General features: G+C 72.8%; 42 protein-coding genes and 1 pseudogene. 10 read left to right on the forward strand and 33 right to left on the reverse strand.

All coding sequences use genetic code 11. The annotated features are described in order from the left end of the window. A pseudogene (locus AC5LSR_RS04405) lies at positions 1–289 on the reverse strand (hypothetical protein); the annotation flags it as partial. 185 nt (positions 290–474) lie between these two features. On the opposite strand from AC5LSR_RS04405, the gene mftR reads away from it, so the two are divergent. After that, positions 475–1,179 carry a mycofactocin system transcriptional regulator MftR gene (gene mftR, locus AC5LSR_RS04410; protein WP_250286838.1) on the forward strand — a complete coding sequence of 235 codons (705 nt, stop codon included), beginning with the start codon at positions 475–477 and terminating at the stop codon, positions 1,177–1,179. Positions 1,180–1,436: 257 nt separating this feature from the next. After that, a complete protein-coding gene (locus AC5LSR_RS04415) occupies positions 1,437–3,413 on the forward strand; it encodes a potassium channel family protein (RefSeq protein ID WP_445548421.1) in 1,977 nt (658 codons plus the stop codon). A gap of 49 nt (positions 3,414–3,462) precedes the next feature. Here AC5LSR_RS04415 and AC5LSR_RS04420 read toward each other — a convergent pair whose 3' ends face one another. The 19 genes from AC5LSR_RS04420 to AC5LSR_RS04510 form a co-directional block, all read right to left on the reverse strand. After that, positions 3,463–5,007, reverse strand: coding sequence for a serine/threonine-protein kinase (locus AC5LSR_RS04420; protein ID WP_493468173.1), 1,545 nt, complete (start codon positions 5,005–5,007; stop codon positions 3,463–3,465). A gap of 631 nt (positions 5,008–5,638) precedes the next feature. Beyond that, positions 5,639–6,856 (reverse strand): cysteine desulfurase family protein, encoded by a 1,218-nt coding sequence (locus AC5LSR_RS04425; RefSeq protein WP_445548422.1) that lies wholly within the window; start codon positions 6,854–6,856, stop codon positions 5,639–5,641. After that, positions 6,853–7,794: a HesA/MoeB/ThiF family protein gene (locus tag AC5LSR_RS04430; protein WP_493468174.1), complete on the reverse strand. Its 942-nt coding sequence runs from the start codon at positions 7,792–7,794 to the stop codon at positions 6,853–6,855. The genes AC5LSR_RS04425 and AC5LSR_RS04430 overlap by 4 nt, the downstream gene beginning before the upstream one ends. Before the next feature lie 25 nt (positions 7,795–7,819). Beyond that, positions 7,820–8,419 carry an iron-sulfur cluster assembly accessory protein gene (locus AC5LSR_RS04435; protein ID WP_250286508.1) on the reverse strand — a complete coding sequence of 200 codons (600 nt, stop codon included), beginning with the start codon at positions 8,417–8,419 and terminating at the stop codon, positions 7,820–7,822. Between the two features lie 67 nt (positions 8,420–8,486). Continuing rightward, a complete protein-coding gene (locus AC5LSR_RS04440; protein ID WP_250286505.1) occupies positions 8,487–9,074 on the reverse strand; it encodes an iron-sulfur cluster assembly accessory protein in 588 nt (195 codons plus the stop codon). Further along, complete coding sequence (nifB, locus tag AC5LSR_RS04445) at positions 9,071–10,810, reverse strand: nitrogenase cofactor biosynthesis protein NifB (RefSeq protein ID WP_250286504.1); 1,740 nt, start codon at positions 10,808–10,810, stop codon at positions 9,071–9,073. Before nifB ends, AC5LSR_RS04440 begins: the two co-directional genes overlap by 4 nt. Beyond that, positions 10,807–11,100: a nitrogen fixation protein NifZ gene (locus AC5LSR_RS04450; protein ID WP_250286502.1), complete on the reverse strand. Its 294-nt coding sequence runs from the start codon at positions 11,098–11,100 to the stop codon at positions 10,807–10,809. Before AC5LSR_RS04450 ends, nifB begins: the two co-directional genes overlap by 4 nt. Continuing rightward, the gene (gene nifW, locus AC5LSR_RS04455; protein WP_250286499.1) at positions 11,100–11,477 is read right to left on the reverse strand and encodes a nitrogenase-stabilizing/protective protein NifW; all 378 of its coding nucleotides are present in this window, start codon (positions 11,475–11,477) and stop codon (positions 11,100–11,102) included. Before nifW ends, AC5LSR_RS04450 begins: the two co-directional genes overlap by 1 nt. Next, complete coding sequence (locus AC5LSR_RS04460) at positions 11,474–11,683, reverse strand: CCE_0567 family metalloprotein (protein WP_250286498.1); 210 nt, start codon at positions 11,681–11,683, stop codon at positions 11,474–11,476. The genes nifW and AC5LSR_RS04460 overlap by 4 nt, the downstream gene beginning before the upstream one ends. Next, positions 11,670–12,176, reverse strand: a complete 507-nt coding sequence (locus AC5LSR_RS04465) for a NifX-associated nitrogen fixation protein (RefSeq protein WP_493468175.1) — start codon at positions 12,174–12,176, stop codon at positions 11,670–11,672. Before AC5LSR_RS04465 ends, AC5LSR_RS04460 begins: the two co-directional genes overlap by 14 nt. After that, positions 12,173–12,571 (reverse strand): nitrogen fixation protein NifX, encoded by a 399-nt coding sequence (gene nifX / locus AC5LSR_RS04470; protein ID WP_013874043.1) that lies wholly within the window; start codon positions 12,569–12,571, stop codon positions 12,173–12,175. Before nifX ends, AC5LSR_RS04465 begins: the two co-directional genes overlap by 4 nt. After that, positions 12,565–13,956: a nitrogenase iron-molybdenum cofactor biosynthesis protein NifN gene (gene nifN, locus AC5LSR_RS04475; protein WP_493464788.1), complete on the reverse strand. Its 1,392-nt coding sequence runs from the start codon at positions 13,954–13,956 to the stop codon at positions 12,565–12,567. The genes nifX and nifN overlap by 7 nt, the downstream gene beginning before the upstream one ends. Further along, positions 13,956–15,497, reverse strand: coding sequence for a nitrogenase iron-molybdenum cofactor biosynthesis protein NifE (gene nifE, locus AC5LSR_RS04480; RefSeq protein WP_493468176.1), 1,542 nt, complete (start codon positions 15,495–15,497; stop codon positions 13,956–13,958). Before nifE ends, nifN begins: the two co-directional genes overlap by 1 nt. Before the next feature lie 109 nt (positions 15,498–15,606). Continuing rightward, a complete protein-coding gene (gene nifK / locus AC5LSR_RS04485; RefSeq protein WP_250284182.1) occupies positions 15,607–17,130 on the reverse strand; it encodes a nitrogenase molybdenum-iron protein subunit beta in 1,524 nt (507 codons plus the stop codon). Between the two features lie 113 nt (positions 17,131–17,243). Next, positions 17,244–18,692: a nitrogenase molybdenum-iron protein alpha chain gene (nifD, locus tag AC5LSR_RS04490; protein WP_250291657.1), complete on the reverse strand. Its 1,449-nt coding sequence runs from the start codon at positions 18,690–18,692 to the stop codon at positions 17,244–17,246. 33 nt (positions 18,693–18,725) lie between these two features. Beyond that, the gene (nifH, locus tag AC5LSR_RS04495; RefSeq protein ID WP_250284178.1) at positions 18,726–19,598 is read right to left on the reverse strand and encodes a nitrogenase iron protein; all 873 of its coding nucleotides are present in this window, start codon (positions 19,596–19,598) and stop codon (positions 18,726–18,728) included. Positions 19,599–19,701: 103 nt separating this feature from the next. Further along, entirely contained in the window at positions 19,702–20,853 is a 1,152-nt protein-coding gene (nifV, locus tag AC5LSR_RS04500; RefSeq protein ID WP_493468177.1) for a homocitrate synthase, read from the reverse strand. 695 nt (positions 20,854–21,548) lie between these two features. After that, positions 21,549–22,583 carry a 2-oxoacid:ferredoxin oxidoreductase subunit beta gene (locus AC5LSR_RS04505; protein ID WP_250284175.1) on the reverse strand — a complete coding sequence of 345 codons (1,035 nt, stop codon included), beginning with the start codon at positions 22,581–22,583 and terminating at the stop codon, positions 21,549–21,551. Then, positions 22,576–24,462 (reverse strand): 2-oxoacid:acceptor oxidoreductase subunit alpha, encoded by a 1,887-nt coding sequence (locus tag AC5LSR_RS04510; RefSeq protein WP_250284173.1) that lies wholly within the window; start codon positions 24,460–24,462, stop codon positions 22,576–22,578. The genes AC5LSR_RS04505 and AC5LSR_RS04510 overlap by 8 nt, the downstream gene beginning before the upstream one ends. A gap of 364 nt (positions 24,463–24,826) precedes the next feature. Between AC5LSR_RS04510 and AC5LSR_RS04515 the strand changes: the two genes are divergently transcribed. Next, positions 24,827–25,201: a PIN domain-containing protein gene (locus AC5LSR_RS04515; RefSeq protein ID WP_445548424.1), complete on the forward strand. Its 375-nt coding sequence runs from the start codon at positions 24,827–24,829 to the stop codon at positions 25,199–25,201. 163 nt (positions 25,202–25,364) lie between these two features. Here the strand turns inward: AC5LSR_RS04515 and AC5LSR_RS04520 are convergent, their stop codons facing one another. The 12 genes from AC5LSR_RS04520 to hisI form a co-directional block, all read right to left on the reverse strand. Continuing rightward, on the reverse strand, positions 25,365–26,069 hold the full coding sequence (locus AC5LSR_RS04520) for a polysaccharide deacetylase family protein (protein ID WP_250284169.1): 705 nt from the start codon (positions 26,067–26,069) through the stop codon (positions 25,365–25,367). Positions 26,070–26,506: 437 nt separating this feature from the next. After that, positions 26,507–26,725 (reverse strand): DUF6343 family protein, encoded by a 219-nt coding sequence (locus tag AC5LSR_RS04525; protein ID WP_250284167.1) that lies wholly within the window; start codon positions 26,723–26,725, stop codon positions 26,507–26,509. A 282-nt stretch (positions 26,726–27,007) separates the two neighbouring features. Continuing rightward, the gene (gene serS, locus AC5LSR_RS04530) at positions 27,008–28,270 is read right to left on the reverse strand and encodes a serine--tRNA ligase (protein ID WP_250284155.1); all 1,263 of its coding nucleotides are present in this window, start codon (positions 28,268–28,270) and stop codon (positions 27,008–27,010) included. A gap of 275 nt (positions 28,271–28,545) precedes the next feature. Then, positions 28,546–29,988, reverse strand: coding sequence for a glutamate synthase subunit beta (locus AC5LSR_RS04535; protein WP_250284153.1), 1,443 nt, complete (start codon positions 29,986–29,988; stop codon positions 28,546–28,548). A 368-nt stretch (positions 29,989–30,356) separates the two neighbouring features. Continuing rightward, a complete protein-coding gene (gltB, locus tag AC5LSR_RS04540; protein ID WP_250284150.1) occupies positions 30,357–34,943 on the reverse strand; it encodes a glutamate synthase large subunit in 4,587 nt (1,528 codons plus the stop codon). Between the two features lie 449 nt (positions 34,944–35,392). Beyond that, positions 35,393–36,598, reverse strand: a complete 1,206-nt coding sequence (gene lgt, locus AC5LSR_RS04545) for a prolipoprotein diacylglyceryl transferase (RefSeq protein WP_493468178.1) — start codon at positions 36,596–36,598, stop codon at positions 35,393–35,395. Positions 36,599–36,958: 360 nt separating this feature from the next. Then, positions 36,959–37,873, reverse strand: a complete 915-nt coding sequence (gene trpA, locus AC5LSR_RS04550; protein WP_445548425.1) for a tryptophan synthase subunit alpha — start codon at positions 37,871–37,873, stop codon at positions 36,959–36,961. 179 nt (positions 37,874–38,052) lie between these two features. Beyond that, a complete protein-coding gene (gene trpB / locus AC5LSR_RS04555) occupies positions 38,053–39,285 on the reverse strand; it encodes a tryptophan synthase subunit beta (RefSeq protein ID WP_445548426.1) in 1,233 nt (410 codons plus the stop codon). Between the two features lie 186 nt (positions 39,286–39,471). Continuing rightward, on the reverse strand, positions 39,472–40,278 hold the full coding sequence (gene trpC, locus AC5LSR_RS04560; RefSeq protein WP_250287169.1) for an indole-3-glycerol phosphate synthase TrpC: 807 nt from the start codon (positions 40,276–40,278) through the stop codon (positions 39,472–39,474). Between the two features lie 319 nt (positions 40,279–40,597). Continuing rightward, positions 40,598–41,314: a Trp biosynthesis-associated membrane protein gene (locus AC5LSR_RS04565; protein WP_493464793.1), complete on the reverse strand. Its 717-nt coding sequence runs from the start codon at positions 41,312–41,314 to the stop codon at positions 40,598–40,600. Beyond that, positions 41,311–42,816: an anthranilate synthase component I gene (locus AC5LSR_RS04570; RefSeq protein ID WP_250287482.1), complete on the reverse strand. Its 1,506-nt coding sequence runs from the start codon at positions 42,814–42,816 to the stop codon at positions 41,311–41,313. Before AC5LSR_RS04570 ends, AC5LSR_RS04565 begins: the two co-directional genes overlap by 4 nt. Continuing rightward, on the reverse strand, positions 42,813–43,379 hold the full coding sequence (gene hisI / locus AC5LSR_RS04575) for a phosphoribosyl-AMP cyclohydrolase (RefSeq protein WP_250291663.1): 567 nt from the start codon (positions 43,377–43,379) through the stop codon (positions 42,813–42,815). Before hisI ends, AC5LSR_RS04570 begins: the two co-directional genes overlap by 4 nt. A 144-nt stretch (positions 43,380–43,523) precedes the next feature. Between hisI and AC5LSR_RS04580 the strand changes: the two genes are divergently transcribed. From AC5LSR_RS04580 to AC5LSR_RS04610, 7 genes are all read left to right on the forward strand, one after another. Continuing rightward, positions 43,524–44,876 (forward strand): GlnX family signal transduction membrane protein, encoded by a 1,353-nt coding sequence (locus AC5LSR_RS04580; protein ID WP_493468179.1) that lies wholly within the window; start codon positions 43,524–43,526, stop codon positions 44,874–44,876. A 344-nt stretch (positions 44,877–45,220) separates the two neighbouring features. Beyond that, entirely contained in the window at positions 45,221–45,985 is a 765-nt protein-coding gene (locus AC5LSR_RS04585; RefSeq protein ID WP_493464795.1) for a glutamate ABC transporter substrate-binding protein, read from the forward strand. A 3-nt stretch (positions 45,986–45,988) separates the two neighbouring features. Further along, positions 45,989–47,284 carry a hypothetical protein gene (locus AC5LSR_RS04590; protein ID WP_493468180.1) on the forward strand — a complete coding sequence of 432 codons (1,296 nt, stop codon included), beginning with the start codon at positions 45,989–45,991 and terminating at the stop codon, positions 47,282–47,284. Then, positions 47,281–49,629 (forward strand): serine/threonine-protein kinase, encoded by a 2,349-nt coding sequence (locus tag AC5LSR_RS04595; RefSeq protein WP_250287568.1) that lies wholly within the window; start codon positions 47,281–47,283, stop codon positions 49,627–49,629. Before AC5LSR_RS04590 ends, AC5LSR_RS04595 begins: the two co-directional genes overlap by 4 nt. Next, positions 49,626–50,807, forward strand: coding sequence for a PP2C family protein-serine/threonine phosphatase (locus tag AC5LSR_RS04600; RefSeq protein WP_493468181.1), 1,182 nt, complete (start codon positions 49,626–49,628; stop codon positions 50,805–50,807). The genes AC5LSR_RS04595 and AC5LSR_RS04600 overlap by 4 nt, the downstream gene beginning before the upstream one ends. After that, positions 50,788–52,077: a VWA domain-containing protein gene (locus AC5LSR_RS04605; protein WP_493468182.1), complete on the forward strand. Its 1,290-nt coding sequence runs from the start codon at positions 50,788–50,790 to the stop codon at positions 52,075–52,077. The genes AC5LSR_RS04600 and AC5LSR_RS04605 overlap by 20 nt, the downstream gene beginning before the upstream one ends. Next, positions 52,074–52,937: an FHA domain-containing protein gene (locus tag AC5LSR_RS04610; RefSeq protein ID WP_250287334.1), complete on the forward strand. Its 864-nt coding sequence runs from the start codon at positions 52,074–52,076 to the stop codon at positions 52,935–52,937. The genes AC5LSR_RS04605 and AC5LSR_RS04610 overlap by 4 nt, the downstream gene beginning before the upstream one ends. 131 nt (positions 52,938–53,068) lie before the next feature. Here the strand turns inward: AC5LSR_RS04610 and AC5LSR_RS04615 are convergent. After that, positions 53,069–54,854, reverse strand: a 1,786-nt coding sequence (locus tag AC5LSR_RS04615; protein ID WP_493468183.1) for an ABC transporter ATP-binding protein, incomplete at its 5' end; no start/stop codon positions are given.

Consider the following 54,854-nt stretch of genomic DNA (forward strand, 5'->3'; position numbering starts at 1 on the left):
CGGGCCCGCCGCCGTCTGCCCGGACGCCGTCCGCGCGGTGCCCGCCGCTGCCCCGCCTGCCGTATCCGACGTCGCCGAGCCTGCCGCTGCCCCCTCGGCCCCCGTGTCCGTGGCCGCCGTCGCCGGCCGGGTCACCGGCCTTCCCACCGCCAGCCTTCCCGCAGCCGGCCTTCCCGCAGCCGGCCTTCCCACCGCCGGCCTTCCCACCGCCGGCCTTCCCACCGCCGGCGGTCGTGCCCGCGGCGGGCAGCCGGTCGGCCACGGCCCGCGTCCGGCGGCTTCCGGCCATGCTCCGGACGTGGGCTGCCCGCCGAGCGCGCCCGGCCACGCGCCGGCCCCGGGCCCGGGCCCGCCACGCGCGTCCGGCACGACCTGGCCATCCGGTGCGGCATGGAATGCTCCCGTCCGACAACATGAGTCGCTGTGACCGCAGGCACGCATAATATTGGCACCCAATGCCACCCGGAAGAGGCGATGCGGAACCAGCGCGGAAAGCGCGTACCCGGCGCGGCCGGCACGGCTGGCGCGCCCGCCGTGCCCGGCGCGGCAGGCGGCCGGGGTGGCCGCAGCCCGGTCACCAGCCGGGTCGAGCTGGAGCACCTGGCGTTCGAGCTCTTCGCCGAACGCGGCTTCGAGCGGACGACCGTCGACGACATCGCCCGTGCCGCCGGCATCGGGCGGCGGACGTTCTTCCGCTACTTCCCGTCCAAGAACGACGTCGCCTGGGGCGCCTTCGACGAGGAGCTGGCCCGGCTGCGCGCGGACCTGCGCACCTACCCGCCCGACGTCCCGCTGATGGACGCCGTCCGCCAGGCACTGATCGAGTTCAACCGGGTCGAGCCCGCCGAGATCCCCTGGCACCGCCGGCGGATGCAGCTCATCCTGCGCACCCCGGCCCTCCAGGCGCACTCGGCCCTGCGCTACGTAGCGTGGCGGCAGGTCCTCGCCGAGTTCATCGGCAACCGCATCGGCCAGGACCAGCACGCCCTGGCCCCGCAGGCGATCGCGTACGCCACCCTGGGCGTGGCGATCGCCGCCTACGAACAATGGCTGCGCCACGAGGACCTGGAACTCACGGAACTGCTGGACGCCGCCATGCGGGAGCTGGCCGCCGGCTTCGCCGGTACCGTCGAAGGCCCTCCGGCCGTCCGCGAGGCCAGCCAGACCGGAAGAGCATAGTCACGTCCTTTCCGCGCCGGCGGAGGCCCAGGCCCCGGATCATCGGGCACGGCCGGTAACCGTCCGGCCTGTCCCGGATGGCCGAGGGCATCGCGAGCATGTTTTTCTCCCGCCCGGGATCCCGGGAAGCCGATCCGGGAGGCCCAGGTGACCCAGCTCACCGGCCCGCCCCCGCGGGTGGGCCGGAGCGGGGCCGGACGCAGGGGGCGGGATAATACTTTCGGGTGGCCGGATCGAATCATGCGGGTGGAGGTGCGGTGGCGGTCCTGTCCGGTCACATGTCCGGTCATGTCGTCGTCTGCGGGCTGACCAATCTGGGCTACCGGATCGCCGAACAGCTGCACGTGGCCGGGGTGCCGGTGGTCGTCATCGAGGGACGGGGTGCCACCGCCCTGCGCCGTCGCCTCCAACGCTGGGGGGTGCCGGTCCTGGCCGACTCCACGCACACCGGCGAGGCGCTGCTGCAGGCGTCGGTCAGGGACGCGGCCGCACTGATCGCCTGCCACGACACCGACCTGGACAATCTTGAGACGGCCCTGGTCGCCACCGAGATCGCGCCCGAGGTGCGCCTGGTCGTCCGGGTCGCCAACACCCAGCTCGGCGAGCAGCTCTCCGCGGCCCTGCCCACCACCCGGGTGCTGAACCTGGCGGAGAAGGCCGGCCACAGCTTCGTCGAGGCATGCATCAGATCCGACGTCCGGCACGCCTTCCGTCTCGGGAGCGAGGTCTTCGCCGTGGTGGACGTCCCGGTCAGCTCGTCCGGAGCGTTCCGGCAGATCTTCGGCAACCTGACGCCGGTGGCGCTGCGCAGGTCAGGGGAACGACTGGCCGAGGTGTGCCCGAGCCGTGACGCTCCGGTCGCCGTCGGCGACCATCTCGCCCTGCTCGGGAGGCTGGAGGACTTCGCCGACAACGGGGTGCGGGTGGTCAGCGCCGACGACGCCAACACGCTGGCGGACCTGTCGGTGCGTCGCGCCGGCCCGCTGACGGGCCGCGACAGGCGTCGCCGCCCGTGTGCTTGGATCCGGGATGTCGCCGTGACCACGGCCGCCGAGTTCGACCGCCCGTTCCGGATCGCCTTCGGCGCCGTGCTGAGCATCATGCTGGTCGGCACGCTGGTGCTCTCCCTGACCTACGCCGACAACGACCCCACCGCGCCCGCCGACTTCGGCCCCCTCGACGCCCTCTACCTGACCGTGGCCACCATGGTCACCGTCGGCTACGGCGACTTCAACTTCGGCGTCGCGAAGGACTGGCTACAGGCGTTCGGCATCGCCCTGATCCTGGTCGGAGCGCTGTCCATCGCGGTCGTGTACGCGTTCATCACCAATGTGATCATCAGCCGCCGGCTGGAACGGGCGATCGGCCGGGGACGCGCCACCACCGCGCGTGGTCACGTCATCGTCTGCGGGCTCGGTTCGGTCGGGCTCGCGACCGTGGAGGGCCTGCTGGCCGCCGGGCGGGACGTGGTGGTCGTCGAACGGGACGAGAACAACCGCTTCCTCTCTGCCGTCCGAGATCTCAAGGTGCCGGTGGTGTTCGGTGACGCCAGAGTCCGCGCGACCCTGATGGAGGCCGGCCTCGCCCGGGCGACCACGCTGGCCGCGCTGACCAGCGACGACGTGGCGAACCTGGAGACCGTCCTGTCCGCCCGGGAGGCGTTCGACGACTTTCATTCCGAGCGGGGACGCCGCGGCCGCCGGTGGCGGCCACGGCCGTCCGTCCCGGCCGGAACCGGCGGGCCAGGAAACGGATCCGCCGCTCCCGGAACCAGCGGATCCGGGAGCGATGCCGGTAATGGGGGTGAGCCGGGGCTACGGGTGGTGCTGCGCATCTTCGACACCACGCTCGCGGACGAGACCGAGCGCAGGTTCGCCATCCACACCGCCCGCAGCGCGTCCGCCCTGGCCACACCGTGGTTCGTCGGCGCCGCCCTCGACTACGAAGTCGTCAGCACCTTCTACATCGACCGCGCGCCGTTCCTCGTCGCCCGGATCACCGTGGCCGCCGGCGGTGGCCTGGACGGCCCGACCCTGCGGGAGCTGTCGACCGGTACCCGGACGCTCGCGGTCGCCACCTCCTCGGAGCGCGACGGCACGGCCGACCGCTCCCCGAACTACCGGCCGACCCGCCACACCCGGCTGCGCCCCGGTGACGAGGTGCTCGTGGTCGGCCCCACCGCCCAGATCATCGACACGGTCAGCAGAAACCAGGTGCCCCGCGTCCGCTCATGACGGCAGCACCTGCGACGAACCCGGCAGAGGTCCGGCCGGGGGGTGTCCGTCATGGCGGCGGGGCGGGGAAGCTTCCGTTGCGCGTCAGCCGGAGGGCGGCCTGCGGGGTGAGCCTGCCGTCGACGCGCCGGACCTGCCAGGTGCCGGACGTGACGCCCAGGTCGGTGCCCCACACCCCGTCGAGACGGACCGTGGCGCCGTCCCGGATGAGCTGGAAGCGCACCCAGCCGGAGCGGGCCGGCGGAGCGCCGAGCGCCCCCTCCGCCCAGCGGCCGTCGATCACGTCGCCGCGCAGTGTGCCGGCCACCCGGCCGTCGTCGAGATCATAGATCATTTTGAAGCTCGTGCCGTCCACCGCCACGTAGTGGTCGCGCTCTCCGTTGCCCCAGGTCCCGATCCAGTGGCCGCCGAGGGGGCTGGCGGCAGGGCCCGGCGGCCCACCTGGCGCGGTGTCCACCGGATTCGCGGGGCTCGCCGCCTTCGCGCTGCCCGCCGTGCCCGCCGCGGCCGGACCGGAGCCGGCGGAATCGCTCGGGCCGGAGCTGGCCAGGAACACTCCCACGCCGATGGCCAGCGCAAGCGCGACGGCCCCGGCGAGCGCGACGAGCACGGCCGGCCGGCGGCGTACACCCGCCGCTGCCGACGCCGGTACGGGCGCGGGCGGCGGCGCCTGCGGATACGCCGGTGCCGCCGCCGGCGCGGGCAGGTGTGCCGGCGGCGCGGGTGGATGCGTGGGCCATGGCGCGGCGGGCGGCGGCGCGGGCGCGGCGGCCGGACGCCGGGGATGGACGGGCAGGCCGCCACCCGGCACGCCCAGCAGCTGCAGGAGCTGCCCCACGGTGGGCCGTGCGGCCGGGTCCTTGCGCAGGGCCGCGGACACGGCCTCGCGCAGGGGCGGGTCCAGCGGTGCCACGTCCGGCTCGCCGTGCACCACCCGGTAGGCGATCATGTGCGGCGGGCCGTTGCCGAACGGGGCGCGGCCGCTGGCCGCGAAGGCCATCACCCCGCCCCAGGCGAACACGTCCGAGGCCGCCGTCACGCCGTGGCCCATGTGCTGTTCGGGCGGCATGTAGCTGCCGGTTCCCAGCACCACGCCGGTCGCCGTCAGCCCGGCGGACGTCTCCAGCGACCGGGCGATCCCGAAGTCGATCACCCGGGGGCCCATCCGGGACAGCAGGACGTTGCCCGGCTTGAGGTCGCGGTGGACGAGCCCCGCCCCGTGGATCGCGGACAGCGCGGTGGCCATCGCGACCGCGAGCTGGTCGAGCTCGGCCTTGCGCAGCGGGCCGCCGGAGCGGACCGCCTCGGTCAGCGTGGGGCCGTCGATGTACTCGGTCACCAGATACGGCGGCTGCGCGGTGACGTCGACGTCGAGCACCTCTGCGGTGCAGAACCGGGGCACCCGGCGGGCATGCTCGCCCTCCTGGCGGAAGCGGAGCAGGAACTCCTCGTCCTGGGCGTAACGGGAGGCCACGACCTTCACCGCGACCAGCCGCCCGTCCGGCGCCTGCCCGAGATGGACCACTCCCATGCCGCCCTCGCCCAGACGCCCCAGCAGCCGGTAGCCACCGATGTACCGCGGGTCCCCCGGCACCGGCCGCACCCCGGCCGGTAACCGCGGCGGGGCCGCTCCGTCCCCATATGGAGCTCCGTCCGCATGCGGGGCTCCGTCCGCATGGGGGGCTCCACGCCGGTGGGGTGCTCCATCCGCGTACGGGACGCTGAGCTCCTCCCCTCGACCGTTCACGAGCCAGGCTCCTCGTCCCCACCGCAACCGCTCACCACGGCATCGTCCCACCCAGAACGACGATCTTTATCCCGCGCCCGCCACCCGCGGTCGACCGCCCTGCCACCCTCCCGAACGCATCAGCCTGCCTGTAGGTAGAAACCGCTACTACAACAACGGTCTCCACCTACGGATGCGGAAGCTGTAGGTGGAAAGCGGCACCGCAACGACGGTTTTCACCTACGCCTTCGGCTCTGACGGTGCTGTGGCCGCCGGCCGCATCCATCAGGTGGCCTCGGCTCGGCTCCGGCTCCCTGAAAGGTGCGTCAGGCCGGCCGGGAACGGGGAGCGCCAGAAAGTCCTGATCCCTGTTCCCGAGATGGAGGTCGCGACCTGCGGAAACGCCTGACCACTGCAGCCCGTTACACCGCTGCCCGTTACACCGCCGCCCGTTATGCCGCCGCCCGGACAGTCCCGGGGAACGCGGCCGGACCGCTGGTCAGGCGTGGGCGCGGGGGGATGCGTGGGGAGAGGCGTGGGGGCGGGTGCGGAGGGAGCGGACGTGGGTGACGGCGGTGGCGACGTGGGTGGCCAGCGCGTGCACCTCGTCCTCGGTGGTGGGGCGGCCGAGGCTGAAGCGCAGGCTCTCCAGGGCGGCGGCCGCGTCGAGGCCCATCGCCGTCAGCACGTGGGACGGCTCGGTGCTCGCGCCCTTGCAGGCGCTGCCCGCCGACACCGCGACCCGCGGCATCGACGTCATCACCGCGTCGGCGTCCGCCCCGGCGAAACGCAGGTTCACCGTGTTCGGCAGCCGGGTGACGGCCGGGCCGTTGAGCTCCACGCCGGGGATCTTCTCCATCAGCAGGCCGTGCAGCAGCGCGGTCAGGTGGCGCAGCCGGTCGGCGTCGGCGGGCAGCCGCTCGGCGGCGAGCTGCGCGGCGGCACCGAACCCGACGATGCCGGCGCTGTTGACGGTGCCGCTGCGCAGCCCCCGCTCCTGGCCACCGCCGACGATCAGCGGTGTCAGCCGGTTCTGCAGCGGACGGCCGGCGACGAGCGCGCCGACCCCCTTGGGCCCGTACATCTTGTGCGCGCTGAGCACGGCGAGGTCGATCCCGTGCGTCTCCACGGCGACGGGGATCCGGCCCGCGGCCTGGGTGACGTCGCACAGGTACAGCGCGCCGGCGCCGTGCGCGAGCCGGCAGGCCCGCCGGACGTCCGCGAGCGCGCCGGTCTCGCTGTTCGCGGCCATCACCGCGACCAGCCCGACCTGCCCGGGCAGCTTCGCCAGCAGCGCGGCGAGATGGTCGAGGTCGGGGGTGCCGTCGCGCAGCACCCGGATCAGCTCGACCGAGCCGCCGTGCAGCCGCGCGGCCTGCCCGGCCGCCGCGAGAACGGCCCTGTGCTCGGTGGCCGCCACCAGGACGTGCCGGCGGCCGGGCTCGGCACCGGCGAGGACGCCGTGGATCGCGAGGTTGGCCGCCTCGGTGGCGCCGCCGGTGAACACGACGCTGTGCCGGCCGGCGCCGACCAGGGCCGCGACCTGCTCGCGGGCCCGCTCGACCAGGCGGGCGGCCGCGCGGCCGGCGGCATGTCCGCTGGAGGCGTTCGCGAAGTCCTCGGTGAACAGCGGCAGCATCGCGTCGAGCACCCGCGGGTCGACCGGGGTCGTCGCGTTGTAGTCACAGTAGATCATCTTGGTCACGGGCCCGGTCACAGCGGATCGTCGTGACCGCACCGGACGCCGGGCCCGGCCCCGGCCGCGGCCAGCCCACCGACGCCGGCCGCGCCGGCCGCGCCGGCCGTGTCCGCCAGGCCGGGCATGCCCGCCGACGCCTCCGGCACATCCGGCACATCCGGTACGTCCGGTACGTCCGGTACGTCCGGCAGCGGGACGCGGCGCACCGTGTACGGCTGTGGGCGCGACGGCTGCCGCCGGATGGGCCCGCAGTCGACGCACTGCGGGTCGTGAGTCACCGGGAACGACCGGAAGTCCATGTCCCACAGGTCGAAGGCGAGCAGCTTCCCGGTGGACGGCTCACCGAACCGGGAGACGATCTTGATGACCTCCATGGCCGCCAGGCAGCCCACGGTGCCGGCCACCGCGCCGAGCACCGGGAAGCCGAGCGGGTCCCACTCCGGGTCGCCGTCGGCGAACACGCAGCGCAGGCACGGGTCGCCAGGCAGCACCGTCAGCAGCTGGGCCTCGGTGGTGTTCATGGCCGCGAAGACCAGCGGCACCCCCAGGTCCAGGCACATCCGGTTGATCCGGAACCGTTCGGGGAAGTTGTGGCGGGCGTCGACGACCACGTCCGCGCCGGCGACGAGGCCGGGCAGGAGCGGGTCGAACAGGTCCCGGTCCCACGCCTCGACCGTGACGTCGGGGTAGTGCTCCCGCAGGGTGTCGGCGGCGCAGGCCACCCGTGGCTCACCGACCCGGTCGGGTCGCATAAGCGTCTGTCGGTTGAGGTCGGGTGTCTCGAGGGCGCCGGGGTGCACGAGGACCAGCCGCCCGACGCCAGCCGCGGCCAGGTAGGTGGCGACGGCGCCGCCCACCCCACCCACACCTGCCACAAGCACCGTCGCCTCGCACAGCCGCTCCTGTCCCGGTAGCCCGAAACCGCTCAGTGTCAGTTGGCGCTCGAACCGCCGCATGTCCATGTCGTCCCCCTGCCTTCCGCTACCGGCCCACGGATGCGGGGATTACCCGCCGGACGTCGGGGACGGCGTCCTTGAGCTGCTGTTCGACCGTTTTCACCAGTTCGAGGACGTCGGCATCACGCTCGAGCCCGGCGCCGGTCAGCCGCACCGAGACCACCCCGTCGGCGACCCCGACCACGGACGCGTCCCGGCCCACCAGCTGCAGGTGCGGCCGGATGTGCTGGATCGCCACGTTCGCCTTCTGCAGCAGCGACGTCTCCACCCCGTCCGGCTGGACGGGCGGGGCGAACGACGGCCCACACATACAGTGACCGCGCGCATGTGGATTGTAGAAGGTGAAGCCGGACGACATCAGCGACTCGCTGTAGTCGATGCGCATGCCGTCGAACTGGTGGACCGCGTCCGCGGCGACGAACACGTCGAAGTCCGCCGCCCGGGTGACGACGTCGCCGGCGCGCGGCGCGGGCTCGACGGCCAGCCGGTACCGGTGCCCGGCGCAGCCGCCGCCGTCGCCGTCGACGCCGACCCGCAGGCCGGCGCCGGGGGTGGTCCCCTCCCGGTCGAGCAGCGCGCGCACCTGGCCGGCCGCCCGTTCGGTAAAACTGATCGTGATACTCACTGGTTCACCTCCAGATGCGCTCGGACGCGCTTGGACGGAGCTGTCAGTAGCGAGGACGGCCCGACTGTCAGTACGCGAGGACGACCCGCTCGACCGCTGGCACCGATTCCTTCAGCTGGCGCTCGATGACGCCCGTGAGCGTGTCCAGGGCGGCGGAGCATCCCCCGCAGGCTCCGGTGAGCCGGACCGAGACGACACCCGCGGTGATGTCGACGACCGTGACGTCCCCGCCGTCGCGCTGCAGGAAGGGCCGTACCTGCTGGATCGCCTCGTCGACCTGCTGCCAGAGGCTGTCCTCGTCGCCGTCCGGGCCCGCCGCGGAGAAGGACGACCCGCAGGAGCACGGATCCGACACGCGCGGGTTGGAGAAGACGAAACCCGAGGACGTCAGCGACTCCACGTAGTCGATACGGACCCCGTGGACGAACGAGGCGGACTCGGACGCGACGAACACGTCGAACCCGTCCTGCCGGACGGTGATGTCACCTTTCTCGGCGGTGGGCGCGAGCGCGAGGCTGTACTTGTAGCCCGAGCAGCCGCCGGGCTCCGCGCCGACCCGCAGGCCGTAGCCGGCGGTCGTCCCGTCGCGGGCGAGCAGCGCCCGGACCTGCTCGCCGGCACGTTCGGTGAGCACAACCTGCAGTTTCGTAATCATGATCCCACCTTTGCCGCGACGGGCCCGGCCGGCCGCGGGTGCGGGGCGGGCCGCCCGTCCGGGGTGTCCTCGAACAGGTCGTCAGATGCCAGCGAGCCGCCTGCCAGCGGGTCGGCGGCGAAACCGGCCGGCTCCGCGGCCGGGCGGCAGGCGCTCCGCGCCGCCTGGTGGGCGTCGTCCGCCACCCGCTGGACGCCCCGCGCCGCAAGCCGCGCACCTTCGGTGGCGACCACGGAGTCGATGATGTCGTAGCACTCGACGGCTTCGACCCCGGCCGCGGCCAGCGCCTCCCGCGGGCCGTTACCGATCTTGCTGCACAGCACGGCGGCGCAGTCCGACAGCAGCTGGACGGTCCGGTCGAGCACCGACCCCTTGTCGTCCTCGCCGTCGTCACACTCGGAGACGCCCTCGCAGTAGCGCGCGACGCTGCGGGTGCCCACCAGACGCGCCCACTTCTCGCCCGCCTCGTAGATCCAGAACTCCTCGGCGTGGCCGAAGTGCTGGTTGACCACTCCCCCGCCCTTGGTGGCGACCGCGACCAGCACCGTGTGTTCCGGCTTCGCCGCGCCGGCGGAGATCCGCAGCTCCTCCCGGGTGGCGCGGACGTCGGAGCGCCAGCGCTCGATCGCTGCGTGCGCCTCCTGGCGGCCGGCCAGGTCGTAGGTGACCTCGCCGTCCAGGTAGGTCTCGGGGCCGAACTCGTCGCCGCGGTCCTCCCCGAGCAGGCCGACCGCGTCGGCCCGGCACTGCCGGCAGTGGCGCATCATGTTCATTTCCGCGCCGTCGTCGCCCTCGCAGCGGTCCTGCAGCGCCTTGAGCTCCTGCGGGGTCGGCCCGCGCTGCCCGGTCAGGCCGTAGTAGGTGCCGTGCTCGGGGGCGGACACCAGCGGCATCACGTTGTGCAGGAACGCCCCCATGCCGCGGACCGTGCGGGAGACCTCCACCAGGTGCTCGTCGTTGACCCCGGGGATCATCACCGAGTTGACCTTGCACAGGATCCCGCGTCCGGTGAGCGCCGCGAGCCCCTCCAGCTGCCGCTCGGAGAGGATCTTCGACGCCTGCCGGCCGGTGTAGCGCCTGCCACGGAAGGCCACCCAAGGGTAGATCCGTTCGCCGACCTCGGGATCGATCATGTTGATGGTGATCGTCACATGGTCGATGCCGAGATCCGCGATGCGGTCGACGTGGTCGACGAGGGTGAGCCCGTTCGTGGACACGCACAGCCTGATGTCCGGGCACTCCCGGGCGACCAGCTCCATCGTGCGGAAGGTGCGCCCCGCGTTGGCCAGCGGTTCCCCGGGCCCGGCCACGCCGAGCACGCTCATCTGCTTGATCTCGCTGGCCACCCGCTTGACCTTGGCCAGCGCCTGCTCCGGGGTGAGCAGCCTGCTGGTGACGCCGGGGCGGCTCTCGTTCGCGCAGTCGAACTTGCGGTTGCAGTAGTTGCACTGGATGTTGCAGCCCGGCGCGACCGGGACGTGCATCCGGGCGTAGTACTGGTGCGCGTCCTGGCTGTAACAGGGATGGTTGGCGACCTTCTCGGCGATCGCGGGGTCCAGGCCGGTCGTGCTGGCGCCGCATCCCTTGGTGGACGCGCACCCCGCCGCCGGCGCCGGCGCCGCGGCCACCGGCGGCGCGGCCGCCTCGGCCGGGGAGAGCACCGTCAGGGGGATCGACCGCGCCGGTACCGGCGCCGGCTGTGCCGGCTGTGCCGCCGGGGCCGGTCGGGGGGTCATGCCCGCTCACCCGCCTCACGGCCCGGCGCGGCGGACACCAGGTCCAGCTCGCGCTCCAGACAGCCCACCACCCGGCCGTTGGTGAACGCGACCGCGTAGACGATGTGCTCCTGGAGGTAGACACCCACACCGTGGACGTGGCCGACCGTCCCGGTCTCCACCAGCACGTCCCCAACGCTGATCCCCGGCTCGGGGAAGGTGCCGTCGTTGCGCAGGTCCTTCAGGGCCACGACGGTGTCGCCGACGTCGTAGGCGGCCTCGGACAGCGGCTCTTCGAAACTGACGTCCATCAGGCCCTCTTCTCGGCTTCAACGGTGACGGTGTCCACGGCGACGAACGCCTGGGGGGCGCGGTCGGCGAGGACCTTGAACAGGCGGTGGTCGAGCGCGGTGCCCGTGGTGAACGCCTCGTAGGAGGCGACCAGGGCGGCGCGGTAGGCGGCCAGCCGCTCCGGCGGAGCGGGATTCCCCGCGTCCGTGCGGGCCACGGCCCGGGAGAAGTGCCGCAGGATGTGCAGCCGGTTGACCGCGACCACCTTCGGGTCGAAGGGGACGTCCAGGGCCTGGAAGTAGTCCTCGGCGGTGACGCACTGGCGGAAGCGCGCCAGCCGCTCGGCGGGCGGCACCTGCCCAGCGGGCGGCACCTGCCCGGCGGATGCCGCGGTCATGACGCGTCGGCCTTCGCCAGCTCGCGCTCGAGGCGGCTGATCTCGACATAGGCGTTGTAGGTGGCGGTGGCCGTCTCCAGGATCTGCTCCCAGCCGACCGGCAGGTCCTCGGCCAGGTCGTGCAGGTCGAGCTTGAGACGGGTGGCGAGGCTGTTGAGCTTCTTCAGCTTCGTGCGCAGCTCGGGGATGTCGTCAGGAGTCGTCACGGGCCACCTCCGGGTAGGCACGTACGAGCGCGGCGGCGGCGCTGACCAGCGCCTCGCCGCGCCCGGCAAGATGGTCGATGGAGTCGAAGCCGAAACGGTGCGCGTCGCGCAGCACCTCGGAGACGACCACGAGCCGGCCGGTGAACACCGTGACCCGGCCGAAGCCCTCGTGGCTGAGATCGAGCAGATAACCGGTGACCAGGCCGGTCGCCTTCTCGATGCCGGCGGCGACCGCCTGGTAGAAGGAGCGCAGCCGGCCCTCGGTGGCCGGGTCGACGTCACAGGAGATCCCCAGCTCGCGGCGCTGCTGCGGGGTGAGCACGAACGGGCTGAGCAGCCTCTCCCCGCCGAGGCGGTCGAGCTGGCCGTAGGTGTCCCCGGCGCGCAGCTGGTCGACCAGGTCACGCAGGAAGCCGGTGGCGACGTCCGCGCCCGCGCCGCCGGCACTGCTGGTGCCGGTGCCGGTGCCGGTGCCGGTGCTGTCGATGGTCATCGCGGGCTCCAGGTGGGGGTGGCGCCGGACCCGCTCGCGCGCAGCAGCTTGCGCAGCCACGGCGGCGGGTTGCCGGCGAGGACCCGCTGCAGCCGGACGATCTGGTCCGCGATCGAGGTGTCCTCGGTGACCTTCAGCGGATGGACGCGGGCCCGGACCACCTTCGCGGCGGCGGTCCCGCCGATCGCGGCGACGTGCAGGATCGCGCAGTCCCGGATGGCGTCCAGCCGGCTCTCGATCTTCTCGGCCTCGTCGTCGACGGCCGGGTCGAGCACCCGGCTCTCGTACAGCGAGGCGAGCTCCGCGGACACCTCGTAGACGTCGAACCGGCGGCACGAGCCGAAATGCTGGTCGACGACGATGCCGTCGCTGGTGGCGAAGGCGACCTTCAACATGCCAGTTCCTCCAGGTCCTCGGCCTGCTCCGGGCACGCGGCCGCCGCCGGGCGCGCCGGTGCCGGAGCTGCCGGGTGATGCGACGGGCGATGTGACTCACGGTGTTCGATCAGCCGGTTGGCCGCGTCCACGAGCAACTGGAGGCTGCCCCGGTACCCGGAGGTGGCACGCAGCGGGGCGCCCATCCGGTCGTAGACGGGGAAGCCCATCGTCAGGTGCGCCGCGCCGGCCTCGGCGGCCGCGCCGGCCCCGTGGCTGGAGGCGACGAGAAGTTCGGCGCCGGCCGCCGCGGCCCGTTCGGCGAGGTCGACGAAGTCGCCGACGACGACCTCCTCCCACGGCGCCTGCCGCAGCACGTCGGCGTCCGTCGGCGACACGGCGGTGACGATCTCGGCGCCGACGTCGTAGAGCAGCGAACCGACCGCGACGAGCAGGTCGGGCTCGAGGGCGAGGGCCACCTTCGCCCCGCCGAGGACGAAGTGGCTGTCCATCAGCCCATCGGCCAGCCGCCGGCGCCAGCGCCGGACCGCCTCGGGGGCGGCCGCGCCGGTGTGCCGGATCAGGTCGGTGACCAGCCGGTCGGTGACGGCCAGCCCGCTGAGGTGGTCGTGGGCGATCAGCGGGACGCCGGCTTTGACCGCCAGCTCCCCGGCGGCGGTGGCCGCCGCGGACCCGACCGCGATGACGATCTCGCAGCCGGCCAGGCCCAGCAGGGCGTCGAGGGCCGTCCCGCCGGTGGTCAGCGGCGACCAGGTCGCGGCGAGGTGCCCGTCGAGCGACCCGGACAGGTCGGGGACGACCACCGGGTCGAGGCCGAAGGCCCGGACGAGGTCGGCGATCTCGTCGATGTCCACCGCGGTCAGCGTCGGGCCGACGAGCACGGCCGCCCGGCCGGGGACCGTGACCTCGCTGGCCGGGACCGCGGCGACGATCCCCCGCAGCGCCGCGGACCAGCCGTCCGACAGCCCGCCGTGGAAGTCCGGGGTGGACACCGCGACGACCAGCGGGTCACGGCGGCCCGGGGCGTACTTCGACGCGCCGAGGACGCCGAACATGTCCTCCTCGGTGACCTCGGTGAGGCCGGTGGTCAGCACCCCGATGATGTCGGGCCGCTGCCGCTCGTTGATCGTGTCCAGCGCGCTCAGCAGCGACTCGGACGAGCCGAGCACGGCGCTGACGTCGTTGATGGCGCTGCTCTGCAACGGGATGGGCTCGCGGAAGTGGCGGGTGAGCAGGGCCTTGGCGAACGCCGAGCAGCCCTGCGCGCCGTGCAGCATCGGGATGCAGCGGGCCAGGCCGAGGAAGGCCAGCGCGCCGCCGAGGGGCTGGCTGTGCTTGAGCGGGTCGAAGGCGGCCCGGTGTCCGCCGGTGGTGACGCGGGCCATCAGAAGACCTCGGGATCGCTGTCGTCGTCGATGTCGTCGAAGCCGCCGCCCGCGGCCGCGCCGGCGGCCACGGCACCGGCCACGGCACCGGCGGTAGCACCGGCGGTGGCACCGGCCCTTGGCCCCGCCGGGCCGGCCGGGCCCGGCGCGCCGGCCCGGCCGGCGGGATCCGGCTCGTCCCAGGGGGCGTCCGCCCGGACCTGCTCCCAGACCGGGCTGGACAGCGCCAGGTCCAGCCGCCGGGCAAGTTCGATCATGCCGGGATAGCCGGCGAAGGCGTGGTGGCGTTCCTGGTTGACGTCGAGGAAGGGCAGCCTGCCCTTGAGCGCGGTGTACTGGTTGCGGCCACCGGCGATCAGGATGTCGGCCTGGGTGTCGGCGACCACCCGCAGCAGTTCGGCGGGCGTGCCGTTGCGGATGACGATCCCGTCCGCACCGAGCAGTTCGGTGATCTTGTCGACGTCGTCCTCGGTGCTCTTGGTGGCCCCGGAGGCGACGACCTCCACCCCGAGGTCCTGCAGCGCCGCCACCAGCGACCAGCTCTTCACCCCGCCGGTGTAGAGCACCGCCCGGGCGCCGGCCAGCCGCTCCCGGTAGGGGGCGAGCGCCGTCGCCAGGGCGGCCTCCTCGGTGGCGATGAGCTCCTCCGCCCGCCAGGAGAGCTCCTTGCCGCCGAGGACGCGGGCGAAGCCGCGCAGGGTGTCGCGCATCGCCCGGACGCCGTAGAAGCTGCCCTCGAACCAGGGGATGCCGTAGCGGTCCTCCAGCCCGCGGGCCAGCGAGAGCAGCGCCCGCGAGCAGACGACCATCGTCGCCTTCGCGCGGTGGGCGGCGGCGACGTCGGCGTAGCGGCCGTCCCCGCTGATGCTCGCCAGCACCCGGATGCCGAGCTTCGCCAGCAGCGGGGTGACGTCCCACAGCTCGCCGGCGATGTTGTACTCGCCGACCAGGTTCACGTCGTACGGCGTGGCGAACGCCGGTTCCACCGTGCCGATGACGTGGTCGAGCAGGGCCTGGCCGGCGAGCCGGTTGCCGAAGTTCTTGCTGCCGGCGAATCCCGGCGAGTGCACCGGGACCACCGGGACGCCGGTCGCGTCCGCCGCCGCCGCGCACACCGCGTCGACGTCGTCGCCGATCATCGCGGTGACGCAGGTGGCGTACACGAAGACCGCGGGCGGGCGGTGGCGGCGCGCGGCCTCGACGATGGTGTCGTAGAGGCGCTGCTCGCCGCCGAAGACCACGTCCTGCTCGCCGAGGTCGGTGGCGAAGCCCCGGCGGTAGAGCGTCGGGCCTGAGGAGAGGCTGCCCCGGCCGTCCCACGAGTTGCCGGCACAGGCGATCGGGCCGTGCACCACGTGGGCGACGTCGGCTATCGGAACCAGAGTGATCATCGCGCCGTCGAACGCGCAGCCGCCGGCGGTGCCGCCCGGCTTCGGCCGGGAGCAGCCCGTCTTGCGGGCTTTGGGATCCTTGGCACGGTTGTGGTCACACGCCGGTTCGTCGAAGAGTACCGCGGCGTCGATCTTCGTCAGGGCAGCCATTTTCCCCTCAGCGGACGATGTCGGTCAGCACGCTGTGCCGGTCAGCGGATGGTGTCGGTCAGCACCCGCTGCCGGTCAGCGGATACTGCCGGTCAGCGGACGGTGCCGGTCAGCGGACGATGTCGAAGCTGTGGTCGGGCGCGTTGCGGTCCAGCTCGTCGAGGAACAGGTTGACCAGCTGGGTCAGCAGCGCCAGGCCGCCGGCATAGCCGTAGATCGGGAAGCGGTGCAGGTGGTGCCGGTCGAAGATCGGGAAACCGGCCCGGAACAGCGGCACGTCCGCCTCGCGGGCGAGGTGCTTGAGGTGGGTCGCGCCGACGATGAGGTCGACCGGCTCGGTGAGCACGAGCGACCGCAGGTGCCAGCCGTCCTTGCCCGGCCAGACGGTCGCCTGCCGGCCGAACGGGCTGGCGGCCAGCAGCTCCCGGGTCTGGTTGGCCCAGGTCTCGTCACCGTTGGTGGCCAGCACGTGGACCGGCTCCATGCCCAGCTCCAGCAGGAAGCCGAGCATCCCGGTGACGAAGTCGGGGTCACCGGCGATCGCGACCCGCTTGCCGTGCACGTAGGCGTGCGAGTCGGTCAGGGCGTCGAGCAGCCGCCCGCGCTCCGCGGTGATCTCGTCCGGTACCGCGACCCCGGCCACCCGGGCGATCTCGGTGATGAAGGCGTCGGTGCTGCCGATGCCGATCGGCGGGTTGACCGTCACCGTCTCGCCGGCCCAGCCGTCCACGGTCTCCCTGGTCCGCTTGGAGCCGAAGGGCTGCAGGAAGACGGTGGCGATGGCGTTGATCGAGTCGGCGGCGACGGCGAGCGGGGTCCCGCCCGGGTACATGTGGTACTCGCCGGTCGCCGGGGAGTCGAGGCTGTCGCTGTGGTCGCCGAGCACAGCGTGCTTGACACCCAGCAGGCTCAGCAGCCGCTTGAGCTCCCGGATGTTGCCGACGTAGGGGTCGAAGCCCGGCACGATGTTGACCGTGCCGTTGGACGCGCCCTTCTTGCCCTCGGTCAGGTACGACAGGATGCCGCGCAGCATGTTGTCGTAGCCGAGCACGTGCGAGCCGACGAAGCTCGGGGTGTGGGCGTACGGGACAGGGATGGTCTCGGAGATCGCGCCCTTGGTGCGGGCGTTGGCGATGAAGTTCTGCAGGTCGTCGCCGATCACCTCGGCCATACAGGTGGTCGACACCGCCACCATGTCCGGCTTGTACACGTGCACGGCGGTGCCGAGGGCCTCGATGAGGTTGCTCAGGCCGCCGAAGACCGCCGAGTCCTCGGTCATCGACGAGGAGACCGTCGGCACCGGCTCCTTGAAGTGCCGGGCGAGGTGGCCGCGGAAGTACGAGGTGCACCCCTGCGAGCCGTGCACCAGCGGCAGGGTCCCGGCGAAGCCGAGGGCCGCGAGCACGGCGCCCAGCGGCTGGCACGCCTTCAGCGGGTTGATCGTGAGGTCCTTCCGGGCGAAGTTCTTCTCCCGGTACTCCCACGACCGGGTCCACTCGGCGACCCGGTCGACCTCCGCCGGCGAGGAGCCGGCCTCGAACTGCTTCTTGCGCTCGCGCTGCTCCTGGTACTCGGGGCCCTTGAACAGTGTGTTGTGGTCTCGCACCACAAGTGCGTCTGGGTTGGTGGACACCAGCGATCCTCCGGTTCACGGGCGAAAGAACACGTCTTCCGCGGGGAATTACGAGCGGAAGACGTGCCCTTCGCGGGAAGCCACGGGCGAAAGACACGTCTTCCGCAGGGAAATCAGCTCTTCTTGGAATTCGCCCACGGCGCGTCGAACAGGTTCCACGACGGGCTGTTCACAGCGCTGTCCATGTCCCGGGCGAAAATCGCGAAGCCCTCGACACCGTGGTACGGACCGGAGTAGTCCCAGGAGTGCATCTGACGGAACGGCGTCCGCATCTTGTGCGAGACGTACTTCTCCTTGATGCCGGCGCCGACCAGGTCCGGCTTGAGACGGCGGGTGAACTCCTCCATCTCGTAGGCGGTCGGGTCGTCGTAGACCACGATGCCCTGCTTGAGCTCGGGGTAGCTACGGGTGTAGTCGTCCTTGTGGGCGAACTCGTAGCCGGTCCCGATGACCTCCATGCCGAGGTCCTCGTAGGCACCGACGGTGTGCCGCGGGCGCAGGCCGCCGACGGCGAGCATCACGGTCTTGCCCTCGAGCCGGTGCCGGTAGGTCTCCCGCACCTTGTCGAAGAAGGGCTGGTACCGCGCGATGGCGGCCTCGGTCTTCTCCTTGATGGTGTCGTCGAAGAACTCGGCGATCTTCCGCATCGACTCGACGATCTTCGTGGGGCCGAAGAAGTTGAACTCGGTCCACGGGGTGCCGTACCGCTCCTCCATCGTGGTGGCGATGTAGTTCATGGAGCGGTAGCAGTGCAGCACGTTGAGCTTGGCCAGGTGGGCGGTGGCCATCTCGTTGACGGTGCCGTCGCCGGACCACTGGGCGATGACCCGCAGGCCCATGTCCTCGAGGATCTTCCGGGAGGCCCAGGCGTCGCCACCGATGTTGTAGTCACCGAGCAGCGTGATGTCGTACGGGGTCTGCTCGGCGATCTCCCGGGTGCCCAGCACGTGGTCGCGGATCGCGTCGTTGGCGATGTGGTGGCCCAGCGACTGGCTGATCCCGCGGAACCCCTCGCACTTGACCGGGACGACCGGCATGTTCAGCCGCTTCGTCGCCGCGGTGGAGACCGCGTCGATGTCGTCACCGATCAGGCCGATCGGGCACTCGGACTGGATGGAGACGCCCTTGACCAGCGGGAAGACCTCCACCAGCTCGTCCAGGATGGCGGCGAGCTTCTTGTCGCCACCGAAGACGATGTCCTTCTCCTGGAAGTCGCTGGTGATCTGCATGACGGTGAAGTTGTCGATGCCGAGCTGCCCGTTGGCGTAGTTGCGCCGGGTGCCCCAGGTGTACTGGCCGCAGCCGACCGGGCCGTGGCTGATGGAGATGAGGTCCTTGATCGGGCCCCACACCACACCCTTGGAGCCGGCGTAGGCGCAGCCACGCAGCGTCATGATCCCGGGACGGGACTTGACGTTGCTCTTGACCTCACATTCCTTCGCCCCGCCCGGGTCGTTGGGCTTGACGTGCTTCTGGCGGTCCTTCTCGACCTTGGGCGGGTAGGCCGAGAGGACATCATCGATCATCGCCTGCGTCTCGGCAGACGTCACGGGCGGAGTCATGACAGACCTTTCTGGGTGTACGGGGACGAGCGGTCAGGCGCCGACGGCGGAGGCGGCCTTCTGACCGACGATCGACTCGTCCTCCTGCTCCATGATCCCGAAGTCGATCAGGAGCTCCTCGAGCTCGTCCATGCTGATCGGGGTGGGGATGGTCTTCATGTCGTTCTCTTCGATCTTGCGCGCGAGCTCGCGGTACTCGTTGGCCTGGTTCGCCTCGGGCGAGTACTCGATGACCGTCATCCGGCGCAGCTCGGCGTGCTGGACGATGTTGTCACGCGGGACGAAGTGGATCATCTGGGTGTTCAGGCGCCGCGCGAGCTCCATGATGAGCTCGTCCTCACGGTCGGTCTGACGGCTGTTGCAGATCAGCCCACCGAGGCGGACGCCACCGGTGTGGGCGTACTTGAGGATGCCTCGGGCGATGTTGTTCGCCGCGTACATGGCCATCATCTCACCGGAGGTGACGATGTAGATCTCCTGGGCCTTGCCCTGGCGGATCGGCATGGCGAACCCACCGCAGACGACGTCACCGAGGACGTCGTAGGTGACGAAGTCGAGGTCCTCGTAGGCGCCGTTCTCCTCCAGGAAGGTGATGGCGGTGATGACGCCTCGGCCGGCACAGCCGACACCCGGCTCCGGGCCGCCCGACTCGACACACCGGATGTTCCACGCGCCCTCGAGCAGGACCTCCTCGAGCTCGAGGTCCTCCACCGAGCCCTTCTCGGCCGCCTTCTCGATGACGGTGTGCTGGGCCTTGGAGTGCAGGATCAGACGGGTCGAGTCCGCTTTCGGGTCACAACCGACGATCATGACCCGGTTGCCCCGCTCAGCCAGTGCGGCCATCGTGTTCTGCTGAGTGGTGGACTTACCAATACCACCCTTACCGTAGAACGCGAGCTGCCTCATTGGTGTGTGCTCCTCACCGCACGCTTGGGCGTGCGTCACTGTGGAAGAACCGGTGTTGGTTCACCGGACTGCTGTCCGTCCGGGATTTCCGTGCTGTATTCGTTCAGGAACCGGCGCCGGCGCCGGCGGCCAGGCTGGCCGCCGCGAGCTCGTAGAGGTCACGGACCTCCCCGGAGCGCAACGGCCGCTTGAGCGCCGTGACGTGCGACCGCAGGCCGTCCAGGACGGATCCGAGCACGCCCTCGTCGGCGTCGATCCCGTACTCCCGCAGGGCGTGGCGCAGCGACGCCCGCCCCGCGTGCTTGCCCACGACCAGCCGGCGCCGCGCGCCGACCTCCGCGGGGTCGAAGGGCTCGTAGACCCTCGGAGCCTTCAGCACGCCGTCCACGTGGATACCGGACTCGTGGACGAACGCAGACTCCCCGACGATCGCCTTCCCGGTGGGTACCGGCCGGCGTGCCGCGCCCGAGACCAGCTCGGCCAGCGCGCGCAGCGCCGTGGTGTCCAGATCGACCCGGTACCCGAGAAGATGGCGCAGCGCCATCGCCACCTCCTCGAAGGCGGCGTTGCCGGCCCGCTCCCCGAGCCCGGCGACCGTCGTGCTGACGGACCCGAAACCGGCCCGGACCGCCGCGAGCGTGTTGGCGGTGGCCAGCCCGAAGTCGTCATGGGCGTGGATCTCCCAGATGGCCGGCGCCGCCGAGGCGGCCACCACCAGGGCGGACAGCCGTTCGTACGCCCTGGCGGGCTCGAGGATCCCGACGGTGTCGGCCCAGCGCAGACGGTCGGCACCGGCCCGGGACAGCTCGCCGGCGAGGTCGGCGACGAAGCCGTCGTCCGCCCGCGAGGCGTCCTCGAACCCGACCCCGACCAGCAGCCCACGGTCGAGGGCGTACGCGACGCAGCCGAGGATCCGGCCGCGCGCCCACGCCCGGTCACGGCCGAGCTTGTACCGCAGGTGCAGGTCGGACACGGGGATGCTGATGTGGGCCCGCCGCACCCCGCAGGCCACCGCCGCGTCGATGTCGGACCGCACGGCCCGGCACCAGGCGATGACCTCCGCCCGCAGGCCCGCCGCCGCGACACGGCGGATGGCCTCGCGTTCGGACGGCCCCATGGCCGGCACGCCCGCCTCGATCTGCTGTACCCCCACGCGGTCGAGAGCGGCCGCGATGGCGAGCTTCTCCTCGGCGGTGAAGGCGACGCCCGGGGCCTGCTCACCGTCGCGCAGCGTGGTGTCACAGAACCCGATCACGATGTCGTGCTCCACATCATGCGTGCCCTCCGTCAGTCGCACCGAACAGGGAAGAGGCGCTGTGCCGGGCCGGTGCCGGCCAGCTGCCCGATGCCGGATCCGCGCTTTGCGGCCCGCGATCCGCCGGCGGGCGGTCCCGCGATCCTCACCGTTGAGGTGTCGCGATTAGAAATGTCGCTGACCGTTGTTTCGGGCGCTTTAAGCGCCGTATCTTCCCAGTTACTTTTACGCCCGGTCCGCGATTCCGGGACGAATAGCAGAAGAAGCCTGGGCCAGGTGGCCGAAATGCCTGGGACCAATGGTGCGGACGCCGGCCACCACCTGGGTTCCGGCCAGCCGGCAACCTGCCCGCCAACAGTTTTCGACGACCGGCTCCGACAGCGTGCCGTACCAGTTTTTTACCTCCCGAATCCGTTGCCGAATACGGTGTTCGGCGACTTCCGGGACGAACGTTCCGACACCGGTGACCTATTGCCCGGCCCATTGTTCGGATGACCCGGAAATTCCGGCCCGTGGGTCCGGGCGGCCGCCGCGGCCCGGACCGGCGGCGATGCCCGGCAGGGAACAGCGGCTGCCCAGCAGAAAACAACAGCTGCCCGGCAGAAAACAACAAAGGCGTTCCCCGGTCGCCCGCGCCCATTGGGCACGGCCGGCCGGGGAACGCCGGTGGGACGGCGGCCCGGTGGGTCAGGAGCTCAGCGGATCGTCCAGGTGTTGCCCGTGTGCAGCAGCTCGGCGAGCAGGTCGTCGGGCGTGGCATCCGCGACGCCCGTGCGGGCGGCGGCGTTCTGCTCCTGGACCAGCGACTCGTAGGCGGGCCGGGCCACCCGGCGGAACACCCCGACCGGGGTGTTGCTGAGGTCCTGGTCGGACAGCCGGGACAGGGTGAACGCGTACGCCGGCCCGGGCACCGTCTCGTCGTGCACGATGATCTCGCTGCGCGGGACGCTGGCGGTGTCGGCGACCTCCAGGCCGAAGCCGCGCGGCTCGCGCACCACGCACTTCTCCCCCGAGGCGCCGAAGGTGATCGGCTTGCCGTGCTCGAGACGGACGAGCACCGAGTCGCGGCTGGCGGGGTCCTTCAGCACGTCGAACGCGCCGTCGTTGAAGATGGCGCAGTTCTGGTAGATCTCGATGAACGCGCTGCCCTGGTGCGCGGCGGCGGCCCGCAGCACCGAGTGCAGGTGCTTGCGGTCGGAGTCGATCGTGCGGGCCACGAACGACGCCTCGGCGCCGAGCGCCACCGCGATCGGGTTGAACGGGGTGTCCCGGGAGCCGACCGGCGTCGACTTGGTGACCTTGCCGAACTCCGAGGTCGGCGAGCACTGGCCCTTGGTCAGCCCGTAGATCCGGTTGTTGAACATCAGGATCTTGATGTTGACGTTGCGGCGCAGCGCGTGGATCAGGTGGTTACCGCCGATGGACAGCGCGTCGCCGTCACCGCTGACCACCCACACCGACAGGTCCGGGCGGCTGATCGCGAGACCGCTGGCGATCGCCGGCGCCCGGCCGTGGATCGAGTGCATCCCGTAGGTGTTGAGGTAGTACGGGAAACGGGAGGAACACCCGATCCCGGAGACGAAGGTGATCTGCTCCCGGGGGATGCCCAGCTCCGGCATGAACGACTGGATCGCCGACAGGATCGCGAAGTCACCGCATCCCGGGCACCAGCGGACCTCCTGGTCCGACCGGAAGTCCTTGGCGGTGAGCTTGAGCGGGACCTCAGTCATTGCGCACGACCTCCTCCAGGACCGTCTCCAGCTCCGCCGAGGTGAACGGCTGGCCGTTGACCTTGTTGTAGGACACGGCGTCGACCAGGTAGCGGTCGCGTATCACGTGGGCGAGCTGCCCGAGGTTCATCTCCGGGATGACGACGCGGTCGTAGCCGGCGAGCACCGTGCCGACGTTGCGCGGCAGCGGCGAGATGTGCCGCAGGTGCGCCTGGGCGATTGCCACCCCGCGTTCCCGCAGCTTGCGACAGGCCGCGCCGACTGGTCCGTAGGTGGAGCCCCAGCCGAGCACCAGCACCCGGGCGTCCCCGGTGGGGTCCTCGACCTCCAGGTCGGGCACGTCGATGGCCTCGACCCGGGCGGCGCGCAGCCGCATCATCAGGTCGTGGTCGGCCGGCACGTAGGAGACCGCGCCGGTGCCGTCGGCCTTCTCCAGACCACCGACGCGGTGCTCCAGACCGGGCGTGCCCGGCACCGCCCACGGGCGGGCCAGCGTGTGCGGGTCGTGCAGGTAGGGCAGGAACTTCCCGTCCGGCCCGTTGGGCTCGGTGGCGAACTCCACCCGCAGGTCGGGCAGGTCCGCCGGGTCCGGCAGCAGCCACGGCTCGGAGCCGTTGGCCAGGTAGCCGTCCGAGAGCAGGATGACCGGCATCCGGTAGGTCAGCGCGATGCGCGCCGCCTCCAGCGCCGCGTAGAAACAGTCCGCCGGCGAGCGGGCCGCGATCACCGCCAGCGGTGCCTCACCGTGCCGGCCGAACAGGGCGATGTTCAGGTCGGACTGCTCGGTCTTGGTCGGCAGGCCGGTCGACGGGCCGGCGCGCTGCACGTCCACGATGACCAGCGGCAGCTCCAGCATCACCGCGAGCCCGAGGGTCTCGGTCTTCAGCGCGAGCCCCGGGCCGGAGGTCGAGGTGACCCCGAGCGCGCCGCCGTAGGAGGCGCCGAGCGCCGAGCCCACCGCGGCGATCTCGTCCTCGGCCTGGAAGGTGGTCACTCCGTAGCGCTTGTACCCGGACAGCTCGTGCAGGATCTCCGAGGCCGGGGTGATCGGGTAGGCGCCGAGGAAGACCGGCAGGTGGGCGCGCAGGCCGGCGGCGACCAGGCCGTAGGCGAGCGCGGAGTTGCCGTTGACGCTGCGGTAGGTGCCGGGCTCGAGGTTCGCCGGCTTGACCTCGTAGCGGACGGCGAAGTCCTCGGTGGTCTCGCCGTAGTTCCAGCCGGCCTGGAAGGCGGCCACGTTCGCGGCGGCGATCTTCGGCTTCTTGGCGAACTTCTGCCTGAGGAACTCCACCGTGCCCTCGGTGGGCCGGCTGTACATCCAGGACAGCAGGCCGAGCGCGAACATGTTCTTCGCCCGCTCGGCGTCCTTCTTGGAGACCTCGAAGTCGGCGAGAGCGGCGATCGTCGCCGACGTCAGCGGCACCCGGTGGACGATGAACCCGTCGAGCGAGTCGTTCTCCAGCGGGTTGCTTGTATAACCGACCTTCTCCAGGTTGCGGGGAGTGAACTCGTCGGTGTTGACGATGATCTCCGCGTTGGGCGGCAGGTCGGCGAGATTGGCGCGCAGCGCGGCCGGGTTCATCGCCACCAGGACGTCCGGCGAGTCCCCGGGGGTGAGGACGTCATGGGCGGCGAAATGTACCTGGAAGCTGGACACACCGTGCAACGAGCCCGATGGGGCCCTGATCTCGGCGGGGTAGTTGGGAAGGGTGGACAGGTCGTTTCCCAGGATGGCCGTCTCGGAGGCGAAACGGTCGCCGGTGAGCTGCATGCCGTCGCCGGAGTCACCGGCGAACCGGATTGCCACCCGGTCGAGATGCTGGATTTGCTTGGCCACGTACGTGGACCTCCTCAATGACCGACGGTCGGCGAGGGGCATACCCACGGTCCGACCGTGGGTAGAGTGGGCCGTCAGGCCTGCCCGTCCTTCTTATACGGAGGCATTGCTTCCAGCGTGTTTCGCGGTGTCAAATCGCAGTCTCGCGACCAGCGCGGTATCGGTCACGGCATTTCGACAACAACGCCGTCACATATATGGGCGGACGTGCGGGAAAACAATCGCGACCCCCGCCCGCGGCCACCGCCCCGGGACTTTCGGGAAATAATGACCGAAATACGTTTCCCCGGCACCGGGGACAACCGGTCTGTTTCTTTCCGACGAAGGTTCACATCATCCCGGCAACCGGCCCACCGCCCGGGGCCGGTCCGCCCGCGGCGGCTTCCCACGTCTTCCACGTGGCTACCTGGCCGCCGACCCGCCCTTCACCGCCGACCTTCTGGACTGGCTGGACACCCACCGTGCCTTGCCACTGGTGTCGTCGGTCCTGGTCGAGGTCGAGGCGTCCCGCGCGCTACGCCGCTGCGCCCCGCAGGCCCTGGGCAGGCTGCCCGTCACCCTCGCCCGGCTGTACCGGCTGGAGATCGACGCCACGGTCCGAGCCGTCGCGGCCGCCTACGATGATCCACAACTTCGTTCCCTGGACGCCATCCATCTGGCCACCGCCACGGTGCTGACCGACCAGCCCGGCGCCCGGCTGGAGGCGTTCGTCACCTATGACAAACGCCTGCTCGCGATCGCCGCCGGAGCCGGGCTCCCCACCGCCAGCCCCGGCGCGTGACAGCCCTGGCCAGGAGCCTGCTCAGGTTCAATACCCGTACGCCCGTACAGTCCGTGGTACGGCCCGGCCTCCTCCGCCCACGACGAACCGGCCGTCAGCAGCATGGGTGACATCCGGTCCGACGATCATGATGACAGCGCGGGGTGCCGCCGTCGGCCGGCATTTACCAGACGTACTCGGAAAGACGGACGAACCGGAAACCGGTGTCGATCAGTCTGGGCAGCGCGGCCGCCATTCCCGCGGCGGTCCCGCCGGCGGGATGGTTCATGTGGGCGATGACGATCGATCCGGGTTTCGCGCCGAGCACGGCCCGCTCGACCTGGCCGGGGGTGAAGGTCGCTCCGGCGTCGCCGTTGACGTCGAAGTTGACGACACGCTCGCCGAGGTCGGCGACGATCCGGACGGCGACATCGTCGCAGTGGGCGGTGCCCGCCCGGAAGAACCGCGGCGGGTGGCCGAGGAGCGCGGCGAGCCTGTCCCGGTTCCCGGTGACCTCGTCGAACACCCCGGCGGCATCATCCGTGCCCTTTATCCCATACGCTGACCGGCCGCACACCGACAGCGGGCGGTGGGATGTCCCGTGATTCCCTATTGCGAACAGCGGGTCGGCGGCGAGCTCGTGGAAGACCCGGATGTTGGCATCGATCCAGCGGGAGTTGAGGAACAGCGTGGCCGGCATCCCGTGCGCACGCAGAAATGCCACCAGCGCGTGGTCGTAGCCGCTGCCGTGCGGGCCACCGCACGCGTCGAAGGTCAGCGCGATCACCCTGTCGGCGGTGGGCAGGACCGTCGTGACGCCGGGAACATCGATACCCCACGCGGAGGCCTGAACATCACGGTAACGGGCGATCACACCGTCACGGGCCACCCCGTCGGTTACCGGGGCCTGATCGACCGGAGCCTGATCGACCGGAGCCTGGCCCGTCGTCGGCCCGCCGGCTGGCGACGCGGCACCGTCCGCCGGCGGACGGTGACCGGTCGGCAGTGAGCGCGAGTCCGACGTGCCACCCGGCCCGGATCCGGGCCGGGTAATCGATCCGTGCGGCGGAATGGCGCAGCCGGCGAGGGCACTGCTCGCCGCTGTCACCAGGAGACCACGACGGTTCAGGAACAACCCGCTCCCTTCAGGAGGAAGGCGTAGGTGATTCCGGTCGTCCCGACAGCCTTTTCCACCTACACGCACTGGAAGAGTAGGTGGTTTCAGCCGCCCTGGTGACGGTTTCCACCTACGGCTCGGCGTGTCGGCGACCGGAGAGGCAGGGGGATGCGGGCGGGCAGCGGGGCGCGTTCACCAGCGGAGCACGTTCACCAGCGGTGCTCGTGGCGGACGCGGCGGACGATGACGAACAGGTCGATCACGGCGGTCAGGGCGACCAGGCCGAGCAGTACGGCGGGCACCGGGCGGTCCTGGACCGCGAAATAGGCGCACATGGCCGTGGCGAACAGCAGCCCGAACATGGCGAGGGCGAAACGCAGGCCCAGCGCGCTGCGGGCGGGAGGATACCCGCCCGGACCGCCGTTCACCCTGGCCCGCCCGCCGGCCCGTCCGCCGTCACGGCATCCCCGTCGTTCACGTACGGCAGTGTGCCCACCACGTCCTCAGATGAACACGCCTGAAGCGCCGGTCGGGCAGTGCGGATCCCTTCCGCAACCACCCAGCCAGGCCATGATCGGCATAATTTTGTCGTTCTGTACGCTTTTTGGCCGTATCGGCGTACACCACGACAAAATTATGCTGATCTTCGCCGGTGGCCGGTGGCCCCGGAGCTGTCCGCCGGCTCCAGCCGGCCCGGCCGGCCTGGCTGGCTAGAGCAGTTCGCGGTCGCCGAGGTAGGGGCGCAGGACCTTGGGGATGCGGACGTGGTGGTCCGCCGTCTGGAAGTTCTCCAGGATGGCGGCCAGCAGCCGCGGGGTGGCCACCGCCGTGTTGTTCAGGGTGTGGGCGAAGCGGACACGCCCCTCGGCGTCCTTGTAGCGGATGTTCGCCCGCCGCGCCTGCCAGTCGTGCAGCGTCGAGCAGCTGTGGGTCTCCCGGTAGCGTTCCAGCGACGGGAACCAGGTGTTGATGTCGTTCATCCGGAACTTGCCCAGGCCCATGTCGCCGGTGGCGCACTCCACCACCTCGTAGGCCAGGCCCAGGGACTGCAGGACGGTCTCGGCCGTGTCCAGCAGCTCGGCGTGCCAGCGGGCCGACTGCGCCTCGTCGGCCTCGCAGATGACGAACTGCTCGACCTTCTCGAACTGGTGGACCCGCAGCAGCCCGCGCACGTCCCGCCCGGCGCTGCCGACCTCGCGGCGGAAGCACGGCGAGATCCCGGCGTAGCGCAGCGGCAGGTCACGCAGGGCGAGCATCCCGCCGGCGTGCAGGCCGACCAGCGCGACCTCGGCGGTGCCGGCGAGGAACAGCTCGTCGGCGGGCAGCTCGTAGATCTCCTCGCCGTGCCCGGGCAGGAAACCGGTGCCGACCAGCGCCTCCCGTTTCACCAGCGACGGCACCGAGACCAGCCGGAAGTCCCTGTGCGCGAGCAGGTCCAGCGCGTAGGAGTGGACCGCCCGCTCCAGCAGGACGAGCTGCCCGGCCAGCGCGTAGGCGCGCTCCCCCGAGACGTTGCGGGCCCGTTCGAACTCCGCCCAGCCGCGCTTCTCGGCCAGCTCGACGTGGTCGAGCGGGGTGAAGTCGAACGCCGGCCGCTCCCCCCAGACCCGGATGACGGTGTTCGCGGACTCGTCCGGGCCGACCGGGGCGCCGTCCCACGGGATGTTCGGGGTGCGCAGCAGCAGGTCCCGCAGCCGCTCGCCGGCGGTCTCCAGCTCGTCACGGGTTTCGCGCAGCTGGACGTCGAGGGCGGCGGAGCGCTCCCGCAGCCGCTCGCGGCCGACCGCGTCGGCGCTCTTGAACGAACCCGCGAGCTCCCGGCGCTCACGCTGCGCCGTGTCCAGGGCGTGCTGCAACGATCGCACGCTGCGGTCGAGAGCCAGGATGCCGTCGACGTCGAGGTCGACCCCCTTGACGCGAGCGGCCTCGCGCACGGCATCGGGATTCTCCCGGATGAACCGCCTGTCCAGCATCTGGCTCCTGTGCCCTCCAGCGGGGCGCCCCACAGGCGCCCTGCCCTGTCAGCGGAGCGCCCTGCGGCGCCCGGTGGCTCCCCCTCCGCCGGACACCTACGGCGCCCTCGCACGGACCACCACGGATATGTGACGTCGCCGAAAAGCCTACAGCGCCCGCCAGGGCACGCTGTCGATCACCACGTGGGAGACACGGGCCGCGGCCTGTACCGCGGCCCGTACCAGGAACCGGATCCCGGATTCCCGCTCCGCGGAAATCCGGGTCTGTCCAGGGGCTATCTGCGGGTGGGGGTGACCGGCTCGGGCAGATCGGTGGTCCCGCGCAGGTAGCGGTCGACCGCGGCGGCGGCGGACCGGCCCTCCGCGATCGCCCACACGATCAGTGACTGGCCGCGGCCCATGTCCCCGGCGGCGAACACAGCCGGCACCGAGGTGGCCCAGCCGGCGTCGCGGGCGACGTTGCCGCGGGCGTCGAGAGCCACCCCGAGCTGCTCGAGCAGACCCGTGCGCTGCGGCCCGGTGAAACCCATCGCCAGCAGCACCAGCTCGCAGGGCAGCTCGACGTCGCTGTCGGGCACCTTCTCGAAACGGCCGTCGACGAGTCGGACCTCGTGCATGCGCAGCGAGCGGACCCGCCCCGCGTCGTCCCCGAAGAAACGCTCGGTGGAGACGGCGAAGACGCGCTCGCCGCCCTCCTCGTGCGCGCTGGACACCCGGTAGACCACCGGCCAGGTCGGCCACGGGTTGGCCGCCGGCCGCGACCGCGGCGGCCGCGGCATGATCTCAAGCTGGTGCACGGAACGGGCGCCCTGGCGCAGCGCGGTGCCCAGGCAGTCCGCGCCGGTGTCGCCACCGCCGATGATGACCACCCGCCGGCCGGCCGCGCTGATCGGGGACGCCGCGAGATCACCCTGCTGGACCCGGTTCGAGGGCACCAGGTACTCCATGGCGAGGTGGATGCCGTCGAGGTCGCGGCCGGGGATGTTCAGGTCCCGGCCGACCGTCGAACCGCCGGCGAGCACGACCGCGTCGTAGGAGGCGCGCAGCTCGTCCCCGGTGATGTCGACGCCGACGTCGCAGGACGCCATGAACACCGTCCCCTCGGCCCGCATCTGGGCGAGGCGGCGGTCCAGGACGTGCTTTTCCATCTTGAACTCGGGGATGCCGTAGCGCAGCAGGCCACCGATGCGGTCGGCCCGCTCGTACACGACGACGTTGTGGCCGGCGCGGGTGAGCTGCTGGGCCGCGGCGAGCCCGGCCGGGCCCGACCCGACCACGGCGACCCGCTGGTCGGTGCGCGTCGACGGCAGCACAGGGCGGACCGCACCGTCGCCCCACGCCCGGTCGATGATCGACACCTCGACCTGTTTGATGGCCACCGGATCGTCGGAGATGCCCAGCACGCAGGCGGCCTCGCAGGGCGCCGGGCACAGCCGTCCGGTGAACTCCGGGAAGTTGTTGGTGGCGTGCAGCCGTTCGATCGCGTCGTGCCAGTCGCCGCGGCGCACCAGGTCGTTCCACTCCGGGATGATGTTCCCCAGGGGGCAGCCGTTGTGGCAGAACGGGATGCCGCAGTCCATGCACCGGGTGGCCTGGTCCCGCAGGGAACCGGCCGGGAACGGCTCGTAGACCTCTTTCCAGTCGGTGAGGCGTACGTCGACGGGCCGGCGCTTCGGCTGCTCCCGGTGGTGCCTGAGGAATCCTGTCGGGTCAGCCATACCGCTCCTGTCGGGTGGTGGGGTGCTGCCGGGTGACGGGGTGCCGTGCGCCGGGCGCCGCCGGCCGCGGGGTGCGGGTCGCGGGGGCGGCGTCGCGGGGGCGGTGCTCGACGCGGTTCTCGGGTGTGTGTTTCATCGGGTTTTCGCGGGGGTGTTTTACAAGGATTTCACGGACATGTCGACGGCGCCGGGTTCATCGGGCGGACCGCCGGGAAGAGCGCGGTATGCCGCCGGACGCATCGGGAACATCGGACACGCCCGGTACGTGCCGCGCGGGGGCGGTGCCGCCGGGAACCTCCCGCCCGGCGGGCATCACCCGCCGGGACGCCGCCCAGCCGCGGATGAGCCGAGCGGCGCCCCGGACGGGCTCAGCCGCGGGCAACCGCCATGATCAGATCATCGGCGGGCAGCCCGTCCTCCTCCGCTTTCTTCATAGCCGCCAGCACGCGCTTGTAATCCCGCGGCATCACCTTGACGAACCGGGCCTGCTCGTCCTCCCAGCGGCCGAGCAGGCCGGCGGCGACCGTGGAGCCGGTCTCCCGCCGGTGCCGGGCGATCAGTGTGTGCAGCAGCTCGCGGTCGTCGTCGTCCAGCGGCTCCACGTCGACCATCTCGATGTTGATCCGCCGCCGCGACGGCCGGTACAGGTAGGCGACGCCGCCGCTCATCCCGGCGGCGAAGTTGCGCCCGATGGGCCCGAGCACGGCGACGGTGCCGCCGGTCATGTACTCGCAGCCGTGGTCGCCGACGCCCTCGACGACGGCGGTCGCGCCCGAGTTGCGGACACAGAACCGCTCGCCGACGATGCCGCGGAAGAACGCCTCGCCGGCGGTGGCGCCGTAGAGCAGCACGTTGCCCGCGACGATGTTCTCCTCGGCGCGCAGCGGCGCCTCCTTCGGCGGGAAGACGATGATCCGGCCGCCGGAGAGGCCCTTGCCCGCGTAGTCGTTGGTGTCGCCCTCGAGGGTGAGCGTCACCCCGCGCGGCACGAACGCGCCGAAGCTCTGCCCGGCCGAGCCGGTGAACCGCAGCGAGATCGTGTCGTCGGGCAGGCCCCGCGCGCCGTACCGCCTGGTCACCTCGTAGCCGAGCATGGTGCCGACCGTCCGGTTGACGTTGCGGATCGGCATCTCCAGCCACACCGGCCGGCCGTCCTCAAGAGCGTCCTCGCAGAGCTGGATCAGGGAGTTGTCCAGTGCCTTGTCCAGCCCGTGGTCCTGGGCGGTCGTGCAGTGCAGGGCACCGCCGAACGGCCGCTCCGGGCTGTGCAGCAGCGGGGTGAGGTCGAGGCCGGCCGCCTTCCAGTGGTCGACGGCGGCGCGGGCGTCGAGGAACTCGACGTGCCCGACGGCCTCCCGCAGGGTGCGGAAGCCCAGCGCCGCGAGGTACTCGCGCACCTCCTGCGCGATGAAGGTGAAGAACGCCTCGACGAACTCGGGCCGGCCGGTGAAGCGCTCGCGCAGCGCCGGGTTCTGGGTCGCGACCCCCACCGGGCAGGTGTCGAGGTGGCAGACCCGCATCATCACGCAGCCGGCCACCACCAGCGGGGCGGTGGCGAACCCGAACTCCTCGGCGCCGAGCAGGGCGGCGACGACGACGTCCCGGCCGGTCTTCATCTGGCCGTCGACCTGGACGACGATCCGGTCGCGCAGGCCGTTGAGCAGCAGGGTCTGCTGGGTCTCGGCGAGCCCGAGCTCCCAGGGGGCGCCGGCGTGCTTCAGCGACGTCAGCGGGGACGCGCCGGTGCCGCCGTCGTGCCCGGAGATCAGCACGACGTCGGCGTGGGCCTTGGACACCCCGGCGGCGACCGTGCCCACCCCGACCTCGGCGACGAGCTTGACGTGCACCCGCGCCCGGGTGTTGGCGTTCTTCAGGTCGTGGATGAGCTGGGCGAGGTCCTCGATGGAGTAGATGTCGTGGTGCGGCGGCGGGGAGATCAGGCCCACGCCTGCCGTCGAGTGCCGGGTCCGCGCGATCCACGGGTAGACCTTGTGCGCGGGCAGCTGGCCGCCCTCACCCGGCTTGGCGCCCTGCGCCATCTTGATCTGGATGTCGTCGGCGTTGGCGAGGTACTCGCTGGTCACCCCGAACCGTCCGCTGGCGACCTGTTTGATCGACGAGCGGCGCAGGTCGCCGTTGGCATCGGGGACGTAGCGCCTGGCGTCCTCCCCGCCCTCGCCGGTGTTCGACTTGCCGCCGATCCGGTTCATCGCGATCGCGAGGGTCTCGTGCGCCTCGGCGCTGATCGAGCCGTAGGACATCGCCCCGGTCGCGAACCGCCGGAGGATCTCCGAGACCGGTTCGACCTGCTCGATCGGCACCGGCGGGCGCAGCCCCGCGCGCAGCTCGAACAGGCCGCGCAGGGTGGCGTTGCGCCGGGAGAGCTCGTCGACGGTGGCGGTGTACTGCTTGAAGACCTCGTACTGGCGGCTGCGGGTGGCGTGCTGGAGCAGGAAGACCGTCTCCGGGTTGAACAGGTGCACCTCGCCCTCGCGGCGCCACTGGTACTCCCCGCCGGCGTCGAGGTCGCGGTGGGCGAGCTCGCTGGGCAGCGCCGCGTACGCCCGGTGATGGCGGGCGGCGACCTCGTCCGCGAGGACGTCGATGCCCACCCCGTCGAGCCGGGACGGCGTCCCGGTGAAGTAGGTCTCGACGAGCCGCTGGGACAGGCCGATCGCCTCGAACAGCTGCGCGCCGGTGTAGCCGGCCACGGTGGACACGCCCATCTTGGACATGACCTTCAGCACGCCCTTGCCGAGCGCCTTGATGAGGTTCTTCTGGGCCTGCTCCCGGGTGATCCCGTCCAGCTCGCCGGCGTCGAGGATGTTGTCGATCGACTCGAAGGCCAGGTACGGGTTGACCGCGGCCGCGCCGTAGCCGAGCAGCAGCGCGATGTGATGGACCTCACGGGCGTCACCGCACTCGACGATCAGGCCGACCTTGGTGCGGGTCTTCTCCCGGATCAGATGATGGTGGACGGCGGCGGTCAGCAGCAGGGAGGGGATCGGGGCCTTGTGCCGGTCGCAGTCGCGGTCGGAGAGCACGACGACGCGGGCGCCGTCGGCGATCGCCTCGCTGACCCCGCGACAGATCTCCCGCAGCCGGCCGGTGAGCGCCGCCCCACCGCCGTCGACGTCGTAGAGGCCACGGACGGTCACCGCGGCGAACCCGGGCATGTCACCGTCGTCGTTGATACCGACGATCTTGGCGAGTTCGGCGTTGCTGATGACCGGGTACGGCAGGCGCACCAGCCGGCAGGACGCCGGCGACGGCGCGAGCAGGTTGCCCTCAGGGCCGAGCGTGCGCGCCAGGCTGGTGACCATCTCCTCCCGGATCGCGTCCAGCGGCGGGTTGGTGACCTGCGCGAAGAGCTGGGTGAAGTAGTCGAACAGCAGCCGCGGGCGCTGCGAGAGCACCGCCACCGGGGTGTCGGTGCCCATCGACCCGATCGGCTCCGCGCCGGCGCGGGCCATCGGCGCGATGATGACCCGCAGCTCCTCCTCGGTGTAGCCGAAGACCTGCTGGCGGCGGCGCACTGACTCGTGCCCGTAGATGACGTGCTCGCGCTCGGGCAGGTCGTCCAGGGAGATCAGGCCGGCGTGCAGCCACTCCTCGTAGGGTGCGGCGGCGGCCAGCTCGGACTTGATCTCCTCGTCGTCGACGATCCGGCCCTGGGCGGTGTCGATCAGGAACATCTTCCCCGGCTGCAGCCGGCCCTTCTGCACCACCTTGTGCGCGGGAATGTCGAGGACGCCGACCTCGGAGGCCATCACGACCAGGCCGTCGTCGGTCACCCAGTAGCGGGACGGGCGCAGCCCGTTGCGGTCGAGCACCGCGCCGATGACCGTGCCGTCGGTGAAGGCGATCGACGCCGGGCCGTCCCACGGCTCCATCAGCGCCGAATGGAACTGGTAGAAGGCCCGCCGGGCCGGATCCATCTCGTCGTGGTTCTCCCACGCCTCCGGGATCATCATCAGGACGGCGTGCGGCAGGCTGCGCCCGGCCAGGTGGAGCAGTTCCAGGACCTCGTCGAAGCTGGCCGAGTCGCTGGCGCCGTCCGAGCAGATGGGGAACAGACGGTTCAGGTCCCCCGGGATCAGGTCACTGGCGAGCAGCGCCTCCCGGGCGTGCATCCAGTTGCGGTTGCCACGCACGGTGTTGATCTCACCGTTGTGGGCGGCGAACCGGTACGGGTGCGCCAGCGGCCAGCTCGGGAAGGTGTTGGTGGAGAACCGGCTGTGCACCAGCGCGATGGCGCTGGCGAACCGGGGGTCGTCGAGGTCGGGGAAGTACGCGGAGAGCTGGTGGGTGGTGAGCATCCCCTTGTAGACGACGGTGCGCGCGGACAGGGAGGCGAAGTACACCCCCGCCTCCCGGTGGGCCCGGGTGCGCACACGGAACGCCCGGCGCTCCAGGTCCATCAGGTCGAAGGGCTCGCCGCCGCCGGCGCCGTCACCCGCTGTGACACCGGCCGTGACACCCACCGTGCGGCCGCCGCCGGCCGTGGCGGGCAGGCCGAGGAAAAGCTGGCGCATCCACGGCTCGACCTCCGCGGCGGACCGGCCGACCATGTGACTGATCACCGGAACCTCGCGCCAGCCAAGGACCCGCAGGCCCTCCGCGCGCACGATCCGGCTGATCGCGCGGACCGCGTCGTCCCGGTCGCCGGCGATCTGCGGCAGGAACGCGGTGCCCACCGCGTACTGGCCGGGCGGCGGCAGCGGGAAGTCGACGACGTCGCGCAGGAACGCGTCCGGGACCTGCAACAGGATGCCCGCGCCGTCACCGGTGTCCGGGTCGGAGCCGGACGCGCCCCGGTGGTCGAGGTTGCGCAGCACGGTGAGGCCCTGTTCGACCAGTTCGTGACTGCGTCGCCCACGGACATCGACGACGAAGCCGACCCCGCAGGCGTCGTGCTCGAACGTGGGGTCGTACAAACCTTGTGCGATCGACATCCGGCGGGTCCTGTCCGTCTTCAGGGGATCTCCAAGAGGCGGACGACGCTGTCCGGACGCGCCGCCGACAGGAAATGTCCCGGCCGGGCGCACTAACGAGTGTGCCACGTGCGCACCGGATCCGCCGTGATCACAAACGGGCTGGCGGCGGATGTGGCCAACCGGGCACGCGGTGGCGCCGCGGCCCCAGACCCGCCGGCCGGCCCCGGAGCACGCCGCCCTGAGCGTCCACCAACGTCACCGCCGTCTTTCGTCGCTGTTTCCAGCGCCGCATCCCAGCGCTGTCCGCGATCGCCGTCAGCCACCGGCTGTCGGATGCCGGACACCTCGCTCCGCGTACTCTCCGCTTTCTCCGCGCTCCCCTCCGTCCTCTCGTCCTCTTTGACCTCCCCGTTCTCTCCTTTTTTCCGTTTTCCCCGTTTTTCGCCGTCGCGGCCTGGCGCCGCCGGTCAGGACTGGTTGGACGGCTCGGCGGCCGCGCGGACGGCGGGCTCCACGCCCGGCGGCACGCCGTCGGGCCGTGCCGCCGGGGAGGCCTCCCCGCCCGGGCCGCCGCTCTCGGCCACCGCGCTCTCCCCGCCCACGCCGTCGGCCCGGGCCGCGGCGTCACCGGAGGCCTCGCTGCCCGGCTCGTCCGCGGCGGCCGCGGACCCGGCGGCGGGCTCTGCCGCGGGCCCGGCGGCGGGGCTGGCCACGGGACTGGCAACAGGCCCGGCGGCGGGGCTGGCGGCGGACTCGGCAGCGGGCTCGGCGGCGGGCTCTGCCGCAGGCCCGGCGGCGGGACTGGCAGCGGGCCCTGCCGCGGGCCCGCCGGCGGTGGAGGTGGCCACGGGGCTGGCGGCGGACTCGGCAGCGGACTCGGCAGCGGGCTCTGCCGTGGGCCCGGCGGCGGGGCTGGCAGTGGGGCTGGGATCGTCGGTGGGTGCGTCGGCGGACGCCGGGAGGTCGGCGGGAGCGCGCAGGAACACCAGGGCGAGCGCCGCGGCGGCGAACACGACCAGCGACGTCCAGTCGTTGAGCCGCACCCCGAGGAAGGTGTGCGCCTCGTCGATGCGCAGCGCCTCGATCCAGGCCCGCCCGGCGGTGTAGAGCAGCACGTAGAGCGCGAACAGCTTGCCCCGGCCGAGCCGGTGGTGGCGGTCCACCCACAGCAGGACGCCGGCCACCCCGACGTTCCACAGCGCCTCGTACAGGAAGGTGGGATGGTAGAGCGGCTCGCCGGGGACACGCTGGTGCCGGGGGTCTATCCGCAGCGCCCAGGGCAGGCCGGTCGGGCGCCCGTAGAGCTCCTGGTTGAACCAGTTGCCGACCCGCCCGACAGCCTGCGCCAGGACCAGGCCCGGGGCCGCCGCGTCGGCGAACAGGCCGAAGGCGACCCCGCGGCGCCGGCAGGCGAGCCACCCGCCCAGCGCCCCGCCGACGACCGCGCCCCAGATCCCCAGCCCGCCATGCCAGACCCGCAGGATGTCGACCGGGTCCCCGCCGGCGCCGAAATAGGCGTCCGGGCTGGTGACGACATGGTAGATCCGCGCTCCGACGACACCGAACGGGACAGCCCACCCCGCCACGTCGGTAGCGAGATAGGAGGGCTGGCCACGCGCGCGCAGCCGCCGACCGGTGATCACGGTCGCGATCACGATACCGATGATGATCATCAGGGTGTAGCCCCTCAGTGGAACGGGGCCTACATACAGGATGCCCGTCGAGGGGCTGGGAATCGCGGCTAGGACCACACGGGCCAAGCTATACCGCCCGTAACCTGGCCCTCGCCGCGCCCCACATCGCCGCATGCCACAAGCGTTGCCGTAAGTAACCGGCAGATTGTCACCGAAGATTATCAATTACGCCAGCAATATTACTGGACGTCACCAGCTATCAGCGGACGCCACGAAACACTACAAAAAGTTGCAAATCACTATCAAACGATCCTGTAGTCACGGCACCACTACGGGCAGCGGGAGCGACTCGGACGGCAGGGACGGCAGGGACGGCAGGGACGGCAGGGACGGCAGGGATCATCCCCGTGGCACGGACGGCCCGGAGCGGCGCACCCCGGCGGCGAGCCCGGCCACGACCCCCCGCAGCGCCACCGCCGCCTCCTCCGGATCCGCCCCCGCGCGCTCGGCGTCCAGCAGCGCCCTGACCAGAGCCGATCCGACGATCACCCCGTCGGCGAAGCCGGCGACCTCGGCCGTCTGCTCGGGCGTGCTCACACCGAGCCCGACGGCGACCGGCGTGTCGGTCACGGCCCGGACCCGGCGGGCCAGCTCGGCCGCCTGCGCGCCCACCCGCTCCCTGGCCCCGGTCACGCCCATCAGCGACGCCGCGTAGATGAAGCCCCTGCTGACCGCGGCGACCCGCGCCAGCCGGGCGTCGGTCGAGCTCGGCGCGACCAGGAAGACGGGGTCGAGCCCGGTGTCGGCGGTGGCCGCGAGCCACGGGCCGGCCTCCTCGGGCGGCAGGTCCGGTGTGATCGCGCCGGCTCCGCCCGCGGCCGCGAGATCACGCGCGAACGCGGCGGCCCCGTAGCGTTCGACCGGGTTCCAGTAGGTCATCACCAGCGCCGGCACGCCGGTGGCGGCCACCGCCTCCACCGTGCGCAGGACGTCGGCGGTGGTGACCCCGCGGCGCAGGGCCGCGTCGGACGCGGCCTGGATCACCGGGCCGTCCATGGTCGGGTCCGAGTAGGGCAGGCCGACCTCGACGACGTCCACCCCGGCCTCGACGAGGGCCCGCATCGCCGTGACCGCGCCGGCCACCGAGGGGAAGCCCGCCGGCAGGTAGCCGACCAGCACCGCCCGCCCGTCGGCGCGCGCCCGGGCAAAGGCCTGGCTCAGCCGGCTCTGCCCGCCGGGCTCGTTCCGCTCGCCGGGCTCGTTTCGCTCGTCGGGCTCACCGGCGAGGCTCCGTTCATCCGAAAGACTTCGCACCCTGGTCCGTTCCGTGATCCGTTCCGCCGTCGGCGGCGGCCAGGCCGTTGCCTGGCACCCGCCGCGCGGAGCTGGTTCGGCGTGGTTCCCGCCGCTGGCGCTGCTCGTTCCTGGCGGTGGTGTTCGTTCCTGACGGTGGTGTTTTTCGTCGCTGCCGGCGTTCCCGCCGGGGAGGGCCGTCAGAGGAGGTCGAACCACTTCGCCGCGGTGTCGACGTCCTTGTCACCGCGCCCCGAGCAGTTCACGACGACGACGGCGTCCGGGCCGAGATCCCGGGCGACGCCGAACGCGGCGGCGAACGCGTGCGCGCTCTCGATCGCGACCAGGATGCCCTCCAGCCGGGCCACCAGGCGCAGCGCGTCCATGGCGGCCCGGTCGTCGACCACCCCGTAGGTCGCCCGGCCCGTCTCGTGCAGCCAGGCGTGCTCGGGACCGATGCCCGGGTAGTCCAGCCCGGCCGAGATCGAGTGCGACACCTGCGTCTGCCCGTCGGCGTCCTGGAGCAGGAACGTGCGCATGCCGTGCAAGACGCCGGGGGCGCCGCCGGCGATCGCGGCCGCGTGCCGGCCGGTGGCCAGCCCGTCGCCGCCGGCCTCGGCGCCGATCAGCCGGACGGAGGGGTCGCCGATGAACGGGTGGAAGATCCCCATCGCGTTCGAGCCGCCGCCGACGCAGGCCACCACCGCGTCGGGCAGCCCGCCGACACGCTCGAGGACCTGTGCCCGCGTCTCCACCCCGATGATCCGCTGGAAGTCACGGACCAGCATCGGGAAGGGGTGCGGCCCCATCACCGAGCCGATGCAGTAGTGGGTCGTGTCCACCGTGGCCACCCAGTCCCGCATGGCCTCGTTGATCGCGTCCTTGAGGGTGCGGCTGCCCGAGGCGACGGCCACCACCTCGGCGCCGAGCAGCCGCATCCGGGCGACGTTGAGCGCCTGCCGGGAGGTGTCCTCCTCGCCCATGTAGACCACGCACTCCAGGCCGAGCAGCGCGCAGGCGGTGGCCGTGGCCACCCCGTGCTGGCCGGCGCCGGTCTCGGCGATCACCCGGGTCTTGCCCATCCGGCGGGTGAGCAGGCACTGGCCGAGCACGTTGTTGATCTTATGGGAGCCGGTGTGGGCCAGGTCCTCCCGCTTGAGCAGGATGCGGGCGCCGCCGACGTGCGCGGTCAGCCGGGCCGCGTCCGTGAGCGCGGTGGGCCGGCCGGCGTACGTCGCGAGCAGCCCGCCCAGCTCGGCGGCGAAACCGGGATCGGCCCGCGCGGCCGCGTAGGCGTCGGTCAGCTGGTCCAGCGCGGCGAACAGCGCCTCGGGGACGAAACGACCACCGAAGCGCCCGAAGTGCCCGGCGCTGTCGGGCAGCGGGCCCACCGGTACGGCATCCGCGTCGGTGGGCCCGGCGGTTGGAGTCACGGCGGAGGTCACTGCGTGAACCTATCGCCCTGGGGATGTTCCGTGCGCGACAGGCCGGCGGCGCATCAGCGGCAGGTCAGCCACGGGCCGGCGGCGAGCCGGCGGCACATCGGCGGCGAGCCAGCAGCACGTCAGCGGCACGTCAGCGGCGGCCCGGCGACACGTCAGCGGTGGGCCGGCGGCGAGTCAGCGGCCGACCTTGGTGGCTGGATGCGCGCCGGCGGTGACCAGGTCCGCGACCGTCTGGCGGGGATTCGTGCCGGTCACCGCGGCCTCCCCCACCAGGACCGCCTCGGCGCCGGCCGCGGCGTAGGCGAGCAGGTCGTGCGGCCCGCGCACGCCGGACTCGGCGACCTTGACCACCCCCGGCGGCAGCAGCGGCGCCAGCCGGGCGAAGGTGGCACGGTCGACGTCCAGCGTCCGCAGGTTACGCGCGTTGACGCCGATCAGTTTCGCTCCCGCGTCGACCGCCCGCGCGACCTCCTGCTCGTCGTGCACCTCGACCAGGGCGGTCATGCCCAGCGACTCGACCCGCTCGAGCAGGCCGACCAGCCGGGGCTGCTCCAACGCCGCCACGATCAGCAGGACGATGTCGGCACCGTGCGCCCGCGCCTCGAAGACCTGGTACGGGGAGATCACGAAATCCTTGCGCAGGATGGGCACGTCCACCGCGACGCGCACGGCGTCCAGGTCGGCCAGGGACCCGCCGAACCGGCGCCGCTCGGTCAGGACGCTGATCGCCGCCGCGCCCGCCGCCTCGAACTGGGCCGCCAGCGCCGCCGGGTCGGCGATCGTGGCGAGCTCGCCCCTGGACGGGGAACGGCGCTTGACCTCGGCGATCACCGCGACGGCCCGGCTACGCAGCGCCGCCAGCGCGTCCCTGGGATCGGGAACGCGCTCGACGCGTCGCTTCAGCGCCGCCAGGGGGGTCGCGGCCTCCCGTTCGGCGAGGTCCACGCGCACCCCGTCAAGGATGTCGTCGAGAACGCTCATCGGTCTGTGCCCGTGGCTGTCGCGGCCATGGCGCCGATGTTAGGCCAGGCGTGTGCCGCAGGCATCCGCCCCCCGCCGAAGGGCTCGAATGCTCACACCCGCCGGTTGCTCACCGGTTGACACAGGACCGAGGACAGTGAAACGAGAAGGCTGAAAAACCTTTGCACACCGGATGCGCGGACACCATGCCCACGTATCGTGATTGTCCGTCTGTTGATCATCCGGAGGGACTGTTGCCGACCGTAAGGCAGCCGACACCTGGCAGTCCGCCCGCCAGCGACCGGTTGCCGGCCCGCCCCGAGATCGGCTGAGGCCAGGATCAGGTCGGGTCGTCGCCTCGGTCGATGGCCTCCCAGGCGTCGACCGGCCGGGCCGCCGGGGCCCGGTAGCGGGCGGACAGCGCCGACCAGGTGTGCCCGCGCAGCGCGACGAGCAGCCCGCCGCCGGCGAGGAGCACGCCGCCGGCGGCGGCCAGCCACGGCGCGGCGGTGCGCCGCAGGTCCCGCAGGTCGGCGGTGGCGCCGGGGACGAGGTCGCGCACCCGCGCGGTGGCCCGCGCCGCCGCAAGGGGGTCGGCCGCGACCCGGCCGGCGACGACCGCGGCCGCCACCCCGGCGAGCAGGACGAGCACACCGACGACCACCCGGCCGGCACGCCTGGTCGCGGCGATCGCCACCACCCCGGCGAGCCCCACCAGGCCCAGCCCGGCCAGGGCCGGGGCCAGCTCGGAGCCGCTCAGGCCGGCCGCCAGCGGCGCGGCGGCCACCGCCGGCTCGTTCGCCCCCACGGCGGAGACCCGCACCCGCACCCAGGTCGCCCCGACGGTGAGCAGCACCACCGCGGCGCCGAGCAGGCAGGCGGCCACCGCCACGGCCATCTCCCGCCGCCGGCCGGCGGTGCCGGCGGACGGCCCGGGCACGTCCGCCCGGCCCGTCCCTCCCCCGCTGGCCGCGCGGGTGTCGTCGGCCGCGCGGGTGTCGTCGTCGCGGCGCCCACCGGCGGCCACGAACGGTGTCCGCGGTGTGCCCCCGGTCATGTCGGCGGGCGCAGCGACTCGGCGATCTCGACCGCCCGCAGCACCGCCGCCGCCTTGGTGCGGCTCTCGTCGTTCTCGGCCGCGGGGACGGAGTCGGCGACGATGCCCGCGCCGGCCTGCACGTAGGCGACACCGTCACGCAGCACGGCGGTGCGGATGGCGATCGCGGTGTCCAGGTCACCGCCGAAGTCCAGGTAGCCGACCACGCCCCCGTACAGGCCCCGGCGGGTGGGCTCGAGCCCATCGATGATCTCCATCGCGCGCACCTTCGGCGCGCCGGTGAGGGTGCCGGCGGGGAAGGTCGCCGTGAGGACGTCCACGGCCGAACGGTCCGCCGCGACCTCGCCGGTCACCGTCGAGACGATGTGCATGATCTGCGAGAACCGCTCGACGGCGGCGAACTCGACCACCCGCACCGACCCCGGCGTGCAGACCCGGCCCAGGTCGTTGCGGACCAGGTCGACAAGCATCACGTGCTCGGACCGCTCCTTGGGGTCGGCGAGCAGCTGCGCGGCGAGCTCGGCGTCCGCCTCCGGGGTGGCGCCGCGGGGCCGGCTGCCGGCGATCGGGTGCAGCAGGGCGCGGCGTCCCGTCACCGTCACGTGCGCCTCCGGCGAGGAGCCGATCACATCGTGGTCGTCGAAGCGCAGCAGGTACATGTACGGGCTCGGGTTGGACGCCCGCAGCACCCGGTAGATGTCCAGGGCGGCGGCCGTCGTCGGTCGCTCGAAGCGCTGGGAGACCACGATCTGGAAGCACTCGCCGGCCCGGATCTCCTCGATGGCGGCCTCGACGGACGCCTCGAAACGCTCCGGTGGGGTCGCCGAGACGAAGTCCGCGATCGACAGCTCCGCCGGCACGCCGGTGCTGGCCACGGTTGGCTCGGTCGACTTGCACAGGCCGGCCGTCATGACCTCGAGCCGCTGCAGGGCGTCGTCGTAGGCCGCGTCGAGGCCGCCGCCGCGGGTGAACACGTTGGCGATCAGCAGGCAGGAGCTGTCCCAGTGGTCGAAGACGGCCAGGTCGGCCGTGAGCATCATGCGCAGCTCGGCCATGCCCAGGTCGTCCACGGCGGTCGAGGGCAGCCGTTCCACCCGCCGGACGATGTCGTACGACAGGTAGCCCACCAGCCCGCCGGTCAGCGGTGGGGCGCCGGGCGGCCGGGGGGCGCGCAACGCCGTCCGCGCCGCCCGCAGGATCTCCAGCGGGTCGCCGCCGGTGGGCAGCCCCGGCGGCGGGTCACCCGCCTCCCAGACCGCCGACCCGTCACGTTCGGTGAGGGTGGCCGCGGCCCGGACGCCCACGAACGAGTACCTCGACCACGTCTCGCTGTTCTCGGCGGACTCCAGCAGGAACGTGCCCGGACCGCCGGCGAGCTTGCGGTAGATCCCGACCGGGGTCTCGCCGTCGGCGAGCAGGCGGCGGGTCACCGCGACCACCGGGTACTCGGCGGCCAGCTCATGGAACCGCGAACGGCCGGGGCTGATCTCCCCTGTGGTCACGACCGGGCTCCTCTCACGGGTTCGGCGGCGTCCACCCGCCGGGCGTCGCCGTCGCGTGCCGGACCGGCGCCGGCCCGCGGTTCGTCCATGCTGGCCTGTACGTGGCCGATGCCGGCCCGTGCGTGGTCAATGCCGGCCTGTACGTGATCGATACCGGCCCGTACGTGGTCGATGATGACGGCTGGTAGCCGCCGGCCGTCGAAACAGCTCCGGCTGCCGGTGTGGCAGGCCGGCCCCACCTGGTCGACCTGGACCAGGACGGTGTCCCCGTCGCAGTCCAGCGACACCGAGCGGACCAGTTGCAGGTGGCCGCTGGTGTCACCCTTGACCCAGTACTCGCGGCGGCTGCGGCTCCAGTAGGTGGCCCGCCCGGTGGTCAGCGTCCGGTGCAGGGCCTCGTCGTCCATCCAGCCGACCATCAGCACCTCGCCGGTGTCGTACTGCTGGGCGACCGCCGGGAACAGGCCGGCGGCGTCACGTTTGAGCCGGCCGGCGATCGCGGGGTCCAGGCGGGGGGGTGGGGCGGGCACGTGCCCATTGTGCCGCGCCCGACGGCCTCGCATGCCCGATGAGCCGCATAGCCGATGAGCCGTGCCAGCGCGGCACGCCGGTGGGACGGGCGGAGCCGGGCGCACCTGTTCGTCCAGTATCCGTCCGGTAGTTGCCAGTTCGGCACGGCAGCGCCATGGTGACACTACGATCACTGTGTGACCCCGGTTGGACGAGCTGTCGCGGGCCTTCGGGCGCGGACGGCCACCACGCCTGGCCTGCTCCGCCTGCTGTCGGCGGGCCTGCTCGGCACGACGCTGCTGTTCTGGCTGGCCACGTTCGGCACCGGGCTGTCCCGCGCCGACGCGGTCGACACCGTCAGGAACGATGCCGGGCCGTCGTTCGCCGCCGCGCAACGCATCCACGCCGACCTGTCGGTCGCGGACGCCACGGTCGCCCGTGCCTTCCTGGCCGGCGGCGTCGAACCCGTCGAGCAGCGCCGGGTCTACGAGGAGTCGGTGGCGTCCGCCGCCCGCCGCGTCGTCGACCTGGCCCATGCCGGCGGACCACCCGAGGCGCGGGAGCCGCTGGCCACCCTCGCCCGCGAGATTCCGGCCTACACCGGCCTGGTGGAACGGGCCCGTGCCAACAACCGGTTCGGCAACGTCGTCGGCGCGGCCTACCTCCGGCAGGCGTCCACGCTGATGCAGTACACGATCCTGCCGGCCGCCGACACGCTGGCCGCCGTCGACGCCAGGCGGATCGACGCCTCCTACGACCAGGCCACATCCTGGCATCATCCGGTCCTGGTCACCCTCGCCGGGCTGGCGAGCCTGGCCGGCCTGGCCGCCGTGCAGGTGCTGCTGTACCGCCGCACGAACCGCGTGCTGAACCTGCCGCTGGTCGCCGCGGCCGCGCTGGTCGCCGGCGTGCTCGGCTACACGCTCAGTGCCTTCGCCGCCGAACGGTCGACGCTGCGCGACGGACGCGACGACGCCTTCCAGCCGATGACGCTCGTCGCCCAGGCGCGCAGCCTCGGCCTTCGCGCCTGGGGCGACGAGAGCCTGGCGCTGATCGCCCGGGGCAACGGCGCGCTGTTCGACCTGGACGCGACGCGGGTCGCCCAGCGCCTGGGCTACGGCGAGTCCGGCCGGGCACGGGACGACACGGCGCCGGGCGGCGCGGCCCCGGGCGGGGTGCCCGGCCCGCCGGTGCTGCCCGCCGTCGCCGCCGCGGGCGGGCCGGACGCACAGTCGCGGGCCGGCCTGGCCGGCGCCTGGGAGCAGTACCAGGAGACCAGCGTCCAGGTCCGGGCACGGGCCGCGGAGCCGGGCGGCTTCCAGCAGGCCGTCGCGCTCGCGCTCGCCGACGGTACCGCCACGTTCGGGCGGTACGACCAGATAGCCGACGCCGCGCTGACCGCGAGCGAGCGACGGTTCGCCGCCACGCTGGCCGACGCCTCGCACGACCTCACCCCGGTGACGGTCGTCGCGACCATCGTCCTGGTCGGTGCCATCGCGCTGACTGTCACCGGATTCCAGCTCCGCATCAACGAATACCGCCGAGCGTGACATCAACCTGACATCGGGCTTACCTGCCAGGGCCGACAACCTACGATTGACTCGTGGGAGTGATCTTGCGCCGGAAGCGCGCGAGCGCGAGGAGGCCACGCGCCGCGGCGAGGGCCGGGGCATTAGGGGCGGCATTACTGGCCGGTCTCGTCGCCTGCGGGAGCGTCGAGGCAGGCCTGCCGGACGCCGCCCGACCGCTACCGCCCCGAGCGACGGCGGCCACGACCACCGCGCCCGCCAGTGGCACGGCGGCTGCGGGTACGACGGCCGCTCCGCCATCGTCGCCGGCATCACCGCCGGCCGGCTGCGGCAACCCGGCCGCCACCTGGCGCCCGCCGTCGCCGATGCCGGCACCGGGAACCGTCCCGGCATCCCCGGCGCTGCGTAGGATCTTCGACCGGGGCTACCTGATCGTCGGAGTCCGTCCGGACACCCCGCCGTTCGGCTCGGTGAACCCGGACACCGGCGCGTTCGAGGGCTTCGACGTCGACGTCGCGAACCTCGTCGGCGAGTGGCTGTTCGGCAAGCCGGGGCACGTGCGGTTCCGCGCCATCACCGCCGCGCAACGGCTGCCGCTGGTCGCGAACGGCGAGATCGACCTGTCCGCCGGCTCGTTGACGGCGACCTGCGCCCGGCTGCTCGAGATCGACTTCACCACCGTGTACTACATGACCGCGACCGGCCTGCTGGTGCTGCGTGACTCGAGGTACCAGCGCCTGGCGGACCTCGGCGGCAGGAAGGTCTGCGCCGCGTCCGGCACCACGTCGCTGCAGGCGATCGAGAACGAGCCGTCGCACCCGGTCCCCTACCCGGTGTCGAACGTCGCCGACTGCCTGATCGCGCTGCAGGACGGCGAGGTCGAGGGCATCGTCAACGACGAGATGGTGCTGGCGGGCCTGGCAGCGCAGGACCCGCGCACCCACGTCGTCGACGCCGACCGGTTCAACCAGCCGATCGCCGCCGGGGTGAGCAAGAACAGCCCCGACCTGACCGCGTTCGTCAACGGCGTGCTCGAGCAGGCGTTCGCCGACCACGCCTGGGCCCAGATCTTCGGCCGCTGGCTGGACCGCGCCGTCCCAGCGCCGCCGGTCCCGGTCTACCGGAACTAGGCCGTGGCGCCCGGCCGGCTCGACGCCGTGGATGCCACGCTCGCCCAGTTGGAGGCGGGCAGCGCGGCGCTGGCCCGCTCGCTGCTCGACCTGGACGCGCGGGCTGCCCGCGTGCTGCCGGACCCGGCGGCCACGGCGGGCGCGCCGGGCAGCCGGACCGCGGTGTGCGCCGGCCGGGTGCGTGACCGGCTGGACTGGCTGTGGGACCGGTTCACCACCCTGTCCGAGGTGCTGACCAGGGCACGGGCGCTACGCACCGGCGGGCCGCGGCCGCGCAGGGCGGAGGAGCTCGAGGCCCTGCTGCACCGGGCGTCGGTGCCGCGCAGACCGCCGCCGCCGCACGCCGGCCCAGCCGTCACAGGCGCGGGCGCGGGCGGGGGCGGTGAGGCAGGCGGTGGCGCGGGCGCTGCCGGCCCCGCCGGCACCGGTGCCGGCGTCGCGATCTATCCCGAGGACCTGCTGGTCGGCACCGCCGAGACGGTGGCCGCCGCGAACGCCGACCTCGACCTGCTCGAGACCGCCCGGTCCGGCAGCCTCGCGGCGCTGGCCGCCGCCGAGCGCGAACTCGCCGGGCTGGCGACGGCGCTCCAGCGGATCGGGCTGGGCCCCGACGCCGTCGCCGAGCTGGCGGCCGCCCGGGCGAGCGTGTCGTCGCTGGCGGCGAGCGTCGCCAGCGACCCGATAGCGGTGGCGCCGGCCGGACCCGCCGAGACCGCCGACCGGGTCCGCCTGGCCCGCGACGCCGTCGACGGGCTGTGCCGGCAGCACGACTCGCTGGCCGACGAGCTGCGGGCGGCCAGCGAGCTGCTCGCCGAGATCGTCTCGGTTGCCGCCGCGGCCGAGCAGGCGGCGGCGGCCGTCGTCACGCGGGTGACCGGCACCGGCACCGGCCTGCTGCGGCTGGCGGACGGCTGGCTGGACGACCCACGGCGGGGCCTGCGCCCATGGCTCGAGCGCCTCGAGCACCGCCGGGCCGCCGGCGACTGGCTGCGGGCCGGCCGCGGGCTCGCCGCCTGGCGCGACGTCGCCACCTCGGCGCTGGCCACCGCCCGGCAGGCCGCCGAGGCCAACGCCGCGCCGCTGAACCGGCGCGGCGAGCTGCGCGGGCTGCTCCACGCGCTGCACGCGAAGGCGGTGCGCCACGGCGTGGCGCAGGCCCCGGACCTCGACGCCGTCTTCCGGCGGGCGCGGGAGACGCTCTACACCTCGCCGGTCGACCTCGACGCGGCCGACGAACTCGTGATGTCGTACGCCGCGAAACTGGTCGACCGCACCGATCTCGAGGAGCCGACGCGATGAGCCAGCAGTCGAGCCCGGCGGCGTCCGCCGGGGCCCGGTGCCAGGAGCCGGGGTGCGGCGGCACGGTCCAGCCGGACGGGTTCTGCGACGAGTGCGGGACCGCCCCCTCTCCCGCATCCCCCGCATCCCCTTCCGCCGCCTCGGGGCCCGCCATGTCGGTCCCCGCCCCGCCGAGGCCCGGGCCGGCCGCCCTGTCGGTGCCGTCGCGGCAGCGGCCGTCGTTCCCGTCGGCGTCGAGCTCCGCCTCGTCACTGGTCTCGTCCCGCGCCTCGCGGGCCGGCCGGGCCAGGGGCTCGAAGCCGTCCAGGTCGTCGGTGCGCCGGCTCGGCGCCGGGCTGGTACAGGTGCCCGAGACGACCGTCCCGGACCCGGCCTCGCTGGTACGGACCAGCCCGGTGGTGCCGGAGAACAAGCGGTTCTGCCGCAACCGCGGCTGCGAGCAGCCGGTGGGACGCAGCCGGCAGGGGCGGCCGGGCCGTACGACCGGCTTCTGCGTCCACTGCCAGCGGCCGTTCTCGTTCGAGCCGGGGTTACGCCCCGGCGACAGGATCGGCCCCCCGGTGAGCTCCAGCGACAGGGCCCCCCGCTACGAGGTGGTGGGCGCGATCACCCATGGCGGCCAGGGCTGGATCTATCTGGCCCTCGACCACAGCGTGGAGGGCCTGCGGGTCGTGCTCAAGGGGCTGCTCGACGTCGGGGACGCCAGCGCCCACAGCGCCGCCATCGCCGAGCGGCGCTTCCTCGCGTCCGTCGACCACCCGACGATCGTCAAGATCTACACTTTCGTCGAGCATGCCGGGACCGGCTACATCGTGATGGAGTACGTCGGCGGGACGTCACTGCGCGAGCTGCTCAGGCGGCGCCGCGCGGCGCTCGGCCAGCCGGACCCGCTGCCGGTGGCGGAGGCGGTCTCCTACCTGCTCGCGGTGCTGCCGGCGTTCGCCTACCTGCACCGCAACGGCCTGCTGTTCTGCGACTTCAAGCCGGACAACGTGATGCTCGGGCAGGACACCCTCAAGCTCATCGACCTCGGCGCGGTCCGCCGGGCCGACGACGTCAGCAGCGACGTCTACGGCACGCCGGGCTACCAGGCACCGGAAGTCGGCAACCAGTTACCATCGGTAACCTCCGACCTGTACACGCTGGGACGCACGCTGGCCACGCTGATCCTGGACTTCCGTGGCAACACCTCCACGTACAAGCACTCGTTACCGCCGCCGGACGACCACCCGCCGCTGCTCCGCTACGACTCGCTGCACCGGTTCCTGCTGAAGGCCACCGCATCTTCGCCGGACGACCGGTTCGCCAGCGCCGACGAGATGCACGACGAGCTGCTGGGCGTGCTGCGCGAGGTCGTGGCCGCGGAACGTGGCATGCCGGCGCCCGCCCCGAGCCGGCGGTTCACCGGCGACACCCACCTGACCGGCGAGAACCCGGACGGCAGCCGGGCCGAGCCGGCCGCCTCCGTGCTGCCGACGTTGCGGGTCGATCCCGACGACCCGGCCGCCAGCACGCTCGCCGCGCTGCCGGACACCGACGCCGCCGCGCTCGCCGAGCTGCTGGCGGCGATCCAGCCGGCCACCGTCGAGGTGCGGCTGCGGCTGGCCCGCGCCCAGCTCGACGCCGGCCGGTACGAACAGGCCCGCCGGACGCTCGACGCGATCGAGGACGAGGACCCGTGGGACTGGCGGGCCGGCTACTACCGTGGCCTGGTCGCGCTGGCCGAGGGCGACGTCGCCACCGCGCGCGCCGAGTTCGACGGCGTCTACAGCGAGGCGCCGGGCGAGCTCGCGCCCAAGCTCGCGCTGGCACTGGCCGCCGAGGCCGACGGCGACACGGGCTACGCCGAGCGGATGTACGACGTGGTGTCGAGCACCGACGACTCGTTCACCAGCGCGGCGTTCGGGCTGGCCAGGGTGCGGACGGCGGCCGGGGACCGGCAGGGCGCCGCCGACGCCTACCGGCGGGTGCCGCCGACGTCGGCGGCCTATCTCGACGCCCAGGTCAGGCTCGCCCGGCTGCTGGGGACGGTGACGGCCGCCGGTCCGCCCGACCGGGCCGGGCTGGCCGAGGCGTCGGCCGTCCTCGGCCGGCTCACCCTGGACCCGGCCCGGCGCGCCGCGCTGGAACGCGACCTGCTGGCCACCGCCGTCGACCTGGTGGGCTCCGGCGCCGTCGTGCCGGACGACTCGGTGACGGTGGTGAGGCGGCCGCTGCGCGAGGAGGACCTGCGGTTCGGGCTCGAGGCTGCCTACCGGGAGCTGGCCAGGCTGGCACCCACCGTCGACGGCCGGTACTCCTACGTCGACGAGGCGAACCGGGTCCGGCCGAGGACTCTGACGTGAGCCCGCACCCGGACATCGACGACGGTGTCGTGACCGACGGCCCGGCCGCCACAGGCCCGGCCGCCACAGGCCCGGCCGCCACAGGCCCAGCCGCTGGGGACCCGGCCGCCGGCGACGGCACCGCGGTCGACGACGGCGCCATGGATGACGACGCGGTCCCGTGCCCACAGTGCGCCGCGCCGGCGTTCGCCACCGACTCCTACTGCGAGGCGTGCGGCACCCTGCTGCGCGTCCCCGGGCCGTGCCGGAGCTGCGGCGCGGCCGAGTTCGACGGCGACGGCTTCTGCACGACCTGCGGGAGGCAGCGGGACCCCGGCGCGCCGGGCGCGCCCGGCCGGCAACTGCCGCCCGACCGGGTCGAAACCGACCTCGGCCGGATCGCGGGGGTCAGCGACCGGGGCCTGGCGCACCGGGACAACGAGGACGGGATGGGCATGGCGCTGGGGCCGTGGCCGGTCGCCGTGGTCTGCGACGGCGTGTCGACCGCGCCCGACTCCGGCCCGGCGGCGCGGGCGGCGGCCACGGCGGCCGTCGAGTCGCTGGTCGCCGCCGCGGCCGGCGCCGGGCGCGGGCCGCGGGCCGCGGCCCCGCACCGGGCTGGCGCGGACGCGCTGGGCGCCGCGGCCGCGGCCGCCCAGCGAGCGGTGCTGGACCGGCCGGTCGCCACCCCCGGCGCCGCGCCGGCGTGCACGTTCGTGGCCGCGGTCGTCATCGACAGTGTGCTGTCCGTCGGCTGGCTCGGCGACAGCAGGGTGTACCTGCTCGGTACCGACGGCCCGGTGCGGCTCACGGCCGACGACACGCTCGCCGCACACGCCGCGAGCGCCGGTCTCATCCCGGTGGAGGCCGCCGAGACGGCGCCGGGAGCGCACACGATCACCCGCTGGCTCGGCCCCGACAACGGCGGCAACGTGGTCCCGCAGGTCGGTTCCGCCCGGCTGACCGGTCCCGGCCGGGTGGTGGTGTGCAGCGACGGGCTGTGGAACTACGCCTCGGACCCGCAGGTGCTCGCCGCCCACGTGGCCTCGGCCGGCACCGCTGCGGCACCGATCGACGTCGCCCGGCACCTGGCCGACGTCGCCCTGCGCGCCGGTGGGCACGACAACATCACCGTCATCGTCCTCGATGTACCCGACGACCTCACCCCCGGAGACCTTGATGGTCACGTTCAGCAGTGATGTCAACCAGAACGCGTACCTGAGCGAGGGCGCCACCGATGTCCACGCGGTGGTGACGGTCAAAGCGGTGACGGACAGTGCCGAAATCGTGTCCGACGGCCCGGCCGGCACGGGCGCGGGCCCCGGCACCGCGGAAGTGATCATCATCGACTCCTCCGGGTCGATGGAGGGCAAGAAGATCACCGAAGCCCGGCGCGCGGCCGCCGTCGCGATCGACACGCTGCCCGACGGCGTGGCGTTCGCGGTGGTCTCGGGCAACAGCTCCGCCCGGGTCGTCTACCCGACAAGCCAGACCGGTCTCGCCGAGGCGTCGGCGGCGACCAGGTCGGCGGCGAAGCAGGCGGTGCACGACGTCCGCGCGGGCGGCGGCACAGCCATCGGCCAGTGGCTGACGCTGACCCGCTCGCTGATGGAGACCCGGCCCGGCGCGGCCCGGCACGCCATCCTGCTCACCGATGGCCAGAACTGGGAGAGCGAGGACGTCTTCGCCGCCGCGCTCGCCCGGTGCGAAGGCGTGTTCCAGTGCGACTGCCGGGGGGTGGGCGCCGACTGGCGGGTGTCCGAGCTGCGCCAGATCGCGAGCCTGCTGCTCGGTTCGGTGGAGCTGCTGCGGACTCCGGAACAGATGGCGGACGACTTCCGGGCGGTGGTCGCCGCGGCCACCGCCCGGGCCGTTCCCGACGTGACGTTACGGGTGTGGACGCCCAAGGGCGCGGCCGTCCGGTTCCTGCGGCAGGTCTACCCCGAGGTCGACGACCTGACCGGCCGCGGCGGCGACGTCAACGAGCGGACCCGTGACTACCCGACCGGCGCCTGGGGCGCCGGCACCCGCGAGTATCACCTGTGCGTCGACGTCGTGCCCGGTCCGGTCGGTACCAGGAAGCTCGCCGCCAGGGTGACCCTCGTCGCCGGCGACACCAAGCTGTCGGAAGCCCTCGTCCTGGCCGTCTGGACGGACGACACCGACCTGTCGACCCGGATCAACGACAAGGTCGCCCACTACACCGGTCAGGAGGAGCTGGCGCGGGCGATCCAGGAGGGCATCGAGGCGAGGGCGCTGGGCGACGACGCCACCGCCGCCACCAGACTGGGCCGGGCGACGCAGCTCGCCGCCGAGGCCGACGACGAGGGCACGCTCCGGCGCCTGGCCAAGGTGGTCGACATCGACGACCCGGCGACCGGGAAGGTACGCCTCAGGCGCGACGTCGACGCGCTGGACGAGATGGACCTGGACGTGTCGTCCACCAAGACGGTGCCGGCGAAGCGGTGAGCGCCCGCTGCCAGGAGGGGCACCTGTCGCAGACCTACGACTGGTGCGACCAGTGCGGCATCCTGATCGCCGCCGAGCAGCCGCCCCCGGCGCCGCACGCCGTCCCGCCCGAGCCGGGGCCGTCACAGCCGTTACGACCGCCGCACCCGTTACAACCACCGCACCCGTCACAGCCACCGCAGGCACAACCGCCGCGACCGGCCGACGCGGCGGCCCGGCCGGCCGGTGCCGGTGCCGGCTCGTGCCCGATGTGCACGACCCCTCGGGACGGCGCCGGTCGTTTCTGCGAGACCTGCGGCTACGACTTCGTCACGGGCATGCCGCCACCCATGCTGACGGCCGTGCCCGTCGAGGCACCGGATCCCCTCCAGCCAGATCGTCACCCGGGGCCGGGCGGCCCGGCGGCCGGTGGCCCCGTGGCGTCGGCACCGGCATCGGCACCGGCATCGGCATCGGCGCCGGACAGCACGCCGAGCGGCTGGGAGGCGGAGGTCACGCCGGACCAGGCGTTCTTCGACCGCGGTTCGGAGGAGGGCGTGTCGTTCCCGGCGACCGTCGTCACCCGCGTGCTCGCGCTGCGCGGCTCGCGCTCGCTCATCGGCCGGCAGAGCCGCTCCCGCGGCTACTACCCCGACGTCGACCTGTCGGTGACGCCCGAGGACAGAGGGGTCTCGCGCACCCACGCGATGCTCGACCACCCGCCGGACGGCACGCTGACCATCACCGACCTGGGGTCGTCCAACGGCACCTACCTCGACGACGAACTGGCGCCGCTGGCCCGCGGCGTGGCCGTCCCGCTGCGCGACGGGTCACGCATCTACGTCGGCTCGTGGACCCGCATCACGGTCCGGCGCCGATAGGCGCGGCTCCCCCTCGCCACCGCCCGCGCAGTCCATGATCGGCGCGGGTGTGCTGCCGGGTACGCTCCTGTGCCGCGTCGGCGTACGCGGTGACGACCTCGCGCCGGTCTCCCGCGGGCCCGGCCCGGCCGTCACGAGCCGCTGGTGCCGGCCGTCCAGGAGGCGTGCAGGCGCTGGTACACGCCGGGGACGGCGACCAGCTCCGCGTGGGTGCCCTGCTGGACGATCCGGCCGGCGTCGACGACGACGACCAGGTCCGCGGACTCGGCCGTGGACAGCCGGTGGGCGATCGTGACCGACGTCCGCCCGCGGGTGATCTCGCGCAGCGCGCCGGCCAGCCGCACCTCGGTCGCCGGATCCACCGCCGACGTCGCCTCGTCGAGGACGAGCAGGTCCGGGGCGGCGACCTGGGCGCGGGCGAGCGCCACCAGCTGGCGCTCGCCCGCGGCCAGCAGGCTGCCGCGCTCACCGACGCGGGCCCGCACGCCGTCGGCGAGCCCGCTGATCCAGTCGGCGAGCCCCAGCGCGCCGAACGCGTCCAGAACATCACGGTCAGTGGCGTCCGGACGCCCGTAGCGGACGTTGTCGGCGATGCTCGCGTCGAAGAGGAACCCCTCCTGCGGGACCATCACGACCCGCCGGCGCAGCGCGGCGAACCGCACCCGTGCCAGTGGCACCCCGGCGACGAGCACCTGGCCGGCGGCCGGATCCACCAGGCGGACGAGCAGCCGGGCGAGCGTGGTCTTGCCCGACCCGGTCTCGCCGACCACCGCGACCCGGCTGCCGGCCGCGATCCGCAGGTCGACGCCGCACAGCACGGGCGGGCCGCCCGGATAGGCGAACGAGACCCGCTCGAAGCACACCGACAGCGGGCCGGCGGGCAGCTCCCGCCCGTCCGGGCCGGGATCGGGCACGTCATGCGGGGTGTCCAGCACGTCCAGGACGCGGCGCAGCCCGGCGAGAGCGCCCGCGCCCTCGTTGAGCATCTCGGTCAGGGTCTGCAACGGCACCACGAACAGCGTCACCAGGAACAGGAAGGCCACCAGCCGCCCGGCGCTGAGATGGCCGCCCACCCCGAGCAGCACCCCGCCGACCACCACGGCGCTGGTGGCGCCCGCCGCCACCAGCTCCCCGACGGAGAAGACCGTGGCGACCAGGCGCTGCGCGGCCGTCTGCGCCGAGCGGTACCGGTCGACGGCGGTGTCCACCCGGGCCGCCGTGCGCGCCTGGACACCGTAGGCGCGCACCACCGCCGCGCCGACCACCGACTCCGAGATCGCGCCCAGCATGTCCCCGACCCGCTCCCGCACGGTCAGGTACCGCCTGGCCACCCGCGGCTGGAAGCGCCACACCACCACGGCCATCGGGACGAAACAGGCGTAGACGACGATGGTCAGCGGCCAGGAGTACACCGCCATCAGCACGGTCGCGACCATCATCTGCCCGGCGGAGAGCAGCAGCACCATGCCGCCGAACTGCAGGAACTGCGACATCTGGTCGACGTCGCTGGTCACCCGGGAGGTCAGCGCCCCGCGCCGCTGCCGCGCCTGGGCCAGCACGGACAGCTCGTGGATGTGCCGGAACGCCCGCACCCGCATGGTCGCCAGGGCCGCCTCCGACGCCCGGTAGAGCCGGACGTTCATCCGGTAGGCCGCCAGCGCCGTCACCACGATCGCCACCGCCGCGGCCAGCACCGCGTGGCGCACCACGGCGAGGTCCGGCCGGCCGTCCAGCAGGCCGTGGTCGACGGTCTGCTGGACGGCGACCGGGATCACCACCCGTCCCGCGGTCGCGGCCGCGGCGAGGGCCAGCGTCACGGGCAGGCCGGCGGTGAGCTCCGGCGCGAGCCGGCGGATCCGGCCCACCGCGGCCCACAGCGGCTCCCGGGGCCGCGGCGGCGGGGCCGCCGCCGGCTCC

The sequence above is a fragment of the Protofrankia sp. CiP1_Cm_nod4 genome (assembly GCF_982290645.1).

Excerpts from the sequence above, each read along its gene's own strand:
- mftR (WP_250286838.1), top strand. The coding sequence starts at position 475 with ATGCGGAACCAGCGCGGAAAGCGCGTACCCGGCGCGGCCGGCACGGCT.
- AC5LSR_RS04430 (WP_493468174.1), bottom strand. The coding sequence starts at position 7,794 with ATGCGGCGGTTCGAGCGCCAACTGACACTGAGCGGTTTCGGGCTACCG.
- AC5LSR_RS04440 (WP_250286505.1), bottom strand. The coding sequence starts at position 9,074 with ATGATTACGAAACTGCAGGTTGTGCTCACCGAACGTGCCGGCGAGCAG.
- nifB (WP_250286504.1), bottom strand. The coding sequence starts at position 10,810 with ATGACCCCCCGACCGGCCCCGGCGGCACAGCCGGCACAGCCGGCGCCG.
- AC5LSR_RS04450 (WP_250286502.1), bottom strand. The coding sequence starts at position 11,100 with ATGGACGTCAGTTTCGAAGAGCCGCTGTCCGAGGCCGCCTACGACGTC.
- nifW (WP_250286499.1), bottom strand. The coding sequence starts at position 11,477 with ATGACCGCGGCATCCGCCGGGCAGGTGCCGCCCGCTGGGCAGGTGCCG.
- AC5LSR_RS04465 (WP_493468175.1), bottom strand. The coding sequence starts at position 12,176 with ATGACCATCGACAGCACCGGCACCGGCACCGGCACCGGCACCAGCAGT.
- nifX (WP_013874043.1), bottom strand. The coding sequence starts at position 12,571 with ATGTTGAAGGTCGCCTTCGCCACCAGCGACGGCATCGTCGTCGACCAG.
- nifN (WP_493464788.1), bottom strand. The coding sequence starts at position 13,956 with ATGGCCCGCGTCACCACCGGCGGACACCGGGCCGCCTTCGACCCGCTC.
- nifE (WP_493468176.1), bottom strand. The coding sequence starts at position 15,497 with ATGGCTGCCCTGACGAAGATCGACGCCGCGGTACTCTTCGACGAACCG.
- nifD (WP_250291657.1), bottom strand. The coding sequence starts at position 18,692 with ATGACTCCGCCCGTGACGTCTGCCGAGACGCAGGCGATGATCGATGAT.
- nifH (WP_250284178.1), bottom strand. The coding sequence starts at position 19,598 with ATGAGGCAGCTCGCGTTCTACGGTAAGGGTGGTATTGGTAAGTCCACC.
- AC5LSR_RS04505 (WP_250284175.1), bottom strand. The coding sequence starts at position 22,583 with ATGACTGAGGTCCCGCTCAAGCTCACCGCCAAGGACTTCCGGTCGGAC.
- AC5LSR_RS04510 (WP_250284173.1), bottom strand. The coding sequence starts at position 24,462 with ATGCCCCTCGCCGACCGTCGGTCATTGAGGAGGTCCACGTACGTGGCC.
- serS (WP_250284155.1), bottom strand. The coding sequence starts at position 28,270 with ATGCTGGACAGGCGGTTCATCCGGGAGAATCCCGATGCCGTGCGCGAG.
- AC5LSR_RS04535 (WP_250284153.1), bottom strand. The coding sequence starts at position 29,988 with ATGGCTGACCCGACAGGATTCCTCAGGCACCACCGGGAGCAGCCGAAG.
- gltB (WP_250284150.1), bottom strand. The coding sequence starts at position 34,943 with ATGTCGATCGCACAAGGTTTGTACGACCCCACGTTCGAGCACGACGCC.
- lgt (WP_493468178.1), bottom strand. The coding sequence starts at position 36,598 with ATGATCATCATCGGTATCGTGATCGCGACCGTGATCACCGGTCGGCGG.
- trpC (WP_250287169.1), bottom strand. The coding sequence starts at position 40,278 with ATGAGCGTTCTCGACGACATCCTTGACGGGGTGCGCGTGGACCTCGCC.
- AC5LSR_RS04565 (WP_493464793.1), bottom strand. The coding sequence starts at position 41,314 with ATGACCGGGGGCACACCGCGGACACCGTTCGTGGCCGCCGGTGGGCGC.
- hisI (WP_250291663.1), bottom strand. The coding sequence starts at position 43,379 with ATGCGAGGCCGTCGGGCGCGGCACAATGGGCACGTGCCCGCCCCACCC.
- AC5LSR_RS04585 (WP_493464795.1), top strand. The coding sequence starts at position 45,221 with ATGCCGGCACCGGGAACCGTCCCGGCATCCCCGGCGCTGCGTAGGATC.
- AC5LSR_RS04595 (WP_250287568.1), top strand. The coding sequence starts at position 47,281 with ATGAGCCAGCAGTCGAGCCCGGCGGCGTCCGCCGGGGCCCGGTGCCAG.
- AC5LSR_RS04605 (WP_493468182.1), top strand. The coding sequence starts at position 50,788 with ATGGTCACGTTCAGCAGTGATGTCAACCAGAACGCGTACCTGAGCGAG.